Raw genomic sequence first — 55,650 nt, 5'->3', positions numbered from 1 at the left:
CAGCCGTCAACAGGAGGGCAACAAAACTGTGGTGAGACCGCTTTCCTACTTTCATCTTCATCTGATTTCTGATGCGACGGGAGAGACTCTCCTGGCGGCAGGCCGGGCGGCGGCGGCGCAATATGCCAATGCGCGCGCTATCGAACACATCTATCCGCTGATCCGCACTGAAAAGCAGCTGCGCAAGGTTCTCGAAGGCATCGATGCTGAACCCGGCATTGTTCTCTATACGATTGTCGATCAGAAACTGGCAGCGATCATCGATGAATCCTGCACGGAAATGGGCGTGCCGAGCGTTTCCGTGCTGGAGCCGGTGCTGAACACGTTTCAATCCTATCTCGGTGCGCCGGCTCATCGCCGCGCGAGTGCGCAGCATGTTCTCAATGCCGATTATTTCCGGCGGATCGACGCGCTCAATTTTACGATGGAGCATGATGACGGGCAATTGCCCTACGACATCGAGGAAGCCGACGTCATTCTTGTCGGCATTTCGCGCACGTCCAAGACCCCGACGAGCATCTATCTTGCCAATCGCGGCATCAAGGCCACCAATGTTCCGATTGTACTGGGAATTCCCCTGCCGGAAGTCCTTTTCACGGCGAAGCGGCCGCTGATCGTGGGACTGGTCGCCACCGCCGAACGGATTTCGCAAATCCGCCAGAACCGACCGCTCGGCAATGTGCCGTCGCTGGATACCGGGCTTTATACGGATCGCGTTTCCATCTCGGAAGAACTGGCTTATGCGCGTAATATATGTAATCGGCACGGCTGGCCGATCATCGATGTGTCGCGCCGGTCGATCGAGGAAACCGCAGCTGCCATTCTGGCGCTGCTTCGCGCGCATAGCGAAAAGGGATAAACAAGGATTCCAGCCATGACGGACAAACTCGTTCTCGCCTCCAAAAGCCCCTTCCGTTCGGCTTTGCTGAAAAATGCCGGCATAGAGTTTTCGACAGCAAGCGCGGATATCGACGAGCGCGCGGTGGAAGCCCCGCTTTATGAAACGGGGGCTACGCCGGAAGAAGTCGCACAGGTTCTGGCCGAGGCGAAGGCGCTCGACGTGAGCGAGAAGAACCCCGGCGCGGTGGTGATCGGCTGCGATCAGACATTGTCGCTCGGCGACGAGATTTTCCACAAGCCTGCGGATATGGAGGCAGCGCGCCGCCAGCTTCTGAAATTTTCCGGCAAGACCCACCAGTTGAACAGTGCTGTCGTGCTGGTGAAGGACGGCAAAACCCTGTGGCGTCACGTTTCGATTGCCCGCATGACCATGCGCGATCTCGATCCCGGCTTTGTCGGGCGTTATCTCGGTCGTGTGGGCGATATCGCGCTTTCGAGCGTCGGCGCCTATCAGGTCGAAGGACCGGGCATCCAGCTCTTCGAGAAGATCGAAGGCGATTATTTCACGATTGTCGGTCTGCCGCTCTTGCCGCTGCTGGCTGAACTGCGGAAGGAAAAACTGATCGATGGCTAAGAAGGCGTTTGTCACCGGCTTTCCGATAAAACATTCTCGGTCGCCGCTGATCCATGGTTTCTGGCTCAGGGAACTTGGGCTCGACGGTTCTTATGAGGCGATAGAAGTGAAGCCGGAGGATTTCGGCTCCTTTGCTTCGTCGCTTGCTGAAAACGGTTTTGCCGGTGGCAATGTCACCATTCCGCACAAGGAAGCAGCCTATGCTGCCGTGGAAAGTCTGGATGAGGCCGCCAAGGCCATCGGAGCGGTCAATACGCTCTGGCTTGAAAATGGTAGGCTTCATGGCGGCAATACCGATGCTTACGGTTTTGCGGCCAATCTCGATGCATCGGCTCCCGGCTGGGACGATGCAGAAAATGCGCTCGTTCTGGGGGCTGGCGGCGCAAGCCGGGCCATTGTTCATGCACTTTTGTCGCGCAGCTTTACGAAAGTCGCCATCGTCAATCGCACGGTGAGCCGGGCGCAAGATCTCGCGGCCCATTTCGGATCGCGTGTCTCGGCGCATGGCTGGGATGAGGCGCAAGATCTGGTTTCCGACGCCGGACTGATCGTCAACACGACATCGCTTGGCATGAGTGGCCACGACGAGCATGAACCATTCCCGCTCGATCTTGGCAGGGCATTGCGAAAGGCAGTCGCGACCGACATTGTCTACGTGCCGCTCAAGACGCCATTCCTGAAAAAGGCCGAAGAAGCGGGGCTGACGACTGTGGATGGGCTGGGCATGCTGCTGCATCAGGCCGTTCCAGGTTTCGAGCGCTGGTTCGGCCAAAGACCGCAGGTGACGAAAGCGCTGCGTGAGCATATTCTGGCAGACATGGCAAAGGCTGGCGCCCTGGTATCTGAATCAAAAAGCGTCAGGCCGTCGTGAAAATGGCGATTTTGGAACAGATAGCATGATCGTGCTTGGACTAACCGGCTCCATCGGAATGGGAAAAACAACGGCGGCGAACATGTTCGCCGAAGCCGGTGTGCCGATCTATAGCGCCGACGATACGGTGCATCGGCTCTATTCCGGGCGTGCAGCGCCGCTGATCGAGGCTGCGTTTCCGGGCACTGTGGAAAACGGTGCGGTTGATCGGGAAAAGCTTTCAGCTGCCGTTATCGGAAAACCCGAAGCCCTGAAAAAACTGGAAGCCATTGTTCATCCGCTTGTGCGTGAGGAAGAGGAAGCCTTTCGCCGCAGCGCGGAAGAAGCCGGCGCCGCTCTGGCGCTGATCGATATTCCGCTGCTTTTCGAAACCGGCGGCGACAAGCGCGTGGACAAGATCGTGGTTGTCTCCGCCCCTGCCGAGATACAGCGCATTCGCGTGCTTGCGCGACCGGGCATGACGGAAGAAAAGCTCGACGCCATTCTCGCACGTCAGACGCCGGATGCCGAAAAGCGCGCAAGAGCCGATTTCATCATCGATACAAGCGGGAGTTTCGACAATCTGCGCCGCCAGATTCGCGAAATCGTCGCGGAATTGAGTGGAAAGCCTGCGGTCGCGACCGAATAATCGTCGGCGGCGTGCTATAGGTACCAAAGTTATTTCCCGAGAGGTTCTTCAATGCGTGAAATCGTTTTCGATACGGAAACCACCGGCCTGGAAAGGCTCGAGGACCGTGTGATCGAAATCGGCGGCGTGGAACTGATCAACAAGTTTCCCACAGGCCGCACTTTCCATAAATACATCAACCCGCAGGGGCGTCAGGTTCATCCTGAAGCGCTTGCGGTGCACGGTATCAGCAATGAACAATTGTTGGACAAGCCTACATTCGCGGAAATTCTGGACGAGTTCCTGGAATTTTTCGATGGCGCCAAGCTGGTGGCGCATAATGCCATGTTCGACCTCGGCTTCATCAATGCTGAATTGGCGAGGCTTAAACAGGCTGAAATCCAGTCAGAGCGTATCATCGATACATTGGCGCTTGCCCGCCGCAAGCATCCGATGGGGCCGAATTCGCTCGACGCGCTGTGCAAGCGCTATGGCATCGAGAACGGACACCGTACCCTGCATGGCGCATTGCTCGATTCCGAGATTCTGGCTGAAGTCTATATCGAACTGATCGGCGGCAAGCAGACAGCGCTTGGGCTCAGCATGGGCGGTGCCGCCAGCGGCAGCAATGCCGGAGAGAGCGGCGCTGCAATCGTTATTGCCGCGCGCCCGAGGCCGCTTGCTCCACGCATTTCCGATGCGGAGCGCGCTGCTCACGCTGCGCTTGTGGACAAGCTGGGCGACAAGGCTATCTGGAAGAAGTACTAAAAAGCTGAATCTTGATACGAAAAAGCCCGGTCAAAACCGGGCTTTTTTGCAACTGGAACTGCTCTATCGTTCGAAACGATCAGCTCTTTACAGCGGACTTGGCCTGTTCTTCGGCCATACGGGTCTGGAACATCTGCGCGAAATCGATCGGGTCGATCATCAGCGGCGGATAGCCACCGTTGCGCGTTGCGTCGGCAATGATCTGGCGCGCGAACGGGAACAGAAGACGCGGGCATTCGATGAACAGAAGCGGAAGCATGTGCTCCTGCGGGATGCCCTGAATGCGGAACACGCCGCCATAAACGAGCTCGGTGTTGAAAAGGACGTCCTTGCCGTCAACAGCCTTGGCTTCCAGCGTCAGCACAACGTCGAAATCCGTTTCGGAAAGCGGATTGGCGTTTACGTTCACGTTGATGTTGATGGACGGTGCCTTCTCGCGCGGACGCAGCGACAGCGGCGCGCCCGGGCTTTCGAAGGACAGATCCTTCACATATTGCGCCAGAATGTTGAGGGACGGCTCGGCCGTCGCGCCATTGCCGTTCTTTACTTCGCCCGCGGCCTTATCGCTCATTATCGGTATGCCTTCTATCGGTGATTAAGATTTTTGCCCCCTCAGGCGCGAGCTGCATGCAGCTTGCCCCGAAAGGTCGGAATGTTTGGCTAGCATGTGCGCGGGCATGAGGCAAGAAAGGCTTTTTAGGTTGGTATTTCCGTATTCATTGATCTTTGCGGTCGTCTTTCCACGGAGAATTTTCATTCGTCTTCGTGGTGTAATCCTCCGGATCGAGATCGATGACATGATCCTGACGCGGATTTGGACCGGGGCGCTGCTGCCCATAGCCGTCTGAATAGCGCGCAGATGTAGTGACGACCATGCGGCCGCGCATGAATTTTTCCCACATGAAATCGCGAATGAACGGAACGAACAGCAGAATACCGATGGTGCTGGTCACAAAACCGGGCACGATCAGCAGGATCGCCGCCAGAACCATCATGGCGCCATGCACCATTTCGCGATCCGGCACGCGTCCGGCAGCTGTTTCGGTGCGAATGCGCTGTAAAAGCCCGATGCCCTGCACGCGCAGCAGAAAGAAACCCAGCATTGCGCTCAGAATAACAAGGCCCAAGGTCGCGAAAACGCCGATCTTGCTGCCAATGATGACGAAACCGGCAATTTCGATGAAAGGCATCGCCAGCATGACGAGAGGGGCGAGAGAGGAGGACACGTAAGTTACGACCTTTGTTGTTTGGTTTCAGCTTGCCAATTTATCCTGAATTGTAACTTTTTCAGGTTCGGAACGAAATTGAAACTGTCTGTCATGCAATATCAAATAGGTACGCATGATCGGGATTTGAATGATGACGTAAGCCGATCTATATGTATGAGATACAAATGAGAGCGCATCCCGAAAAGTGCGAAGCGGTTTTGGAAAAAGATGCGCGTACAAACAAATGGATAGAGCATTTCCAATGGTTCAATCAAAACGGGAAATGCTCTAGGGATAGGGAAAGGCGAAATGCCTGATCCTTCAATCAGCGGCAGGCGGCATGGAATTTTTTGATTTTGGCACGATATTCTTCTTCATCGCAGCGGTGATCATCTTTCTCCAGCTCAGGAATGTTCTTGGCCGTCGTACCGGAAGTGAAAAACCGCCCTTCGATCCTTATACATCAGCCCGCAGTGCCGATGCGGCACCGGCGAGCGGTGAGACGGATAATGTCGTTTCCCTGCCGCGCCGTCCGGGCGAAAAAGATTTCACCGCCATCGACAAGGCAGCGCCGGTCGGCACGCCGATCAATGACGGTCTGCGCGCGATTTACGCAGCCGATCCTTCGTTCGATCCGGCCAGTTTCGTGGATGGCGTGAAGATCGCCTACGAAATGATCGTGATCTCCTTTGCCGATGGCGATCGCAAGGTTCTGCAAAACCTGCTTTCCAAAGATGTTTTCGAAGGATTCGTTTCGGCAATCGATGAACGCGAAACCCGTGGCGAAAGCGTGCGTTCGTCCTTTGTCGGTATCGACAAGGCGGAAATTGCTGGTGCCGAGATGAAGGGCTCGGAAGCGCATGTGACGGTCAATATCGTCAGCCAGATGATTTCTTCCACCTATGACAAGGACGGCAAGCTGATCGACGGCGATCCGGAAAACGTGCTTGAGATCAAGGATCTGTGGACCTTTGCCCGCGATACACGATCACGCGATCCAAATTGGAAGCTTGTCGCGACCGAGGCGGAAGATTAAGAGAAAGCTATGAATCGGGCCGCTATAGCGCATCCCGAAAAGTGTGAAACGGTTTTCGGAAAAGATGCGCGTTCCAAAAAGTCCAGCGGCCTTTTTGTTTATATATAGCTAAACGGATGCGGCGATGAACGACTTGGCGAGGATTTTGCGCCCGGTGGCTTTTTCCGATTGTCCGGGCTGGAACCGGGACGATCAGTCCGCTGCATTCGCTGCATTTCGCCGTTCTGCCGATTACGCAGCGCGCCAAACCTACAAAAGCGGCAGTCTCGGCATCCATTTCGAAGCGCTGGAGCCGATTTTTGCCGCTGCGCGCAGCATCGACAATCCGGGTGTGGACGAAGCGCGCTCTTTCTTTGAACGGCATTTCATCCCCTGCCGGATCGTTCCCGATCACGGAAACGGTTTTGTGACGGCATTCTATGAACCGGAGATAGAGGCCTCCCTTCAGGCTGACGATCAGTTCAAGGTGCCCTTTCTGCGCCAGCCGGACGACCTCGTGAAAGTCACGGATGAGAACCGCCCGATGGGACTCGATCCAGCCTTTGCCTTTGCGCGCCGGGCGGAAAAAGGCCTTGCAGAATATGACGACCGCCGGATGATCGAACAGGGAAGCCTTTCCGGATACGGGCTCGAAATCGCTTTCGTCGCCGACCGGGTTGATGCCTTTTTTGCGCATGTGCAAGGTGCGGCTCGCCTGAAACTGCGCGATGGCGGGTTGTTGCGCGTCACATATGCAGCCAAAACCGGCCACCCGTTTACAGGCATCGGCCGTATTTTGGTGGACAAAGGTGAAATTCCGGCTTCGGAAATTTCCATGCAGTCGATCCGCCGCTGGCTAGCCGGGCATCCGGACAAGGCCGACGATCTCATCTGGCAGAACCGATCCTATATTTTCTTTAGGGAAGCTCCGGTGGATGACCCGGATGCCGGTCCGATTGCTGCCGCAAAAGTTCCGCTGACAGCCGGGCGTTCGCTTGCTGTCGATAAATTGCTCCACACATTCGGAACACCGATCCATGTCAGCGCCCCGACAGTGACGGTGTTTGACGGAAAGCCTTTTGCACGCCTCATGATCGCGCAGGATACGGGAACAGCTATCATCGGCCCTGCCCGCGGCGATCTTTTCGCCGGTTCGGGCGATATGGCGGGTGAAATCGCCGGTGGCGTGAAGGAAGACGCCGATTTCTATGCGCTGGTGCCGCGCACCCTGCTGGGGGCTTGAGCGGGATGGCGCGCGCGACCGACAAGCCGGAAAAGGATTATCTGCGGCCCGAAGACCGCATCCTGTGGGAAATGGTCGCGAAAACCGCAAAGCCGCTGATAAAGCCAAAGGCGAAACAGGATGAGCTTCCCGATTTCAAATCGTTGATGGCGGAAGAGGAAAAGCGCCCTGCCAAGGCGAAGATTCCGCCTGCGGTGGAGGCGAGCAAGCCGAAGAAGGGCTTGTCGGCGCTCCGCGAAATGCAGATTCAATCGCTCGATAAGCCGACCCATCGAAAGATAGCCAAGGGTCGCGTGGATATTGAAGCCCGGATCGACCTGCATGGTCTCACACAGGGAGAAGCACACGGCCTGCTCTATGGATTTCTGGTCAGCGCACATGCACGCGGCCTGCGTCATGTCATGGTCATTACCGGCAAAGGCCGCTCATTCGGCAGCGAAGGGATTTTGCGGCAGGCGGTGCCGCACTGGTTTTCCACGCCGCTGTTCCGGCTTCTGGTGAGTGCCTATGAGGATGCAGCCCGTCATCATGGCGGGCATGGCGCGCTTTATGTGCGGCTTCGCCGCCAGACCCAAAACATGGCACAGACCGTATTGCCGGGGGGGAACAGACAGCGATGACGCCATTTGGAATACGCCTGCGCGAATTGCGGGAGGAACGGGGGGTGACGCAAAAGGATATGGCGGCAGCGCTCCGCGTTTCGCCCGCCTATCTGTCGGCGCTGGAACACGGTCGGCGCGGCCAGCCGACCTGGGACCTGCTTCAGCGCATCATCACCTATTTCAATATCATCTGGGACGAGGCGGAAGAATTGCAGAACCTCGCCGCCGTCTCGCATCCGCGTGTTGTAATCGATACGTCGGGCCTGTCACCGCAGGCAACCGAACTCGCCAATCTCCTGGCACGCAATATCCGCATCATCGACCGCGAGACGATCAGGCATCTGAGCGACGAAATCGAGGCGGCGCGCAAACGCCGCCGGGGAATCAGACCGGCGGGCTAAAAAATCGGATCATTGCGGGTTCGACGGCCCGTATAATGTATAGGATTTGGGAACGCCCATAAACCATTCGGTCGAGAGTTTTGCGTTCGGCGCGTAACCCTGGAATTCCTTCAGGGTCAGAATCTGGATTTCATTGAAATAGTCCTTGATGTGTTCCTCTGTCGGCTTCGACATGAAACGCCAGGGAGAAATGCGCACCGCGTGTCTGGCTACGGACCGTGGAAGCCAATGCAATGCCGGGCAGAAGAAATGCGGCTCGATCGGAAAGATGAAGGCGGGTGTCTGGATGAAGAAATAGTTCGAGACGCGTTGTACCTCTTTCACGAGATTGGCGCGCAGATGAAGCGGCACATGCTCGATGACCGAATTGCAAACGGCGACATCAAACGACTTGTCCTCGAACGGCAGATGTTCGCCATCATAAAGAACAACCTTCATGTGCCCGAAACCACCGCCGAACGACCTGGCTTGACCGTCATCCCGGATATTGACCAGCGTGATGTCTCCGGGCACGTTGACGGCATCCTGCTTTTCCCAGAAATGACGCGAGCCGCCCACGTCGCAAATTTTCAGCGAGGTGAAATCAGGCAAGGCTTCACGGAAAAGCGCACCGCGCTTGCGACGAAAATATTCCGATGATGAATGAACGAGCCGATCCCAGGCAGTTGATTTAACATTGCGTTCGACACGATTCATTTGCAGCCCTTTTCCCAGCACCAATAGATTGCGAAGTTCAACCTAGTTGGTTTCAGCTTACGGGTCATCAGAAAACAAGACTCGTTGTTAAAAGAGTGTATAGCGGCTTCTTTATTATTAGATTTACCTAAAATAGACTGCGCAGCTCGTCCATCTTGGTGTTGACCAGCCAGCCGTAATAGTTTTCCTGCGGCAGCACCGGTTCCAGACCGGCTGCTTTGCGCCGTGCGTTCTCATTGGCAAGCGTGCGTGCGCGCATTTCGGCCCCGCCCGTATTGTAAAGCGTGGCCGTGATGCCGGGATTCTTCGAGATGTCGAAGTCGGCGATCTGGCGGTAGGAGTTGATCGACTGTTTCAGCGTTGCTGCGATATAGGGCAGCGTCAGATCGGGATCCATGATCGTCTTGTAGACCACGTTGCCGTCTTCTGCATTGAGCTTGGGCAGACCGGAAACGCGGTTCACCATGTCGGACATCTGCAATGCCGTCAGCGGATTGATCTGGCCGAGACCGAATGTCTGCCCGGCATAGAAAGGCTGGAAGAAGACCGCACTGAAACGGTTGTTGGGATAGGCATTGCCACCAACCGATTTGCCGCGGAAATTCTTGTTCCAGACATTTTCGCGGCAGGACCACAGCGAATAGCTGTCCTTGTGTTTCAGGCAGTCGGCAAATTCCGGCCGCTTGATGAACTGGCCGATGCTTTCGCCATTGTAGCCGAAGCTCACGCCCTGGTTCACATAGGACATGGCCTTGACGTAATAGGTCTGCAGCCGGTCGTAGACGTCGACATTATAGGTGTGCTCGCCCACAATCGCGCCGACAATGTGAATTGGGTCGATACCATAGACGGCCGCCGTGGAACGGATCTTCGAGCGCAGCGAGGCGTCCTTTTTCAGAAGATTGTAAATCTTCTGATACTTCTTCTCATAAGTGGTGCTTAGTTCCCGCGTGCGTTTGGCGGAGGCGCCGGGAATCGGCGGCTGTTCCGCATTGCGATTGCCGGGTGGCACGACCGTCGCCGCATAGGCGCTCTGGCTGGCTACAATGAAGGCGAGGCAAAGGCCAGCAAAGCGGTTCAGTGATCTGGTCATTGTGCGGAAACGGCCCCAATATGGTGAAGATCTGGTAAATTTGCCGGAAAATAGAAAACCCCCCGATGCAAGTCGAGGGGTTTTTGCGTAATCGCTGAAAGTGACCGGAAGCCGTGGCTTTACTGCCACTTAAATGCGGGCGCTTTTACAGGATGAAGCGCGACAGATCGGCGTTCTTGGCAAGGCTGCCGATCTTGTCTTTTACATAGGCGGCATCGATGACGAAGGTTGCCCCGGTCTTGTCGGGCGCAGTGTATGAAATTTCATCGAGAACGCGTTCCATCACCGTCTGCAACCGCCGCGCACCGATGTTTTCAACCGTCGCATTCAGATCGACAGCAATATCGGCCAGAGCGTCGATGGCGTCATCGGTGATTTCGAGCTTCACCTCTTCCGTCGCCATCAGGGCGATATACTGCTTGATCAGGCTTGCTTCGGTCTCCGTCAGGATGCGGCGGAAGTCCTCGCGCGTCAGCGCATTAAGTTCTACACGGATCGGCAGACGGCCCTGCAGTTCCGGCAGAAGATCGGACGGCTTGGATACGTGGAACGCGCCGGACGCGATGAACAGCACGTGGTCGGTCTTGACCGGCCCGTATTTGGTCGCAACCGTCGTGCCTTCGACCAGCGGCAGCAGATCGCGCTGCACGCCTTCACGCGACACACCGGCACCCATGCCGCCTTCCCGCGATGCGATCTTGTCGATCTCATCGATGAACACGATGCCTTCGTCTTCGGTGACGCGAAGCGCTTCCTGTACGATCTGGTCCTGATCCAGCAGCTTGTCGGATTCATCGTTGATAAGGATCGGATAGGAATCCTTCACCGTGGTCTTGCGCGTCTTGGTGCGCCCGCCCATCGCCTTGCCCAACATGTCGGACAGGTTCATGACGCCGATATTGGCGCCCGGCATGCCCGGAATTTCGAAGCTTGGGCCGGAACCGGTATCGGCGACCTCGATTTCGATTTCCTTATCGTCCATTTCGCCATTGCGCAGCTTCTTGCGGAAGCTGTCGCGGGTGGCGGGGCTTGCCGTCTTGCCGACCAGCGCATCCAGCACGCGTTCTTCTGCATTGAGATGCGCCTTGGCCTTCACGTCCTCGCGGCGCTTTTCGCGAATGAGACCTATGGCGACCTCAACGAGATCGCGGACGATCTGCTCAACATCACGGCCGACATAACCGACTTCGGTGAACTTGGTCGCCTCCACCTTGACGAAAGGCGCACCGGCCAGCTTTGCGAGACGGCGGGAAATTTCCGTCTTGCCGACGCCGGTCGGTCCGATCATCAGGATGTTTTTCGGCATGACCTCTTCGCGCATCTGGCCTTCGAGCTGCTGGCGGCGCCAGCGATTGCGCAGCGCAATAGCCACCGCGCGCTTGGCGTCGTTCTGGCCGATGATGAAGCGGTCGAGTTCGGAGACGATTTCACGGGGAGAGAAATTACTCATAATTATAACCCACTTTGCCACTGCTTGATGAACTCGAACGGATGCAGCAGCATGATCACGTTGAGCGTAAGATTGTCGCGAATGACGATCAGCGCCAGAACTTCCATGAACAGCGCGATGGCGACGGTTATTTTCACTGGCAGCCTGGCTGCGATCAGAAAACCGATCATGGCGGCAACCGTGTCGGCAACCGAGTTCACGATGCTGTCGCCGAAATAGTCCACCGAGGACGTATTGGCGCGATAGCGTTCGATGATGAAGTTCGAATTCTCGACCAGTTCCCATACGGCTTCGATGCCGACCGCAGCTGCAAGCCTCAGACCGAGTGGGGCTTTGGGTGCGATGATCGTGAAAAGCCAGTAGAACAGAAAGCCATGGATGATGTGCGACAGCGTATACCAGTCGGATATATGCTGCGAGTTTTCGGTCATCAGCGAACCCGACCATAATTTTATGGTTCCGCATTCGCACATGGCAATCCGCCCGTCGAGGTAAAGCCAGGAGGCTTGGACCGCGAGTATGGCGAGAACGATCAGGGCGCCCAGGCCCCAGCGTTGCGCGCCCGGTTTTGAGGCCTGCGCGAGCGAGCTCATTCTGCGTCCAGGCTTTCCACGATGATATTGTGGTTGGTGTAGATGCAGATATCGGCCGCGATATCCATCGCCTTGCGGGCAATTTCCTCGGCTGACTTGTCGGTGTCGACCAGCGCGCGGGCGGCGGCCAGCGCATAATTGCCGCCCGAACCGATGGCCATCACGCCATGTTCGGGTTCAAGCACGTCGCCGGTGCCGGTTAGCGCCAGCGTAACCTTGCTGTCGGCAACCAGCATCATGGCTTCCAGCTTGCGCAGGTAGCGATCGGTACGCCAGTCCTTGGCAAGTTCGACCGAAGCCCGCATGAGCTGGTCGGGATATTGTTCGAGCTTCGCTTCGAGGCGTTCCAGCAGGGTGAAGGCGTCGGCGGTGGCTCCTGCAAATCCGGCAATCACATTGCCCTTGCCGATGCGGCGAACTTTTCGCGCATTGCCCTTCATGACGGTTTGGCCCAGCGAAACCTGTCCGTCACCGGCAATGACGACCTTGCCGTCCTTGCGCACGGTAACGATGGTCGTGCCGTAAATTGTCGTGGGATGATGTTCGATCATGGATGCTCCTTTGGCGGCACATGCAATCCCGGAAGGCAATTGCAGGTGCCCCTTCATCTGTTAGAGAAACAGCTTCGGCCGGCCAGCGGCGGATGAATCGTGCTTCGCTGAGAATATTTAAGAACGTACGGACGAATTGCAAATGCCGATTTGCAGCTTGCCAAACCGGCAAAAGGAATTGGCAAAATGGGCAAGCTGTTCTAGAACGCCTCCAAGCTATTGAATGAGGAAAGCTTATGACTGCTGAAAGCACCCGCAAGGCAAGCATCGAACGCTCGACCAAGGAAACGAGCATTGCCGTTTCCGTCGATCTGGACGGCGTCGGCAAGTTCGACATCACGACCGGTGTCGGCTTCTTCGATCACATGCTGGAGCAGCTTTCCCGACATTCGCTCATCGATATGCGGGTCATGGCCAAGGGCGACCTGCATATCGATGATCACCACACGGTCGAGGATACCGGCATCGCTCTCGGTCAGGCCATTGCCAAGGCGCTTGGCGAGCGCCGGGGCATCGTGCGCTATGCCTCGATGGACCTGGCCATGGACGATACGCTGACCGGCGCTGCCGTCGATGTATCGGGGCGCGCCTTTCTGGTCTGGAACGTCAATTTCACCACAGCCAAGATCGGCACATTCGATACCGAGCTGGTGCGCGAGTTCTTCCAGGCTTTCGCCATGAATGCGGGCATCACGCTCCATATCAACAATCATTATGGTGCCAACAACCACCATATTGCAGAGTCGATTTTCAAGGCGGTGGCACGGGTTCTGCGCATGGCGCTTGAAACCGATCCGCGCCAGAAGGATGCAATTCCCTCCACAAAGGGTTCACTGAAAGGGTAAGCCATGGCGCAATTCGTCGTTCTTGAACCGGAAGATACTCAAAACCTTGAGCAAGCCGTGTTCGTGCGCGACGGATTCCATGTGCTGGCGCTGGTCCTGCCCTTCGTCTGGCTTCTGACCCAGCGTCTGTGGTTTGAAGCTTTTGCTGTTCTGGGCATTACGATCCTGCTCGGACTTGCCGGAACTTACTTCGGCATCGCCGATGCGGTTCCGCTGTTGACCTTGCTGGTGTCGCTGTTTGTCGCGCTGGAAGGCGTCAACTGGAAGATAGCCAAGCTCAGGCGCCAGGGTTTTGTCGAAAAAGCGGTCATCGATGCATCCGATCTGGAAGAAGCGGAAATTCGCTATTTCTACGGTCTCGAAGATGCGGCCCGGCCAACAACCTCTCTCGCGGAAAAGCCCGCGCCGGAATGGGCGCAGCAGCCCCCTCGTCCCACCTATTCCTCATTTGGCTCGACAATCGGCTTTGTCGGCCATCGCGGAGAAAACTGAAAATGCGTGTTGCAATCATCGATTACGGCTCCGGCAATCTGCGCTCGGCCACCAAGGCTTTTGAGCGTGCTGCGCATGAGAGCGGTATCGCGGCAGAAATAGAACTGACGGCGGATGCCGACCGCGTGGCGACGGCTGACCGCATCGTGCTTCCGGGTGTTGGCGCCTATGCCGATTGCCGTCGCGGACTTCATGCCGTTCCGGGCATGGTGGAAGCACTGGAAGATGTGGTTCTGAAAAAGGCGTACCCCTTCCTTGGCATTTGCGTCGGCATGCAGCTCATGTCGGAGCGCGGCCTTGAAAAGGAAGTGACCGAGGGCCTTGGATGGATTGCGGGCGATGTGCGTGAAATGACGCCATCCGATCCTTCGCTCAAAATTCCGCAGATCGGCTGGAACAGGATTCACGTGAAACATTCTCACCCGATCTTCGAAGGTATCGAGACCGGTGAGAACGGCTTGCACGCCTATTTCGTCCATTCCTATATGTTTGACGCGAAGAACAAGGCTGATGTGCTGGCCGTGACCGATTACGGCGGCGATGTCACCGCAACGGTCGGTCGCGACAATATGGTGGGCACCCAGTTCCATCCTGAAAAGAGCCAGCTTTTGGGGCTGGCTCTAATCGCTAACTTTCTAAGATGGAAGCCTTAGAATGGCAGACGAAGTTGATGGTCTGTTTTCAAGGTTCTTTGGAAGCGAGGGACATGTTTGTCGAACAATCCATCAATTGGTTTTCCTGGGAAGAGGCGAAGAAACAGATGCATCGCTTTATAGCGACACCCTTTAAACTCCTTTTCTTCCCACACGTCATATAGACGACGCGGGTCAACGTCGAAGCGCTTTTGAATGTCTCTTACTTTCCATCCACAGGCACGCAAGACCCACGATTTGGTGGCCTCAATGTTTGTTAAGTATCCGTCTGCCATTGGGGAGGTTCTCCGGCTATGTAAAGTGTCCGCACTTTTTGCCCAGATTATTCCAATTTGGCATTTGACCAGATTCTGCGGATATGCGGAAATGGCATCTGCCTATCACACTTCGAGGGCACCGCTGGCATGCACGTTGAGCGGTAGGAAAGTCGGGATTCGGCCCCCGACTTTCCTAATTTACAGTCAAGATGAGTCGCACACCGAGAGTCAACTGAACATCTCGGCTTCTCCCCTTACAACCTCGGAATCGAACTGCTAACCTGTAGATTGTGGGGATAAGCTGTGGCTATCCCTGTGGATTAACGTGGATAACCTGTTGAAATGATCCTTTTTCCCGCCATCGATTTGAAAGACGGTCAATGCGTGCGCCTGAAGCTTGGCGACATGGATCAGGCCACCGTTTACAACGAAGACCCGGCAGCACAGGCCAAAGCCTTCGAGGATCAGGGCTTTGAATGGCTGCATGTGGTTGATCTCAACGGAGCCTTTGCCGGCGAAAGCGTCAACGGCAAGGCTGTGGAAGCGATCCTGAAAGCCACGAAAAATCCGGTGCAGCTCGGCGGCGGCATCCGCACGCTCCAGCATATCGAGAACTGGCTTTCCAAGGGATTGCGTCGCGTTATCCTTGGTACGGTCGCCGTGCGCGATCCCGCACTGGTTATCGAAGCCTGCAAGGCATTTCCGGGTCAGGTTGCCGTCGGGATCGACGCCAAGGGCGGCTATGTCGCCGTTGAAGGCTGGGCGGAAGCATCCGAGCTTGGCGTGGTGGAACTGGCGAAAAAATTTGAAGGTGCTGGTGTTGCCGCCATCATCTATACCGACATTGACCGCGACGGCGTACTGGCTGGCATCAACTGGGATTCGACGCTCAGCCTCGCAGATAGCGTTTCCATCCCGGTGATTGCATCCGGCGGCCTGGCTTCCATGGACGACATCAGGCGTCTTGCCGCTCCTGATGCCCGTAAGCTGGAAGGCGCGATTTCCGGTCGCGCGCTTTACGATGGCCGCATCAATCCGGCGGAAGCCTTGTCTGTACTGAGGGCCACAGCATGACCTTGAAAGCACGTGTCATTCCCTGCCTCGATGTGAAAGACGGCAGGGTTGTTAAAGGTGTAAACTTTGTCGATCTGATCGATGCTGGTGATCCGGTGGAAGCTGCCCGCGCCTATGATGCGGCGGGTGCCGACGAACTGTGCTTCCTCGACATCACTGCGTCTTCGGACAATCGCGAGACAATTTTCGATGTGGTGGCCCGGACGGCAGAACAGTGCTTCATGCCGCTGACGGTTGGCGGCGGCGTGCGACAGGTTGCCGATATACGAAAACTGCTTCTGGCCGGTGCCGACAAGGTATCGATCAACACGGCTGCGGTGAAGAACCCGGAATTTGTCGCCGAAGCTGCCGACAAATTCGGCGACCAGTGCATCGTGGTTGCCATCGACGCCAAGAAGGTTTCGGGCGAAGGCGAAGCCGACCGGTGGGAAATCTTCACCCATGGCGGACGCCAGACGACGGGCATCGATGCGGTGGAATTTGCGCAGAAGGTGGTGAGCCTTGGTGCGGGTGAAATCCTGCTGACCTCGATGGATCGCGACGGAACCAAGTCCGGTTATGATGTGGCACTGACGCGGGCTGTTGCTGACAGCGTGCGCGTTCCGGTGATTGCATCGGGCGGCGTCGGCAATCTGGACCACATGGTTGCAGGCATTCGCAACGGTCATGCGACGGCGGTTCTCGCTGCTTCGATTTTCCACTTCGGCACCTATACGATTGGCGAGGCCAAGCGCTATATGGCCGAGGCTGGCATCCCGATGCGGCTCGATCCGGTCCGTTGAGAATACAGCATGTCGCGGAAAAGTGGGAATCGTCTTCGCGGGGAAATCAGTCCACTGGACTGTTTTCTGATCCCGCTACGATCCGATAACGACATGCACAGAAATCTGAAGGAAATCCGATGACTGAGTTCACACTTTCCGACCTTGAACGCATCGTCGCGGAGCGTGCCAGCGTGACGGACGGTTCGTCCTATACGGCAAGTCTGGTGGCAAAGGGCCAGGCACGGGCCGCCAAAAAGCTTGGTGAAGAAGCTGTGGAAACGGTTATTGCCGCAGTGGAAGGCAACCGTTCGGAAGTGGTCACCGAAAGCGCTGATTTGCTTTATCATCTGCTGGTGGTTCTCAAGGTTGCGGACGTGCCACTCAATGAGGTTCTTGCAGAGTTGCAACGCCGCACGGCGCAGACCGGCCTTGAAGAAAAAGCCGGTCGTCCGAAAGCCTAAATGCAAATAGGATCGGAAGCTGTTAGTGCAGAATTGGCGTTGAGGGAGAGCAGCGACAATATGTGGGAAAAAGTGGACCAGCTAACGCCGTCGCGTTACTCGCCTTACCGTTTCTTTTCGGCTGAGGAATGGGCGGGCTTTCGCGCCGACACGCCGCTCACTTTGACGTATGATGAGGTCAAGCGGCTGCGCTCGCTGGGCGATCCTATCGATCTTGACGAGGTACGGCGCATCTATCTGTCGCTGTCGCGATTGCTGTCGGCGCATGTGGAGGCAAGCCAGCTTCTGTTTGAGCAGCGCAAGCAGTTCCTCAATATGGAAGAGTCGTTCAAGACGCCTTTCATCATCGGCATTGCCGGTTCGGTTGCGGTCGGGAAATCCACGACTGCGCGTATCCTGAAAGAGCTTCTGGCACGCTGGCCGTCGAGCCCGAAGGTCGATCTGGTGACGACCGACGGTTTTCTCTACCCCAATGCTGTCCTGCGCGAGCAGAACATGATGGAGCGCAAGGGCTTTCCCGAAAGCTACGATGTCGGTGCGGTCTTGCGCTTTCTGTCAGCGATCAAGGCAGGCATGAGCCAGGTGCGAGCGCCGCTCTATTCGCACTTAAGCTACGACGTATTGCCGGGTGAATATCAGATCGTCGATAAGCCGGATATCCTGATCTTCGAAGGCATCAATGTGCTGCAGGTGCGCGATCTGCCGGAAGACGGCAAGATGGTGCCCTTCGTCTCCGATTTCTTCGACTTCTCGATCTATATCGATGCGGAATCGCAACTGATCCACAAATGGTATATCGACCGCTTCATGCGGTTGCGGGAAACGGCTTTCGTCAATCCGGAATCCTTCTTCCATCGCTATTCGCAGCTTTCGGAAGATGCGGCGCGTTCGATTGGCGAAGGGCTGTGGAACAATATCAACCTGAAGAATCTCAAGGATAACATCCTGCCGACGCGCCCGCGCGCCGATCTGATCCTGCGCAAGGGCAGCGATCATCTGATCGAGGAAGTTGCACTCAGAAAAATATGAAAAGGGCCCGTTTCGGCCCTTTTCATTTGGGGGCAAGGCAGCCGATCAGGCCGCACAGTCGCGTATGAAACGCTGCAGATATGCATCGAAGACGGCTGGTGTCTCGCGGAAGGGCGCATGCCCGGCTCCGTCGATGACATGGGTCCTACCTTCCCACAGATTGCCGAAACGGACCTTCGAGACGAAATCGAGTTCGACAAACGGCTCGTCGCGCCCGTTGACCACGGCTATGGGAAGCGTTGCCGCGGCAACGATATCGCGCTGGTTGCCGCCGGTTCCGGCTGCAAATTTTTCGAACATGATGCGTCGCGCGCGTCCGTCCGTACGGGCGACGATATCGAGCAGCGAGGCTTCAAAAGGTTCGCCGCAGGTACTGCGCGCGTAGGATTCGACATCACGGGTTGAAAAGATTTCCTGTCCGGCGAGCGCCATATCGGGACCGCTCTTGAATCCCTGCCCCACTTCCTCGCGCGCCACCGGCGGCGTGCCGGTAATCATCAGGCCGCGCATGCCGGGAAAGCGCGAGATCATCTCGATGCCAATATGGCCGCCGAGCGACCAGCCGAAAACGACCGCCTCCGAAATGCCGAGTTTTGTGAGAACTTCCGTCATCGCGTCGGCATAGCCTTCCATGGAATAGCTGCGATCCGGATCGAGCGCGTCGCCAGACTGGCCATGGCCCGGCAGATCCGGTGCGATCACTCGCCAGTTCCTGCCAATCTCGCCTTCGAGCTGAGGCGCGAAGATGGCGCCCGCGCTGGAATTGCCGTGAATCATCAGAAGCGGCATCCCCTCGCCCGTGCTTTCACGGATGGCAATGCGACCGTGGCTGGTCTCGACTTGGTGGAGTTTCATGGTTCTGCGTTTCCCTGGATGGAGGTTTTTCGTTCAGCCGAAGGAAACCTTGCCGCGGCTCTTCTTGATGTCGGATCGTCCGGACTTGGCCTTGAGGCGACGTTCGATGGAGCCCTTTGTCGGCTTGGTCTTCTTGCGCGGCGGCGGCGGTGGCTCGGCAGCCTTGGCAATGAGCGCGATCAGCCGCTCGCGCGCGTCCTCGCGGTTGCGCTCCTGGGTGCGGAAGCGGTTGGCTTCAATGAGAATGTCACCGTCCTTGGTGCCTTTCTGACCGGCGAGCTTAAAGAGCCGTGACAGAATATCGTCTGGCAGACCCGCTCTCACGGCATGAAAACGCAGCTGCACGGCGGTGGAAACCTTGTTGACATTCTGACCGCCCGGCCCGGAGGCACGGATGAAGCTTTCCTCCAGATCGTCTTCACGGATCGTCAGGCGATTGGTGATGCGGATAATGTTTCGGTTCTCTTCCATGCCGGAAGGCATACACTGATTTGGCAGAAGACGAAATTCTCGCGACAAAGCCAAAGAAAACCCGGCACTATGGCCGGGCTCCCTCCTCCTCCTCAGGATAGCTCGATTATTCTGCGGCGATCCGGATCGCTGGCGCCGCGTCCTTTACCTCGTGATCGACATGGCTTTCGAACTTCTCGAAATTCGTGACGAACATGTCGACCAGCTTCCTGGCCTGCGCGTCATAGGCACCCTTGTCGGCCCAGGTCGAACGTGGATCGAGAATGGACTGGTCCACGCCCGGCACATCGACCGGAACGGCAAAGCCGAAATTCGGATCGATGCGGAATTCGGCATTGTTCAGCGAACCGTCGAGCGCGGCTGCGAGCAGAGCGCGGGTTGCCTTGATCGGCATGCGCTTGCCAACGCCGTAAGCGCCGCCGGTCCAGCCGGTATTGACCAGCCAGCAATCGACCTTGTGCTCGGCGATCAGCTTGCGCAGCAGATTGCCGTATTCCGATGGATGACGCGGCATGAACGGTGCGCCGAAGCAGGTCGAGAAGGTTGCTTCCGGTTCGGTCACGCCCTTTTCCGTACCGGCAACCTTGGCCGTGTAGCCGGACAGGAAGTGGTACATGGCCTGTGCTGGCGTCAGCTTGGCAATCGGAGGCATCACGCCGAAAGCATCGGCGGTGAGCATGATGATGTTCTTCGGCTGGCCGCCCTTGCCCGTCTTCGATGCATTGGGGATGAAATCGAGCGGATAGGCGCAACGGGTGTTTTCCGTCAGCGAGCCGTCGTTGAAATCCGGCTGGCGGTGTTCGTCGAGAACGACATTCTCCAGAACCGTACCGAAACGCTGCGTGGTTGCGTAGATTTCCGGTTCCGCTTCGGCGGACAGGCGGATGGTCTTGGCGTAGCAGCCGCCTTCGAAGTTGAAGATGCCGTGTTCGCCCCAGCCGTGCTCGTCATCGCCGATTAGCGTGCGCGTCGGGTCGGCGGAAAGCGTGGTCTTGCCGGTGCCGGACAGGCCGAAGAAGACGGCGGTGTCGCCGTTCGGGCCTTCATTGGCCGAGCAGTGCATCGGCATCACGCCCTTGGCAGGCAGAATGTAGTTGAGCGCCGTGAAGACCGACTTCTTCATTTCACCGGCATAGGAGGTGCCGCCGATCAGCACGATCTTGCGGGTGAGATCAACGGCAATCACCGTTTCTGTGCGCACGCCGTAGCGTTCCGGATCTGCCTTGAAGGATGGCAGGTCGATAATTGTCATTTCCGGTACGTAAGCAGCGAGTGCTTCCTGTTCCGGGCGGATCAGAAGATTGCGGATGAACAGCGAATGCCAGGCATATTCGGTGATGACGCGGGCATTGATCTTGTTGTCGGCATCGGCGCCGCCGATCAGATCCTGCACGAAAAGCTCCTTGCCCTTCGCGTGGTCGATGAAATCGGCATAGAGCAGCTCGAAGGCCTCGCGGCTCATCGGCTTGTTGTTGTCCCACCAGACGTGATCTTCCGTGTCGGCATCGCGCACGACGAATTTGTCTTTCGGCGAACGGCCCGTGTGCTGGCCGGTGCGTGCGACAAGCGCACCCTGCGCCGACAGTTCGGCTTCGCCCCGACGGACAGTTTCTTCATAGAGCCGGGCGGCTCCGAGATTGTAAAAGACTGCGGAGAGTTCCTTCAGTCCTGAAGTGGCAATGGAAGCGGCCGTGTTGTGAATGCCGGTCTCTCTCATGATGTCTCCGCCATATGGTTTGACAATTGATCGGTCTCTTTTCGCGCCTACCAGATTGATCGCGAAACAGAGGATGGCAGTCAGAAACAGATTAATCGTGGCAATTCAAATATTTAATCGATTTAAAATTTTTGAAATTTTTTTAAATCGTTTAATCTGTGCGTTATGGGCTATGAGTTTCGGGGATTGGCGGTCGCGCTGCCATGCCCTCGCTATTAACCAAAGCGCGATTCGGTCTGTGATGTTTCATGGCTTCTTCTGGTACCGCCACATTTTGTACCTAATTTGTACTGCACAAGCAGGCACATTATAATAGTATCGATGTGTAATCAGGCGCTCGATCTATAACCCGCCAGTTTCCTGGCGGCTGAAAGACGTCACCAGCCGGACCTTCCGGTTGGTTTAGTTGAAGGAGAAAGGTTCGCATGAAGGAAGCCTCGGCAACGCAGACAATTGCGCTGGTCGACGACGACCGCAACATCCTGACCTCCGTGTCCATCGCGTTGGAATCGGAAGGCTATCGGGTCGAAACCTACACCGATGGCGCGTCCGCGCTTGATGGTCTGATGGCGCGTCCGCCCAATCTTGCGATCTTCGATATCAAGATGCCGCGCATGGACGGTATGGAGCTTCTGCGCCGTCTGCGCCAGAAATCCGACCTCCCCGTCATCTTCCTTACGTCCAAGGACGACGAGATCGACGAGCTTTTCGGCCTCAAGATGGGTGCGGACGATTTCATCACCAAACCATTCTCGCAGCGTCTTCTGGTTGAACGCGTCAAGGCGGTGCTTCGCCGGGTTGCCGCGCGCGACGGCACGGCCAAGCCGTCCGGGCAGCAGGCAAAATCGCTCGAACGCGGCCAGTTGGTCATGGATCAGGAGCGCCACACCTGCACCTGGAAGGGCGAACCGGTCACGCTGACGGTCACCGAATTCCTGATCCTTCATTCGCTGGCGCAGCGTCCGGGCGTTGTGAAAAGCCGTGACGCTCTCATGGATGCAGCCTATGATGAGCAGGTCTATGTGGATGATCGTACCATCGACAGCCATATCAAGCGCCTGCGCAAGAAGTTCAAGGCGGTTGACGACGATTTCGAAATGATCGAAACGCTCTACGGCGTTGGCTATCGCTTCCGCGAGGCTTGATAGATAATTGCATATCGCCAGTCCGCGAGGTCTGGCGATAGCTTAATGAGAGCAGACAGAGCGACATGGTCGCAGAAACCCGGAACGACGGCCTCATCGGCCAGAAATCGGATTTGCGCGAACGCAGGGCCCGGCGGCAGCGCTCGGTGTTCTGGCGTCGCTTTTTTGCGCCCCTGCGCAAGTTTCTCGGCCAATATCTGTTCTCGAGTCTGACCCGCCGTATCCTGTTTCTCAATCTGGCGGCGCTGGCGGTTCTGGTTTCCGGCATTCTTTACATGAATCAGTTCCGTGAGGGGCTGATCGACGCGAAGATCGAAAGCCTGCTAACCCAGGGCAAGATCATCGCGGGCGCAATTTCGGCATCGGCGACCGTCGATACCAATTCGCTGATGATCGACCCGGAAAAGCTTCTGGAGCTTCAAGCCGGACAAAGCCTGACGCCCTCACCGGATTCACCCGACAACTGGGAGTTTCCGATCAATCCGGAAAAGGTTTCTCCCCTGTTGCGCCGGTTGATTTCACCGACGAGCACGCGCGCGCGCATCTATGATCGCTATGCCAATATGCTGCTCGATTCGCGCGCACTCTATTCGCCGAGCTTTCCTTCGGCGGGGCCTGTGCTGCGCTATGACCTGCCGCCCATCGAGGAAGAGACACCAACTATCTGGGAAAGGGCCGGAACGTGGATTTCGCACCTGTTCTATGGTGGAGGTCTGCCGGTCTATCAGGAACAGCCGGGCGGCAATGGCCTTGCTTTTCCCGAAATCGTAAAGGCGCTGGCCGGTTCGCCGCAAACGGCGCAGCGGCGCAATGAAAAGGGCGAACTGGTCGTCTCGGTTGCCGTCCCGATCCAGCGTTCGCGCGCAATATTGGGCGTACTCCTGCTCTCCACCGAAGGCGACGATATTGACAAGATTGTGCAGGCCGAACGCATGGCGGTTTTCCGCGTGTTCGGCGTCGTGTCGCTGGTCATGGTCATCCTGTCGCTTTTCCTCGCATCGACGATTGCAAGCCCGTTGCGCAAGCTTTCCGCTGCTGCAGACCGGGTTCGTCATGGTGTGAAAAGCCGTGTGGAGATTCCCGATTTCTCCGAACGTCAGGATGAGGTCGGCCATCTTTCCACGTCTATCCGCGAGATGACCGATTCGCTCTATACCCGTATCGAAGCTATCGAAAGCTTCGCCGCCGATGTCAGCCATGAGCTGAAGAACCCCCTCACCTCGCTGCGCAGCGCCGTCGAAACGCTGCCGCTCGCCAAGACTGAGGAATCGCGCAAACGGCTTCTCGATATCATCCAGCACGACGTTCGCCGCCTCGACCGCCTGATTACCGACATTTCTGACGCTTCGCGTCTTGATGCTGAACTTGCGCGCGAACATATCGACCGCGTCGACATGAAGACGCTTCTGACCAACCTCGTGACGGCAGCGCGCGAAGTGCGCCGCAACAAGGTCGGAACGGAAATCGTCTTCAATACCGGCAAGCTGCCCGCCGGAAAGAAGGGTTTCAATGTTGCCGGTCACGATCTGCGTCTCGGTCAGGTGGTGAGCAACCTGATTGAAAATGCCCGTTCTTTCGTGCCCGACGATACCGGGCGTATCGTGGTGTCGCTGAGCGGTGAAGGCAGCCGCTTGCGCGTGCTTGTCGAGGATAACGGTCCGGGCATTCCGATTGAGAATATCGAACGCATCTTCGAACGTTTCTACACGGATCGTCCGGCATCGGAGGCTTTCGGCCAGAATTCCGGTCTCGGTCTTTCGATCAGCCGCCAGATCATCGAGGCCCATGGCGGCACGCTGACGGCGGAAAATATTGTCGATCCGGCAAACCCCGATCAGTTCAAGGGCGCCCGGTTCATCGTCGACCTGCCTGCAAGCGCATGACACCTGAAGAGGAAAAAAGCGGGCTTCACGCCACCACGCTTCAGGTTCGCGGTCGCGGTGTCATGATCATGGGGCGGTCCGGCGCCGGCAAGACCGAGCTTGCACTGACACTTGTGGAAAGAGCACTTCTTCGTGGAGAGGCCGCATCGCTGGTCGCTGACGACCGTACATTGCTTCATGCGGAAAACGGCAGGCTGATCGCCAGTGTTCCGGCCGCTCTTGCCGGGGGGGTGGAGATTCGGGGCGCGGGGCTTTTCAAAGTCGCTTTTGTGGAGGCCGCACCGCTCTATCTCGTTGTTCGGCTTGTGGATCGTGACGAAGCCGAACGCTATCCGAGTGGTGAAATGTGGGAATTCGAGAGCATTTCACTGCCCCAACTTCTTTTGCCGGCTTTGTCGTCGAATGGCGATTCCAACGCGCTTTCGCGGGCTATCGAGGCTACTTTGTTCTACGAAAAATGGCCGTCGGACCAAGGCTGAATCCAGCTTTGTTACGAATCTGCTAATTTTTCACGGCGCTGCGGCATTTTGCTTTTTTCATGGCAGCGTGGGAATTTTTCACTTGCTATCAGGATTTGCGCTGCCAAGATGCACAACTCGCCGGTGCTTTTCCGGCGTGGTTTCAGTGCCATCTGACACTCTGGCGGGGTGATGCGGCGGGCACGCGACGGGAGCTTTTATAGTATGATCGGACTCGTGCTTGTCACGCACGGAAGGTTGGCCGAAGAGTTTTTGCATGCTGTCGAGCATGTAGTCGGGCCGCAAGACAATTTCGAGACCGTTTGCATCGGTGCCGAAGACGATATGGAACAGCGTCGGCGGGATATCGTTGATGCGGTGGAACGCGCCGATAATGGCAGCGGGGTCATCATCCTGACCGATATGTTCGGTGGTACACCGTCCAATCTCGCCATTTCCGTCATGAAGGAAGGCAAGGTCGAAGTCATCGCAGGTGTCAATCTGCCGATGCTGATCAAGCTGTCGAGCGTCCGCATCGGGGGCGACATCAAGACAGCCCTGCGTGAGGCGCAGGATGCGGGGCGCAAATATATCAATGTTGCGAGCCAGGTCCTGACAGGAAAGTAATTCATGCACTCCAGCGTGCCCGTTACCGGTGAATACGAACCCGAAACTGCAGTTTCCCGATCCTTCGAGATCGTCAACAAGCGCGGGCTTCATGCCCGCGCTTCGGCCAAGTTCGTGCAGCTGGTCGATGGTTACAATGCGCATGTCCGCGTGAGCAAGGACGGCATGACCGTTGGCGGCACCTCGATCATGGGGCTGATGATGCTCGCCGCGTCACCCGGCTGCTGCATCGACGTCAGTGCCTCCGGTGAACAGGCCGATGCCGTGTTGGAAGCCTTGCAGACACTCATCGCCGACAAGTTCGGCGAAGAATGCTGAAGAATAAGACTGTGGCCGCCGTGGGTGATCTCAACGATCCGGTGGCCGTTTTTGATGCAGGGATCGGCAGTTATGCTCTGGTTGAACTGATCAGGCGCAGCCAGCCGCAGCGCGACATCATCTATTTTGCCGATCGGGCCAGTTTCCCCTATGGCGCCAAAAGCCGCGATCAGCTGCTTTCCATCATGCGCAGCACGATCCAATACCTCACAAGCCTTGGCGCTCAAACAATTGTCCTTGCTTCCAATGCGCCCTCGGTCATGGTCCTCGACACATTGAAAAGCGAGTTTGCCGTACCGGTCTATGGCGTGGCGCCGCCGGTTCGCGCCGCTCTTGCGGCAAGTCGCAGCGGCAAGGTTGCCGTTATGGGTGTGCGTTCGATGATCGAGAGCGAAGAGCTTGCAGGTTTTGTCCGGACACAGACCGATAACCCGGACGATGTTGCTTTGATTAATGCGTCTGCGATGGTGGAACTGGTGGAAAACGGCGCTTTTCTTCGGCAGCCGGATGAGACCGCGCAAAAGGTGGCCGCATTCTGCGATGATATTGCTGCCAGCTACCCGCTCATTGACACGCTGACACTTTCCAGCACCCATCTGCCATGGCTCAGATCGTTTTTCGAAACGGCCCGTCCCGACTGGCAGTTTCTTGACCCGGCAGACGACGTGATCGCTGCGCTCCCGCAGCCCAAAGGCGGCTCCGGTCGCACGATTGCCCTTGTCACGGAAAGCGAAGCCTATCCCGTTGCCGGGTTTCGCCGCATGCTTGAAATATTGCAGATCGATCTTCCTTTGACGGTCATTGATCCGGTATCTGACAAACCTGCCTGATATGCACGTATAAAGATTTCTTTATATTGCGTTGTGCTTCGGGCTGCGATCTGCTAGTCAAGGCGGCAGCCGGAGCGCTTTCCCGCACGGAAAGCCGCCCCATATTGGAATGCAATTCCGGCCGCTGATTACATTTTATCGAGCTGGAACTGTCTTTTATTGGAGCACGCGATGACCGCAAGCCAAGATTTTGTCGTCAAGGATCTTAGCCTGGCCGATTGGGGCCGCAAGGAACTGGATATTGCCGAAACCGAAATGCCGGGCCTGATGGCTGCCCGCGAGGAATTCGGCAAGTCGCAGCCGCTGAAGGGCGCACGCATTTCCGGATCGCTGCATATGACGATCCAGACCGCCGTTCTGATCGAAACGCTGCAGGCGCTGGGCGCACAGGTCCGCTGGGCCTCCTGCAACATTTTCTCGACGCAGGATCATGCAGCCGCCGCGATCGCCGCAACCGGCACGCCGGTTTTCGCCATCAAGGGCGAAACGCTTGAAGAATACTGGACCTATACCGACAAGATATTCCAGTGGCCTGACGGCGAACCGTCCAACATGATCCTCGACGATGGCGGCGACGCCACCATGTATATCCTCATCGGCGCACGTGCCGAAGCGGGCGAGGACGTTCTGTCGAACCCCGGTTCGGAAGAAGAGGAAGTGCTTTTCGCGCAGATCAGGAAGCGCATGGCTGCAACGCCGGGCTTCTTCACGCGTCAGCGCGACGCCATCAAGGGTGTGACGGAAGAAACCACCACCGGCGTCAACCGTCTCTACCAGCTGCAGAAGAAGGGCCTCCTGCCCTTCCCGGCGATCAACGTCAATGACAGCGTCACCAAGTCGAAATTCGACAACAAGTACGGCTGCAAGGAATCGCTCGTCGACGGCATTCGTCGCGGCACCGACGTCATGATGGCAGGCAAGGTTGCTGTCGTGTGCGGTTACGGCGATGTCGGCAAAGGCTCCGCCCAGTCGCTGGCCGGTGCGGGCGCCCGCGTGAAAGTGACGGAAGTCGATCCGATCTGCGCGCTTCAGGCTGCAATGGACGGGTTCGAAGTCGTAACCCTCGATGATGCTGCTTCCACCGCCGATATCATCGTGACCACGACCGGCAACAAGGACGTGATCACCATCGACCATATGCGCAAGTTCAAGGATATGGCGATTGTCGGCAATATCGGCCACTTCGATAATGAAATTCAGGTGGCGTCACTTCGCAACCTCAAATGGACCAATGTGAAGCCGCAGGTCGACCTGATCGAATTCCCGGACGGCAAGCGCATCATCCTGCTTTCTGAAGGCCGCCTGCTCAATCTGGGCAACGCAACCGGCCATCCGAGCTTCGTCATGTCGGCTTCGTTCACCAATCAGGTTCTGGGCCAGATCGAGCTGTTTACCCGTACCGACGCCTACAAGAATGAAGTCTACGTGCTGCCGAAACATCTCGACGAGAAGGTCGCGCGTCTGCATCTCGACAAGCTCGGCGCCAAGCTGACTGTGCTTTCCGAGGAACAGGCTGCCTATATCGGCGTCACTCCACAGGGCCCGTTCAAGTCGGAACACTACAGGTATTAACCATACGTTAAGTATTGCACTACATGTTGAGGCCGGGCGGTTGACAAACTGCCCGGTCTTTCTTTTTGCGTGCAAGATGCTTCACGTGGATTCGCCGGAAGGGTATTGTGTAGGCGAATCAAGGTGTTTGAGCGGGTGTTTGCGTTGCGCGTTTTTTGCCGGTTGTGGCGGGAAGCGGGAGGACGATTCATCCCCTGAATACCTGAAAATGCGATGACCATCGTGCACTGTGGCGGCGTGCGTATGGTCAGGCTTTGATGTGTATTGAAGTGTTTTAATACGGCCAGTCTGCCTTCGTGGCGGTTTTCATGGCCGGGTGGCGGAGAAAAGGACGATATGCCAGAGTTCGGCGCAACGGGGAATTTGCGGAATGTTTCCGCAATCGATATTGGCAGGCAATGGCGTCCTGCCGCCCATGTTGCAAAGCCGTTCGCACGGTTTTCTCCGAAAAAAGCCCTGATGAAGGCTTCCGTTTCTCTTGCAACGCTTTTCGCGGCCATGCCTGCCTTTGCGCAAGGCACGGAATCGGCGCGTATCGCCCTGCCCTTCGGCGGCGGCAGCATCGGCGCTTTCGAGGTTATCCAGTTTTCCATGTTCCTCGGCGTTATGGGCGCAGCTCTGCTTTCTGCCGGCTGGCTGATCCGCGAACGGTCGCGCGTTGCCGCGGAAAACAAGGAACTGCGTTCGAAATTCGCCGATCTCAATCTTGTCGCCCAGCGCAATGAAGCCCTGCTCAATCTCAAGGATCAGCGTATTGTTGTCTGGGACGGTCACAGCACGCGCGCCGAAGTTGTCGGGCTGCTGCCGGATGACAGTGCTGCCCCGCAGGATCGCTCGACTTTTCTGGCTTTTGGCCGCTGGCTGCGCCCTCAATCGGTCGTGGCGCTTGAGCGTGCCATTGGATTGCTGCGCGAACAGGCGCGGTCTTTCGACCTCACAGTTGAAACCGTCAACGGCACCCTGCTCGACGTGCGGGGACGCACATCGGGTGGCTTTGCGGTGGCGCGTTTCCTGAGCCTGCAAGGCGTACAGGCGGAACGGGCAGCACTGCAGGCACAAAATCGCGAATTTTCCGAGCGTATCGAATTATTCCGGCGTCTTCTCGACCGGATCGACCAGCCGGTCTGGACCCGCGACGCCAGCGGCCGCGTCGAATGGGTCAATGCCGCCTATGCGCAGGCTGTCGATATGGCCGATGCAAGCCAGGTGATTTCCGAAGGGCGCGAGCTTTTCGGCGCACAGGCGCGCCAGCGTCTGGAGCGCGACCGCTTTGCCGAGCCTGTCCTGCAGGACCAGCTGACGGCTGTGGTGCACGGTGACCGCCGCCTTTTCAACGTGACGGATGTCAGCGCGGAAACAGGTTCCATCGGCCTCGGCTTCGACCAGACCGAAGTGCAGGCGGTGCGCGAAGAACTGAACCGCACGATGAAGAGCCATGCCGAAACGCTCGATCAGCTTTCGACCGCTGTGGCGATTTTCGATCCCGAAATGAAGTTGCAATTTTTCAATCAGGCTTTTGCCAAGCTGTGGTCGCTCGATACGGCATGGTTGGAATCGCAGCCGAGCAACACGCTGATCCTCGATCGCCTGCGTTCGGAAGGAAAGCTGCCCGAACAGCCGGAATGGCGCAAGTGGAAGGATTCGGTGCTTTCCGCCTATCGCGCTGTCGAGCCGCAGGAACATATGTGGCACCTGCCGGATACGCGAACCATGCGCGTCGTTGCCAATCCGCATCCACAAGGCGGCGTGACCTGGTTCTTCGAGAATATGACCGAAAAGTTCGAACTTGAAGGCCGTTACAACACGCTCATCAAGGTACAGGGCGAAACACTCGACCATCTGGCTGAAGCCGTGGCGGTGTTCGGTTCCGATGGCCGCATCCGGCTTTCCAACCCGTCCTTCGCCGATCTCTGGGCATTGCCGATGCCGCTCATCGTCGAAGGCACGCATATTTCATCGATTGCCAAGATCTGCAGCGAGCGTGGCGGCAACGGTCTGTGGGACGATTTTGTCTCCACGGTTACCGGCTTCCTCGACAAGCGCGACGGCCGCATGGGGCAGGTGGAACTGGACGACGGCGCTATTCTCTCCTTCGCTGTGGTGCCGCTGCCGAAGGGCCAGACCATGCTGACCTTCATCGACGTCACCGACACGGTGCGCGTCGAACGGGCGCTCAAGGAAAAGAACGAGGCGCTGGAACTGGCCGACCAGATCAAGAACGATTTCGTCCAGCACGTGTCCTACGAATTGCGTTCGCCGCTGACCAACATCATCGGTTTCACCGAACTGTTGCAGACACCGGCTTTCGGATCGCTCAACGAGCGCCAGATCGAATATCTCGACCATATCAGCACGTCGTCATCGGTATTGCTGACCATCGTCAATGATATTCTCGATCTTGCGACCGTCGATGCAGGCATCATGGAACTGGAGGTCGGCGAAGTTTCCGTCGTGGAAGCGATTTCTGCTGCCGCTTCCCGCGTCGGTGAGCGCATGCGCGATCACGATATCGGGCTCGACATCGACATTGCCGACGACGTTGACGTATTCAAGGCCGATGCGAACCGCGTCCGTCAGGTACTTTTCAACCTGTTGTCCAACGCTACCAACTATGCGCCGGAAGGCTCCAGCATCCAGCTGCAAGTGGCGCGAGAGGGGACGGAAGTGGTCTTTGCCGTCCATGATGACGGTCCCGGCATGCCCGGAGAAGTGCTCGACACGGTTTTCAAGCGCTTCCAGTCCTATCCGAATGGTGGTCGCCGCCGTGGTGCCGGACTCGGACTTGCCATCGTCAAGAGCTTTGTCGAGCTGCATGGCGGGTCGGTCGATATTGATACGGGTTCCGGTCGTGGAACAACGGTCATTTGCCGTTTTCCGTCGGAAACACGCAGCTTCCGCGTCGCCGCCGAATAAGGTAAAGGGTGCCCATGAGCGCCTCACAATCCAGCATCAGCTATTTCTTGCCCGACGAAGCTGCAACGCAGCGTTTCGGCGAGGATTTCGCCCTCGCCCTGCAGAAGGGCGATCTTGTCACGCTTTCCGGTGATCTGGGAGCGGGAAAATCCTCGCTTGCCCGCGCGATCATACGCGCAATTGCCGATGATGAAGGGCTGGATGTTCCAAGTCCGACTTTTACGCTAGTGCAAAGCTACGAGACTTTGCGCATTCCTGTTGCCCATGCCGATCTCTACCGTATTTCACACGGTGAAGAACTGGATGAGCTGGGGCTGCCGGAGTTTCTGGAAGATGGCGTGGTTCTGGCCGAATGGCCGGAGCAGGGCGAGGGATTCCTGCCTGAACCGTCATTTGCTGTCACGCTGAACCACGAAGGGGGAGGACGGCGTATTGCCGTGTCCGGACCTGTGGCCGCGATCCAGCGGCTGGAACGCAGCCAGGCAATCCGCGCTTTTCTGGACCTCCACGGCCGCGCCGATGCAACGCGCCGCTATTTGCAGGGGGATGCATCTCCGCGCAAATACGAGACGGTCCAAACGGCTGCTCACGGTATCGAGATTTTGATGAATGCGCCGCAGATGCCGTATGATCCGCCGCTGCGTGACGGAAAATCCTATCGGCAGATTGCGCATCTTGCGGAAAACATCCTTGCCTTTGTCGCTGTCGATGCGCTTCTCGACAGCCATGGTTTTCACGTGCCGCAAATGCGTGCCGCCGATCTCGATGCCGGTTTTCTCATCCTTGAGAATCTCGGAACCGAGGGCGTGCGGGCAGCTTCGGGTGAACCTGTTGCGGAACGCTATGAGGCCGCCGGACGTTTTCTGGCGCATCTGCATGGCGTTGCCTGGCCAGACCATGCACCGGTGGCGGGGCATCCCGACCACATCATTGCTGGCTTTGACCGCGATGCGATGATGATCGAGGTCAGCCTGATCGGCCAGTGGTACGCGCCGCGCATGATGGGCAGGCAACTTACAGACGCAGAAAAGCAAGCTTACGAAGCCGCATGGGGTCATGTGATCGCCGACATTGCCGATGTTGAGAAGAGCCTGCTCTTGCGCGACTATCATTCGCCCAACCTGTTCTGGTTCCCGGAGGCGGGAGGCAAGGACAAGATCGGTGTCATCGATTTTCAGGATGCGATGATTGGACCGGCGGCCTATGACGTGGCTTCACTGGCGCTTGATGCGCGAGTGACGATTTCGCCAGAGCTGGAACAGGCTGTGGTCGCTGCCTATTGCGATGAGCGTCGCACGCTCGGACATGCGTTCGACGAGGCTTTGTTCCGCAAGGCCTATGCAGCCATGGGCGCGCAGCGTAATGCCAAGCTGCTCGGTCTTTTTGTCCGGCTCGACGAGCGCGATGGTAAGCCGGCTTATTTGAAGCACCTGCCACGCATTCGCGATTATCTCGGACGTGTGCTTAAAGATCCCGTCATGGCACCTGTGGCGGCATGGTTTGAGGAATTGGGGCTGATGCAGCAGGAAGAGGCCGCGCAATGAAAATGCCTGAAATGGCCCCCAAAACGGCAATGATTCTTGCCGCCGGACTTGGCAAGCGCATGCGTCCCATCACCGAAACCATTCCAAAGCCGCTGGTCAAGGTTGCGGGTAAGCCCTTGATTGATTGGGGGCTGGATGCGGCTGTGCAGGCGGGCATTGGCACGGCAGTCGTCAATGTCCATTATTTAGCCGACCAACTGGAAGAGCATCTTCGTCGTCGCAACGATCTGGAGATCGTTATTTCGGACGAACGCAAGGAGTTGCTCGATTCTGCTGGCGGCGTCGTGAAGGCGTTGCCGATACTCGGAGCAGAGCCGTTTTTTATATTGAATGCCGACACATTTTGGGTAGGCGACGAGAAGGCGCCCAATTTGTCGGCGCTCGCTGAGATATGGGATGCGGACCGGATGGACATTCTCCTGATGACAGCGCGCCTCGATCAGGAAACGGGCTATGAAGGCAAGGGTGATTTCGTTACCGACGAAAACGGGCATCTGCGCCGCGCACGGGACGTCTCCGGCGAGCCGGTGATCTATGCGGGAGCAGGGATTATCCATCCCCGCATCTTCGATCACGTGGAGCCGGGTGTGTCCTCGCTCAATCGCTATTTCGACGAAGCGATTGCAGCGGGCCGCCTTTATGGTATGCCAATGACCGGGCACTGGCTGACCGTTGGAACGCCGGACGCCATCGGCGAGGCGGAGGCAGCGCTTACCGCATTTGCATGAGGAGGCAGTAAGCATGAGCGCACGCAGGCCCAGAGATGGGAAACAGCGCCTCTTTTCAATTCCTCCCGGCACGCCGTTTCTGCCCGCTTTTGCCAAGGCGCTTCTGGAAGGGCGGCTGGTTGAGGGCTTTCCTGCCAACCCTTCCGATCCGCTGGCATTGGCCAATGCAACCATCTATGTGCCAACGCGCCGTGCGGCGCGTGCGCTAAGATCGATACTGGTCGATAGGAATCCAGCTAAAAGCGCTATTTTGCCGACGATAAAGCCGCTTGGCGATGTGGACGAAGATGCCGCTTTCTTCAATGCCGGCTCGTCAGGCGTCTTTGACATCAATCCACCGATTGGTACAGCAGAGCGTCTTCTGCTTCTGGCACGATTGATCCGCCCGTGGCGGGAATCGCTGCCTTCGCATGTACGTGCCCTTTTCGGTGTTGACGACGTTTCCGTTCCGGCAACGACCGCCGATGCGATCTGGCTTGCCCGCGATCTGGCGGGGCTGATGGATCAGGTTGAAACCGATGGGGCGAAGTGGAGTGAGCTTAAGGGTATTGCTCCGGAAGACCTTGCCGATTGGTGGCAGGTCACGCTCGGCTTTCTCAACATCGTCACCAATCTGTGGCCGGATATTCTGGCGGAACGCAGGCTTTCAAATCCGGCTGCGCATCGCAACGATCTCATCTGGAGTGAAGTAAAGCGCCTGCGCACCCATCCGCCAACGGGGCCGGTGATCGTTGCGGGTTCTACCGGTTCCATACCTGCGACTGCCGAACTTATTTCCGCTATTGCGGATTTGCCCAATGGCGCGGTGGTGCTGCCGGGGCTGGACCGCGATCTGGATGATGCCGCGTGGCAAATGCTGGCATCGGCAACCGACAATCCCTCGACCTTCGGTCATCCGCAATTCGGCTTGCGCAAGCTTCTTGATGCAATGCAGACATTACGCGCAGATGTGGAACATCTGGACGATATGCCTGCTTCCAAACGCCTGCGCGAGCGGGTGGTGAGCGAAGCGCTCCGCCCGGCGGAAACGACCGATGCATGGGGCCAGCTTGCGTGCGATCCCGATATGCAACGCGAAGCCTTGCAGCAGGCAGCGCAGACCATCGATCTGATCGAAGCCGCCAATGAGCGGGAAGAGGCGCTTGCGGTCGCTCTTGCGTTACGCGATGCAATCAATGATGAAGGCAAGACGGCTGCGCTTGTCACGGCAGACCGCAATCTGGCGCGACGGGTGGTGGGCGAGCTTGCCCGTTTCGGGATCGATGCCGACGATTCCGGCGGGCGGCATCTGCGTGATGTCGAGACCACGACATTGCTGCGGCTGCTGGTCGAAACCGTGTTCAATCCGGGCGATCCGGTCGCCCTGCTGGCGCTGGTCAAGCATCCGCTGCTGCGGCTGGAAGCGCCCCGTATCGAGCGACGCCTTGCCGCCGAAACCTTGGAACTCATTGCCTTTCGCGGCGGTACGGGCCGTGCCTCGGTGCTCAATCTTCCCGCATTTTTCGATCGGCGGCTGGAAGAAAGCGCCAGTCAGTCATGGCAACCGGCATGGCACGATACAGTCACGCCGGATATGATCGCCGCCGCCCGCAATCTTTGCGAAAGCCTGTCTAAGGCGGTGGCGCCATTGGCGCCTTTCGTCATCGCCGGACGCCGGACCGAGATCGGCGAAATCGCGCGTGCAACGGTCGAAGCATTGGAAAATCTTGCGCGTAATGAAAAGGCCAGCATCGCGCCTTTCTATTCCGGCGAACGCGGAGAACAGCTCGCTGCCTTTTTGCGTGGTCTGGTTTCAAGCGAAGCCGGGCTCGACTTTGAAGCGTCGGAATGGCCGGCTGTGCTCGATGCGCTGATGGCGGGCGAGACGGTCAAGCCGCACCCCGGCGGCCATCCGCGCCTCTTCATCTGGGGTGCGCTGGAAGCACGCCTGCAAACCATGGATACGGTGGTGGTCGGCGGTCTCAACGAGGGGAGCTGGCCTGCCCGTACCCGTAACGATCCATTCATGTCGCGTCCGATGAAGTCTATGATCGCGCTCGATCCGCCCGAGCGCCGCACCGGCCTTGCTGCCCACGATTTCCAGATGGCGCTGGGTCAGGATCATGTTGTGCTGACGCGCTCGCAGCGTTCCGACAATGCGCCGACGGTTGCCTCGCGCTGGCTGCAGCGGCTTGAAACTGTGCTGGGCGCAGATGTGACGACCGAAATGCGCAAGCGTGGGGCGCGTTTTATTCAGTGGTCACGCGAAATCGACCGGGACGAAGACGTGCCTTTCGTCAAACGCCCGGAACCGGCCCCGCCTGTAACTGCCCGTCCGAAGCATTTTTCGGTGACGGAAATCGAAACGCTGCGCCGCGATCCTTATGCGATCTTCGCCAAGAAGATCCTGAAACTGCGTCCGCTGGAGCCCCTGATCCGTGACCCGGCTGCTGCCGAGCGCGGCACCTTGTTCCACGATATTCTGGGTCATTTTACGCAAGAGGCAATCGATCCGCTAGCGCCCGATGCCGCCGAACGCCTGATGGAGCTTGGCCGCATTCTTTTTGCCGACATGGACCTGCCGACCGAAATAGAGGCTGTGTGGTGGCCGCGCTTCACGGCGCTCATTCCGCAGTTTCTGGCTTGGGAGCGCGAGCGCGCCTATAATGTCCAGACCCGCTTTGCGGAAATTTCATCCGATAAACGCGAGGTCGAAGGGCTTGGCGTCACGCTTTCCGGCCGCGCTGACCGCATCGATCTGATGCGCGACGGGACAGCGGAAATCATCGATTACAAGACCGGATCGACGCCATCGCCCAAACAGGCGCATGTGCTGCTGTCGCCGCAGCTGGCGCTGGAAGCCGCGCTTCTGGTGCGCGGCGCATTCCGCGAACTGGGCTCGGTCCGCGCTTCGGACCTCACCTATGTCCGTCTCAAGGCGGGCGGCGAGGTCAAGCCGGAATCCATCCTCAAGATCGGACGACCGCCATCGGAGAAAACCGCCCCGGCGCTTGGCGAGGAATCCTGGCAGCGGCTGGCGCAATTGCTGGCCGAATATCAGAAGCCGGAAAAAGGGTATCTGTCGCGCGCATTGCCGTTCCGTGAAACCGATCTGACGGGCGATTACGATCATCTGGCGCGGGTGCTGGAATGGTCTGCCGGAGGCGATGCAGGCGGCGAGGGCGGCGAATGAAGAAAGCACCTGTTATTCCAGAAGAAACGCTGCGGGCGCAAAGCAATGCAGCAAATCCGGCAGCTTCCGTCTGGGTTTCCGCCAATGCGGGTTCCGGCAAGACGCATGTTCTGACCGAACGTGTTATTCGCCTGCTGCTCGAAGGCACGGACCCATCGAAGATTCTCTGCCTCACCTATACCAAGGCGGCGGCTGCGGTGATGCAGAACCGCGTGTTCATGCGGCTTTCAGAATGGGCTGTCCTGCCGGATGAGGAACTGGCCGAACGCCTGAAATCATTGGAAGGGCGCAGACCGGGCGATGCCCGTCTTGCCGCCGCGCGACGGCTGTTCGCGCGTGCGCTCGAAACACCGGGCGGACTTAAAATCCAGACCATCCATGCTTTCTGCGAAGCGATCCTGCACCAGTTCCCGCTTGAGGCAAACATTGCCGGTCATTTCGAGATGATGGATGATTTGATGCAGGTCGCCCTCGTGGGCGAAGCACGGCGCCAACTGCTCGAAACCGCGCATGGAGGCGGCGATATTGAGCTCGCAGCGGCCTTTGCGGACGTTCTGCAAGCATCGGGCGAGATGGGGCTTCAATCGCTTCTGGATGAGGCGGTAAGCAGGCGCAACGGCCTGCAGACCTATATCACCGAACTGGGTGTGGCGGCGCATCGCAGCGAAGCCCTGCACCGGGCTTTCCGCTTCGACCCGCAAACCAGCGAAGATGATATCATCGCCGATCTCTGGCCGATACCGGAGTTTTCCGACGACGCACTCGACCTCATCATGTCGATCCAGAAGGGGGCGTCTCGCGCGCAGGATTTTGCGCTGCAGCTTCGGCGTTTCGAAAAGGTGACAAGCCAGCGTGACCGCGAGGCCGTGTTGCGTGCAGCCTTCCTGAAAAGCACGGGCGAACCGAAATCCGGTTCTTATGTCGGCTCGGCGGCGGTCAAGAAGCTTCTGCCGGATTTCGAAGAGGATTTCGACGCGGCGGCGGCGCGTGTGGAACAGGGTCTCGACCGGCTGAAGGAATTGCGCCTTGTGCGGCTCAATCTGGCCGCGCTGACGCTGATCGACAATCTGCTGCAACGCTATCACGACCTGAAGCGTCAGCGCGGCCTGCTCGATTTCGAGGACCTCATCACCCGGACCGTGGCGCTGCTTGCCCGAAACGGGGCAGGGCAGTGGGTGCAGTACAAGCTCGATCGCGGCATCGATCATATTCTGGTCGATGAGGCGCAGGATACCAGCCCCGACCAGTGGCAGGTGATCCGCATGCTGTCGGAAGAGTTTTTCTCCGGTCTCGGCCAGCGCAATATCAGCCGCACGCTCTTTGCCGTCGGTGACGAGAAACAGTCGATCTATTCGTTTCAGGGCGCGGTGCCGGAGGATTTTGCGGCGCAGGGGCGGTCCGTCAGTCTTCGCGCGAAAGATGCGGAGCTGAAATTCGAGCGTGTCAGCCTCAATTTTTCGTTCCGATCCGCGCCCGATGTCCTGCAGGCGGTGGACGAGGTTTTTGCGCGACCCGAGGCCAATCGCGGCCTTGCGGGCGCAACGGTCCATGAAGCCATTCGTTCAGATGCGCCGGGCGAGGTGGAAATATGGGATATGCTGACGCCGGAAGTGGTGGAAGAGCCTGACGATTGGCGCGAGCCGGTCGATCATCTGGCAGCACCTGCCGTGCGGCTGGCGGATCAGATCGCGGCCACCATTCGCCACTGGCTGGATAGCGGCGAACCCATTCCGGGCCAGAACAGGCGGATCATGCCGCGCGACATCATGGTTCTGGTGCGAAAGCGCGACCAGTTCATGCCTGCCCTGTCGCGGGCGCTGAAAAACCTGTCCGTGCCGGTGGCCGGTGCGGACCGCCTGCGGCTCACCAGCCATATTGCCATTCAGGATCTGATGGCGCTCGGTCGTTTCGTGCTTCAGCCCTCGGACGATCTTTCGCTGGCATCTGTCCTGAAAAGCCCGCTGTTCGGCTGGGATGACGACCAGCTGTTCGAGCTTGCCCATCCGCGAGGTTCAAGCCTCACTTTGTTCGAGCGGCTTTATCAGGTCTCGCGTGGCGATGCCGCGCTGGCCGAAGTGCACAAGACCTTGAGCCGCTGGCGCAATATGGCCGACACCATGCCGGTGTTCGAATTCTATGCACGCATATTGAGCGCGGACGGCGCGCGGCGAAAACTCCTGGCGCGGTTGGGGCCGGAGGCGGGCGATATCATTGACGAATTCCAGAATTATGCGCTTTCCGCCGAGCGCGCCGGTCTGCCCGGCCTGCAGGCTTTTCTTGAAACGCTGGAAGCGGCATCGCCGGAAATCAAGCGCGAACTGGATCAGGGGCGCAATGAAGTGCGCATCATGACCGTCCATGCCGCCAAGGGGCTGGAAGGGGCGGTGGTGTTTCTTGTCGATCCGGGAAGCGCGGTCTGGACTGGCAGCCGCGCGCCAAAGCTCATTCCTTTTGATTTTTCGAACGATAATCCGCCGGTGAAAGGCTATCTCTGGCAACCGAATGCCGGATACCAGACCGGCTTCACGGCAGCACAGATCGAGGAGCTGAAAATGCGGGCGGAGGAAGAATATCGCCGCCTGCTCTATGTCGGCATGACGCGGGCCGAAGACCGGCTTATCATCTGCGGCTATCGCGGTACGCGCGAAAGCGGCGAAACATGGCATCGCCTTGTTGAGGATGCGCTGGCCACCAAGGCCGAGACATTCGTGCATCCGGTTCTGAAAGTTGCTGCAAGGCGCTATCGCAAGACACCGCGCGGAATGGTCGAGATTGCCGAGCAGGATAGAACCGAGGATCACGCACTGCCGTCACTACCGCGCGATTATCTGCGGCCGATAAAGCCTGAAACCGGATTGCCGCGGCCGCTGGCCCCGTCCGGCGCGTCCGCGCTGATCGAAGCGGATGAGGAACCGCCGCTCGATACGTTTTCGCCGGTTCTGGGGCCAGGCAACGGGACTCCCGCCTTTGCGCTGCGGCGCGGCACGGCGATCCATATGCTGCTGCAATATCTGCCGGACATTCCACGGGATGGGTGTGAAACGCTGGCACGCGGCTACCTTGATCGCATCGCTGCCGACTGGCCGGAAACGGAGCGCCAGATAGCTTGGCAAAGTGTGCGGACCATTCTGGACGACCCCACCTATGCACCGGTCTTTGCGGAAGGTTCGCGCGGGGAAGTGGCCATCATGGGCACAATCGAGCTTGGCGGGCGCGATCATGCGGTGTCTGGCCAGATCGACCGCATCAGTGTCGGTGAGGACCGGGTGTTGATCGTGGACTACAAAACCAATCGACCGCCACCGAAAACCATCGAGGCGGTTCCTTTCGCCTATCGGGCGCAGCTTGCACTTTATAAGGCGCTGCTGGAGCCGCTCTATCCGGGACGGACGGTGGAAACAGCGTTGCTCTTTACCGAAGGGCCGTTTCTGATGCCATTGTCCGACACTGTTCTCAATGAAGCCATGCAGACGCTGAAAGACTCTCAAGGAAAGGTGAGTAACTAGAACTTGACGGATGGCGGCAGACGCGCCACATGATATAGCGAAGATAGAGCGGATTGCGTGTGAGTCTGTGAAGATGCCTGCCGTTCTTAACCATATAGAGGATAGCCCTATGGCAACCGTTAAGGTCGATAACAGCAATTTTCAGTCGGACGTTCTTCAGTCGAGCGAGCCTGTTGTGGTGGATTTCTGGGCGGAATGGTGCGGTCCCTGCAAGATGATCGCCCCGGCTCTGGACGAAATCGCAACGGAAATGGCTGGTCAGGTCAAGATCGCCAAGGTGAACATTGATGAGAACCCGGAACTGGCTGCTCAGTTCGGCGTGCGTTCGATCCCGACGCTTCTGATGTTCAAGGATGGTGAACTCGCCGCCAATATGGTCGGCGCTGCTCCGAAGAGCCGTCTCGCCGACTGGATCAAGGCGTCGGCTGCATAAGACAGCATCATAAAACGCAAAACCCGGCCTTCGAGCCGGGTTTTTTTGTTTAGAATTTGCCGTTAAGTGGGTGGCGTGCTGTTGTCCCTCAAGACTTCACCTGCAAGGTAAAGCGATCCGCTAATCAGGATACGCGGCGGCGCTTCATCCGGGGGCCATGTATCACGCAGAAGTTTCAATGCGTTGGCAACCGAATGCACGGGCTCCGCCGACAGATTGGCTTTTTGGGCCGCGACGGCCAGCTCATCATTGGGAATGCCCGCATCGCTGGACGGAATAGGCACGGTGAAAACGTGCCGCGCCATACCGGCAAAGGCTTCGAAATAGCCGACCGGGTCCTTGGTATTGATCATACCGGTGATGAGGAACAGCGGGCGCTCATTGCGCTCTTCAAGATCGCCAAGCGACTCGGCAATGACTGTTCCCGCACCCGGATTATGCCCGCCATCGAGCCAGATTTCGGACGCTGCCGGGGCCAAATCCACGAGCGAACCATGGGTCAACCGCTGCATGCGTGCTGGCCAGTCCACCACCATTAACGCCTTTTCGACGGCTTTGTCGGTCAGGCTGAAACCAGCCATCTGCACAGCCTCGATTGCTGCTGCGGCATTGGAAATCTGATGGCGTCCGGGAAGGCGCGGCAATGGCAGGTCGATCAGACCATCCTCGTTCTGGAACACCATGCGGCCATGTTCCTCGAAAGCGAGGAAATCCTGCCCGTAAACCGAAACGGGACAGCCCAGCCTGTCGGCAGTCGAGACAAGAACTTCCCGTGCCGCATCGAAGGGCTGGAAACCGATGACGACCGGACAATCCTTCTTGATGATACCGGCCTTTTCGGCCGCAATAAGCTCCACATGATCGCCAAGATAGGCCTGATGGTCGATGGAAACCGGCATGATGAGCGACACGGCAGGATCGGTAATGACATTGGTGGCGTCGAAACGCCCGCCGAGACCGACTTCCATGACGACGACATCCGCCGGATGTTCGGAAAAGAGCACGAAGGCCACAGCCGTCAGGATTTCAAAAACGGTGATGTGCTGGCCGTCATTGGCTGCTGCAACGCGCTCTATCGCGTCGGCCAGAACATCGTCACTGACCAGTTTTCCGCCACCGGGCGCTGCCAGACGATAGCGCTCGTGCCAGTTGACGAGGTGCGGCGAGGTATGGACGTGAACATCGAAGCCGCCCGCTTCCAGAAGTGCGCGGCAGAAAGCTGTCGCTGACCCCTTGCCGTTGGTTCCGGCAATGTGAATGACCGGTGGCAGTTTCAGATGCGGATTACCAAGCTTTCCCAGAAGACCGCGAATGCGGTCCAATGAAAGATCGAAGCCCTTTGGATGCAACTGCATAAGCCGCTCGATTGCGGCGGCGGCTTTTCCCGTCACGATCAGGCTGCCTTGTCGGTTGCTTCCGTCTTTTCGTGTTCCGGCGCGTCGCTATTGCCGGGCTGCCTGGTCATGATCTTGAGAAGGCGCGCAATCGTGCCCTTCAATTCCAGACGCGAGACGACCATGTCGACCATGCCATGTTCCATGAGATAGTCGGCGCTCTGGAAGCCTTCCGGCAGCTTTTCACGGATCGTCTGCTCGATGACGCGCGGGCCGGCAAAGCCGATCAGGGCGCCTGGTTCGGCGATGTGGATATCGCCCAGCATGGCGTAGGAAGCCGTTACCCCGCCCGTAGTCGGATTGGTCAGCACGACGATATAGGGCAGACCTGCCTCTTTCAGCATTTCAACTGCAACCGTGGTGCGCGGGAGCTGCATGAGCGACAGGATGCCTTCCTGCATGCGCGCACCGCCCGAGGCGGCAAACAGGACCAGCGGGCGTTTCAGCTCGATGGCCTTTTCAAAACCCTGAATGATGGCTTCGCCGGCACCCATGCCGAGCGAACCGCCCATGAACCCGAAATCCTGAACGGTGGCGACAATCGGCAAGCCTTCGATTGTGCCGAGGCCGTTGACGATGGCGTCATCCATGCCGGTGCGGGTGCGATAATCCTTGAGACGGTCGATATATTTCTTCTCGTCGCGGAATTTCAGCGGATCGACAGGCACTTTTGGCGCTTCAAGCGTCGTATATTCGCCATTGTCGAAGAAGAAGCGCAGACGGTCCTTCGCCTTGATGCGCATGTGATGACCTGAGGAGGGGATCACAAACTGGTTGCTCTCAAGGTCCTTGTGAAACACCATTTCACCGGTCGACGGATCCTTGATCCAGAGGTTTTCCGGCATTTCACGACGGCCGAGCATCGAATTGATCTTCGGACGAACGTAGTTGGTGATCCAGTTCATGACGTTTGGTTCCGTTTCTTGTTCTTCGGCAACGACTTCTCAGCCGCTTAAATGGACGATTTATTGGGCGGCTTCAAGGCGTGTGGCGCGCACGCTTTCAGCAAGAGCGTGGACAAGCCGGCTTGCGGCGGCGACCGGATCGCCTTTCACCTTGCCCTTTTCATCGAGTTCACCGGCAATCGCGTTGACGATGGCCGTGCCGACGACGACGCCATCGGCATGGGCGGCGATGGCTGTGGCCTGTTCCGGCGTCTTGACGCCGAAACCGACACAGATCGGCAAATCGGTGCTTTTCTTGATGTGGCGCACGGCTTCACCAACTTTCGCGGTATCGGCGATTGCCGAGCCGGTGATGCCGTTCATCGAGACGTAATAGACGAAGCCCGACGAATTATGCAGCACTTTCGGCAGGCGCTTGTCATCCGTGGTCGGCGTGGTGAGGCGAATGAAATTGATGCCCGCCTTCATGGCCGGAATGCAAAGTTCCGCATCCATTTCGGAGGGAAGATCGACGACGATCAGCCCGTCGACGCCAGACGCTTTGGCATCGGCCAGAAAGCGTTCCACACCATAGATATAGATCGGGTTGTAGTAGCCCATCATGACGATGGGGGTGGTGTCGTCTTCCTTGCGGAATTCTGCTGCCATGTGCAGCGTCTTGGCAAGCGTCTGCCCGGCGTTGAGGGCGCGCAGACCTGCGGCCTGAATGGCGGGTCCATCTGCCATCGGATCGGAGAAGGGCATGCCAAGCTCGATCACGTCGGCACCGGCCTTTGGCAATGCCTTCATGACCTTGAGCGAGGTTTCCAGATCGGGATCGCCACCCATGAAATAGGTAACGAGCGCCGGACGGCCCTCGGCCTTCAGTTCAGCGAATTTGGTGTCGATGCGAGTAGTCATACCGTGCCCCGTGGCAAAGTGCGCGTCAGATAGTCGGCAACGGGCTTGCCCGCCATCGCCGTTTCCATCCATGCACGCCGTTCAAAGTCTATGATTCCGAGTTCCCACACGCAGGCCATCAGCAGCGGTTGTGCGGTCATGAATTCCACCTCGTCGCCGAGTTCCGACTGCCAGAGGACTTCCGTGGCGATACCGCCTTCCAGCCACCAGTGCAGAAGCAGCCACAGGCCCTCCTCACCCTGATGCAGAATGGCAAAACCTACGCCCATATGCGGCAAGGCGACGAGCTTTTCAGCGGCGGCTTCGATCTGCCTGCGGGCGAGGCCGACAGCGGCCTCCGCGACAGGATTGGCCGGATCGGCTTCTATGATGTTGAGCTTGATCGTCGCCGGACCGCACGTCGTCAGGCCGTCGAACCATGCGGCGCGCGGCTTGTAGACGGAGATTTCGGCGACGTCGTTACCCATGTCAGATGTCCATGCCGAGAAGCTTGCCGACCGTATGGACATCCTTGTCGCCACGACCGGACAGATTGACGATCATAACTTGGTCCTTGCCCATGGCTGGGGCCATCTTGACGGCCTGCGCAATGGCATGGGCGGATTCGAGCGCGGGGATAATGCCTTCGGTGCGGGTGCAAAGCTGGAATGCATCCAGCGCCTCAGCGTCGAGGATCGGTACGTAGTCGACGCGCCCGCTATCTTTCAGCCATGAATGTTCCGGGCCCACGCCCGGATAGTCGAGACCGGCGGAAACGGAATGTCCTTCAAGAATCTGGCCGTCGTCATCCTGGAGGAGATAGGTGCGGTTACCATGCAGTACGCCGGGACGACCCGCGCTCATCGATGCACAATGCTCGTCACCGTCCAGACCGTGACCGCCTGCCTCGACACCGACGATCTTGACTGATGCGTCATCGAGGAAGGGGTGGAACAGGCCGATGGCGTTGGAGCCGCCGCCGACAGCCGCGATGATGACATCCGGCAGACGGCCTTCCTGTTCGAGAATCTGCTGGCGTGCTTCATTGCCGATAACCGACTGGAAATCGCGCACCAGTTCCGGATAGGGATGCGGACCGGCAGCCGTGCCGATCAGGTAATAGGTGTCTTCGACATTCGTCACCCAGTCACGCAGGGCTTCGTTCATCGCATCCTTGAGTGTGCCGTTGCCTGCCGAAACCGGAATCACTTCGGCACCAAGCAGCTTCATGCGGAACACGTTCGGCTTCTGGCGTTCGACGTCGGTTGCGCCCATATAGACCATGCAGGGCAGGCCGAAACGCGCGGCAACAGTAGCCGAAGCCACGCCATGCTGTCCGGCGCCGGTTTCGGCAATGATGCGGGTCTTGCCCATGCGCTTGGCGAGGAGAATCTGGCCGAGGCAGTTGTTGATCTTGTGGCTGCCGGTGTGGTTGAGGTCTTCACGCTTGAAGTAGATTTTTGCGCCGCCCAGATGTTTCGTCAGGCCTTCCGCGTAATAGAGCTTGGAAGGACGACCTGCATAGTAGGTGGAAAGCGCGTTCAGCTCCGCCTTGAATTCAGGATCGTTCTTCGCCGTTTCATAGGCTTCCTGCAATTCGAGGATCAGCGGCATCAGCGTCTCGGCAACGAAGCGTCCGCCGAAAATACCGAACATGCCCTCTTCATCGGGGCCTGTCTTATAGGAATTGGGTGCAACCGGCTTGTTCAACGCTTCCGCTCCGTCAGTTCAGGCTGTCTACAGGGCATCGGCGCGCATCGGCGACAGCCCGGAAAAAATTCTCGATGAGACGCACATCCTTTTCGCCGGGCGCGCGTTCGACGCCGGACGATATATCGATGCCGGGCGCTTGGGTTTTGTGGAGCGCCTCTGCGATATTGTCCGCATTCAATCCACCGGAAAGCATGTAATCGATATCCGCGTCAAGCGCCGCCAGAAGTTCCCAGTCGAATGATACGCCGTTGCCGCCCGGAAGGTCCGATCCCTTCGGCGGCTTGGCATCGAACAGGAAACGGTCTGCTATGCCCTTATAGGCCGCAATCGCGGCAAGATCGCTGGCGTCGCGCACCGAAAAAGCCTTCATGACCGGCAAGCCATAACGCGCTTTGATGAAGGCCACGCGATCCGGCGTCTCGTGGCCATGAAGCTGCAGAATATCGGGTTTCACCGTTTTCACGATATCATCCAGCGTTTCATCGTCCGCATCGACTGTAACGGCAACGACAAGCGCCCGCCCGTTGACCGCATCGCGCAAGCCTGCTGCCATCTGCGGGGTTATATGGCGCGGGCTTTTGGGAAAGAAGATGAAACCGATATGCGTCGCACCGCCGTCGAGGGCGGCGGCAACGGCGTCGGGGGTTTTAAGCCCGCATATCTTGATATCGAGAACCATGGTTGTCCGTCGCATAAATCCGGGGGCTACTCAAGCTATTCCGTCTGTTCCGGAACTATTCGGAGACGGGATGGCCATCAAAACCCTGTGCGATCAGGAAATCATACGCCTCCATGACCTCAAGGGGAACAGCCTGCGCGATCTGATAACCCTTGGCAGGATATTCAAGAATGCGCTGGAGATCGCCGGTCATCTCATTGATAAGCATTTCGACCGGATGGTCTGCCGTTGGCTGGCCTTGGAAGGAAACGAGCGGCGCGGTGATGCTTGCGCGTGCTTCCGGCCATTGGCGGGCTACGGTCGCCAGAACGCGACGCTGCGTCTGCGGCTTGGTCACAAGGATGGCGCTGATTGCGCCGGGCGCAAGCCGTTCACGACTGAACCTTATGTTTTCGCCGATATTGGTAGCCTCGGGTTCGACCGTGATCGCTTCTTCGGGCACGCCGCGCCTGATTGCGATTTCGGCAAAAGCTTCTGCTTCGCTTGCCTTATAGAGTTTGTCCGTCCAGTGGCCGCTTTTGCCGGTGAACACCAGCCACGTCGCCATGCCTGCGAGAAAGAGATCGGCTGCCCTTTCGGCAACGCGCGGATCGTAGCTGCCAAGCCCGATAATGACATCGGCGGTTTCCAGCGGATCATAGATGCAGTGATAATCCCACAGCACGTTGGCGGCGGTCAGTATGGATGCGGTCATGTGAAGTCGATAGCCTGTAATGCGCTGCCATTGCGCTTCAGCCAAGCCTTGCAGCGTTCCGTGTCGGGACAAAGCTCATGGCAGAGTTTCCAGAATTTCGGCCCATGGTTCATCTCGATGAGATGGGCCACCTCATGGGCAACAAGATAGTTGATCACCGGGGCAGGGGCCATACCTATGCGCCAGGAGAAGGAGAGGACGCCGTCCGAGGTGCAGGAACCCCAGCGGCTCTTCGTGTCCTTGAAGCGCACGGATTTGGCCTTGCGACCGACCGTGGCGGTATGTCGGACCACGAGTGCCTCGATCTCGCGCTTCACTTCGCGTTTGATATGATCGGCGACGCGGCGCGGCAGATGTGCCGGGTCGCCATGAACGAGCAGAATATTGCCTTCAAGAAGCTGGGTGGTGCCGCGGCCTGATTGATGCACGATCTTGTGTGGCACACCGCGCAGGGGAATCTTGATGCCGGCGCGCACGCCCGGCTGGTCAGGCAGCTTTGCGATGCGGCTTTCGATCCAGCCTTCGTGACGGTTGAGGAAACTCAGCACTTCACGCTCGGGAAGTCCGGGCGGAACCGTAATGCGCAGTCCCTTGCCACCTGCTTCGATACGCAGGGTCAGTCGTTTGGCACGCGGATTTTCGAAAACACGCAAGGGAAGTTCCCGTCCTGCGACCGCATGGATGCGTTCGCTGCGAACGGTTGCCGTCCCAGCAGACGCTCCTTTGCCACTGATTTGCCGAAGGAAGGATAAGCCCATCGCTTAAGAATAAGTGATTCGCGTAAAAAGCCAGAAAAAATTGCTATTTTGACTGAAACGGCGCAGCCAAACTGCGCCGTTTCAAAAGATTTCAGGGTGTTATACCCTATCAAAGATCGGTGATGTCGTCCTTGCCGCCTTTGGTGCGCGGGGCAGGCGTCTTCTTCGAGGCCGCACGGCGCTCAGCCATGAAGCGGTCGAATTCTTCCTTGTCACGGGCACGGCGAAGTTCTGCGGCATAGGCCTCGAATTCGGCGCGCGCTTCTTCGAGCTTGCGGCGTTCTTCGGCCAGCCGCTCCAGCTCGGCGCGGCGCCAGTCGTCAAAAGCCTCATTGCCAGTGGTGCCACCGAAGTTGAAGTTTTCGCCCTTACGGCAGTTGCGGAACGAGCCGAACATGGAATCGGTCTTCTCGTTCACGCCGCGCTTGAACCCTTCGAGGCGATCACCCCAGAGGATATAGGCGAGCATGGCAAGGCCAAGCGGCCAGAACAGGAAAAAGCCGAGCACCATCAGCGCAATCGTGGCTGGCGTCCATGCCGGGCGGATCAATGCAGTATTGGTCATGGTCTGCTCCGTTGAAAAGCGCATGCCATTCAACCGTTCGACATCGTCCGGCAACATGCGCGAAACCAAGGCCTGCCAGCCCGCCTCATGCGGACATTTTCTTCTGGCGGCTTGACTTCGACGTGGTGAAAAGATTGCGGCTTTTCAAGAATACAACCGGAGGATTCGCAGCCCTCTTCACTTAACCAATGCAATTAATTCGAGATTTTTTTACGAAAATGTTCGAGAAAAGTGACGGCGAGCCCGGCGATCAGCGCCCAGAAGGCGGAGCCGACCCCGAAAAATGCCATGCCGGAGGCCGTCACGGCAAAGGTTATGGTCGCTGCAAGGCGCTCATGCTCGTCCTTCAGCGCCAATGACATGGCGTTGATGAACGGACCGGTCAGGGCAAGCCCGGCAACAAGGGCGATGAGCGTTACCGGCAAGACGGCAAAGATCGCGACCAATGATGCCCCGAAGAGGGCGAACACCACATAGATCACGGCGTAGACCGGGCCGGTAAGCCAGCGTTTGGTGTGGTCTGGATGTGCGTCGGGATTGGTGCAGAGTGCTGCCGAGATAGCGGCCAGATTGGTGGTGGAAGCGCCAAAAGGAGCCGTCAGCAGTGAAAAGAGGCCGGTCACGCGCAAGCAGGCGCTGGTTGGCGGCTCATAGCCTGAAGCACGCAGCACGGCAAAGCCCGGCAGGTTCTGCGAGGCCATGGTTACCAGATAGAGCGGGATCGCGATGCCGATCATCGCGCCCATGTGAAACTCTGGCCAGATGAGGGTGAGCGTGGAGATTTCAGGCGCGGGCAGGGCAGGTGAGCGCCCTGTGAGCAGCGCGAAGATCATTCCGATCACCAGAACGGCAATGACGGCGAGCGACGGGTTGAACAGGCGGATGATGAAGAATAGCGCCACCAGCGGCAGGACGAAAACCGGGTCGCCGGGCACTGTCTTGGCAGCGGCAATGACGAAACTCAGCAGCACACCTGCCAGCATGCCAGACGCGACGGAGGCTGGAATACGGGAAACGAGTACCGACAATTGACGGATCAGCCCGGTGGCGACCAGTGCGAGTGCTGTTACGATGAATGCGCCCACCGCTTCCGGCATGGTGAAACCGGCACTGGCGCCGATCAGCGCCAGCCCTGGTGTGGACCAGGCCGCGATGATCGGCATCTTGTAGCGGATGCTGAGCCAGGCGGAAGAGGCGGCAATCGCTAGACAGATCGCCGTGACCCAGCTTGCCGTTTCGGCCTGAGTGGCGCCTAGCACCTGCGCTGCCGCAATGATGAGTGCCAGCGTACCGCCGAAGCCGACAATGGCCGCAACCGCTGAGGAAGCGAAAACCGAAAACCGCATAATTATGCCCCGTTATGCTGTTGCTGTGATGCGCTCTGCCAGACCGGAAACCGTACGGATGAGAAGATCGAGATCCTGCGGTCGCGACAGGCGATGATCGCCGTCGCGCACCAATGTAAGGGTCACGTCATCGACGGGCAGGTGTTCCACAAGCGTCAGCGCATGCTTGTAGGGGACATCGGGGTCCTGCATGCCCTGCAGGATATGAACCGGGCAGCCGGTCTCGATGATGCCCTTGAGCACCAGATTCTTCCGCCCGTCTTCGATCAGCGCGCGGGTATAGATATAGGGGTTGGGCGAATATTCGGAGGGTTCCTCGAAATAGCCCTTTTCCCGAAGATCATTTTTCTGCGCTTCGGAAAGTGTTGGTTCCACAAGCATGGCCGTAAAATCGGGTGCCGGCGCTATCAGCACGATCCCGGCAGGCGGGTTGCCTTCCGCCTTAAGTTCCTGCGCCATGCGCAGCGCGATCCAGCCTCCCATGGAGGAGCCGACCAGAATCTGCGGACCTTGGGCAAATTGCCGGTAGACGGCCAGACTTTCGCTCAGCCAGCGCGAGATGGTGCCCTGATTGAAATCGCCACCGGATTCGCCATGGCCGGAATAATCGTGACGCAAAGCGCTGTGTCCGGTCTCTGCTGCCCATTCGTCGAGAACGACCGCCTTGGTGCCCAGCATGTCGGAACGATAGCCGCCGAGCCAGACCACACCCGGAGATTTGCTTCCGGCTCTGTAGCGCAGGGCGATTTTCGCTCCGTCCACGTCGATGAATTCCGGCCCCGCAACGCTCATGTCAAATCTCCTCAATTTCCTACAGCATCGGCCCGAAAATCGATTCCGATTTTTGGAAAGCACGATGCGTAGATTAAATAGATTAGAGCGTCCTTTGTGCGTCCGAAGGGACACACGGCGCTCTGGATTGTTTTGGCATGTTCGCAAAAGAGAGAAAACCCGCCATATGGGTCGAGGCCCTTGAAATGGCGGTAAATGTGACCGATATGCCGCTTGTCCGCCGCGAAATGAGGACAAAAAGAACGTTTATCACGCGGGGGTGATTTTTCCTGTCAAAGATGCTATTGACTTCGCCGCCTGCTTGACGACATTTCCGCGATCAACTGCGGTTTGATCGGGGACATGCCGTCTGGCAGCGAGTATCCGACCGCATGAGACGTAACAATTCAGGAGATAACGACCATTCGCCGACCCTTCAGAGCGACGCCGGTTCAGAAAGACGGACCGCGCTCCAACCGTGATATCCGGGTTCCCCGGGTTCAGCTTATCGATGCCGAAGGCCAGAACCACGGTGATGTTTCCATCCAGGAAGCGATCGCCATGGCTGAAGAAGCAGGTCTCGATCTCGTCGAGATCGTGCCGAACGCGGAGCCTCCGGTTTGTAAGATCGTCGACCTCGGCAAGCTGAAGTATCAGAATCAGAAAAAGGCCGCCGAAGCGCGCAAGAAGCAGAAAACGGTTGAAATCAAGGAAATCAAGATGCGACCGAACATCGACACCCATGATTATGAGGTGAAGATGAAGGCTGCTCTGCGTTTCTTTGAGGAAGGCGACAAGGTCAAGGTTACCTTGCGTTTCCGTGGACGCGAAATGGCGCACCAGGAACTTGGCATGAAGCTTTTGCAGCGCGTCAAGGAAGACACTGTCGAAATCGCCAAGGTCGAGTCCGAGCCGAAGCTTGAAGGCCGTCAGATGATGATGGTTCTCGCCCCGCGTTGAACATTTCGAAATGCCTTGGAAAAGCCGCCTTCGGGCGGCTTTTCATTTGTCCGGATAAATATGGGATCGTGGAACTGCAATGAAGACTTTGGGCGAACTGGGAAAATATCAGCAGCGTCGACGCCTTGCGATCGGCGCCGTTGTGGTGCTTCTGGTCGTGGCGTTGCTTTTTGTCAGCTCGCAATCGACTGGCCATTTCCATGAATATATCGAGGCGTTCGGTCTGAGCCTGATCGTTGCGGCGATCATCGGCCGTATGTGGTGCACGCTCTATATCGGCGGGCGCAAGAGCGCGGAGATCGTGCAGAGCGGACCGTATTCGGTTACGCGCAACCCACTTTACGTCTTCAGCAGCATCGGTGCGATGGGCATCGGCGCGCAAACCGGGAGCCTCATCATTGCGGTCGCCTTCGGTGTGCTTTGTTATCTTGCTTTCTCGATCGTCATCCGAACGGAAGAGAAATTTCTCAAGCAGAATTTCGGCAAGCCTTATGAAGCCTATTGTGCGAACGTTCCGCGCTTCTTCCCTAAGTTTTCGCTGTTTCGCGACGACAAGGAGCTGATCGTTCGTCCTGACCGGCTTTATCGTACCTTCACGGATGGCCTGGTGTTTTTCGTCGCCTATCCGTTCTTCGAGTTTGTGGAATATCTGCAAGATAGTCATATCCTGCCGGTGCTTCTGCGAATTTATTGACGTTTCGACCGCGATTCAGCCCAATTCGGGCATTGCGTTTTGCAGTCTTTCAACCTATAAGGCCGCGTTGAAGCATTTCCAGCAAAAGTGCGAGAAGCGGTTTTGCGTTCGGAAATGCGACAAAGAGACAGAACCGCCCGGCAGGGCATGCCGTGGCGGTTTCGTATGCTTTTCGGGCTTGGTCAGTCCGGAAGTGAAAACAAGGTTCCGGTCGGTTGCAGATACCGACGCCGCTTAAAGCAAGAGGCGTGGAGTGCCGCAGGCACGACGGGGACTAAACAAAGGAGTAGCAAAATGCCCAAGATGAAGACCAAATCGGCCGCCAAGAAGCGGTTCAAGATCACCGGCACCGGCAAAGTCAAGGCCGCAGCTGCCGGTAAGCGTCATGGCATGATCAAGCGTTCGAACAAGTTCATTCGCGATGCACGCGGCACCATGGTTCTCGCCGATGCCGATGCAAAGATCGTGAAGCAGTTCCTGCCGAACGGCCTCTAAGATTAGTCTGAGAAGGAGATCATAACATGGCACGCGTAAAACGCGGCGTTACCGCCCACGCAAAGCACAAGAAGGTTCTGGATCAGGCTGCTGGTTTCCGTGGCCGTCGCAAGAACACCATCCGCACCGCCAAGGCTGCAGTTGACCGTTCGAAGCAGTATGCTTACCGTGACCGCAAGAACCGCAAGCGCTCGTTCCGCGCTCTCTGGATCCAGCGCATCAATGCTGCTGTCCGCGAGCAGGGCTTGACCTATGGCCGTTTCATCGACGGTCTGGCGAAGGCTGGCATCGAGATCGACCGCAAGGTTCTGTCCGACATCGCAATCCACGAACCCGATGCATTCGGTGCACTGGTTGCATCGGCAAAGAAGGCTCTCGAGTACCTCAAGAACACCGAGACGCCGAACGCTTTTGAAGGCGCTGTCCGCTAAGCCAGCCGCCTTTCCCAAGCAGTATTGATAATTTGGGGACCCGCGCTGGCTCGGCTGGCGCGGGTTTTCTCGTTTTAAGGATTCAAAGCGGGCATGAAGGATGAACCGGGCAAGTTGAGGCTGGATCTGGATGCGGATGATCTCCGCAGCCTGCTGGTTCTGCTTGCCCAGAGCCAGGGCAAGCGCATTTCCAGCACCGTCATTGGCGGTCATCGCGTCTGGATCAAGCGCTATGATGCCGAGAGACGTCCACTCCCCAAGCGCCTGCACAGCCTGATCTCACCGCTTCTTCCCTATCCGTTCCTGCGCAGCCCGAAGGAAATTGGCGAAGCGGGCATGGCTGACCGCGAAGAGCGCAAGATGAGCGCCTTTCTGCAGGCAGGCTTTCAGGTGCCCAGGATCGTCTACCATCAAGGGGCGGTGATGGTTCTGAGCGACGTTGCGCCCATCATCCAGGATCGACTCGACCAGTTGCGTCGCGATGATCCGCAGGGCCATGACGCTCTTCTCGTCCATTGTGCCCGTGCTTTGGGTGAGGCTCATGCGGCAGGGCTCTGCCATGGGCGCCCGCATCCGCGTGATTTTTTCGAGAAGAACGGTGTTGCCGGATTCCTCGATTTCGAGGAGGAGCCGGAATCGGTCATGCCGCTTGCCGCCGCACAGGCGCGCGATGTCTGGCTTCTGTTTTTCCAGATCACGGCGCAGGCACGTCTTGCCGGGACACCGCAACAGGCATTCGCAGCCTATCGTGCGGTTGCACCCGCTGATGTGGTTCCAGAATTGAGGAAAATCGTCGGGTTTTTCCGATTTACCATCGCGCCGCTGAAGCTGCTTCGTCGCATTTTTCTCGGCGGCGATGGAAGACGGCTTTTGCAGGCGATGGAATTTTTCGACGCTAATCTTGATGCGTCTCACCAATCAGGCCAAAGAGAGTAACGACAACGCTTCTTTGGCTGCAAAGCGAAATATATGGAGCGCTGCAAGCGCAACAGAGAACTCGAAACAAGAGGCGTGGAGCGCTGTAAGCGCGACAGGGAACTCAAAACAAGAGGCGTGGAGCGCTGCAAGCGCGACAGGGAACTCGAAACAAGAGGCGTGGAGTGCCGCGGGCACGACAGGGATTTAAACAATGAGTGATCTAGAACAACTCGAACGGCAGATTCTCGGAGATATCGCGGCGGCGGCTGACGAGCCTGCCATTGAAGCCGTGCGTGTCGCCGCTCTTGGCAAGAAGGGCTCGGTTTCGGAAAAGCTGAAGACGCTGGGCAGCATGACGCCGGAAGAGCGTCAGGCACAGGGCCCGGCCATCAACGGCTTGAAGAACCGCGTCACTGATGCACTGACCGAACGCAAGACAGAGCTGCGCAAGCAAGCCATTGCCGCGCGCCTTGAGCGTGAGAAGGTCGATGTGACACTGCCGGTGCGCGAAAGCGCTGCATCGCGCGGTCGCATCCATCCGATTTCACAGGTCGTCGATGAGATCACGGCAATCTTCGCCGATATGGGTTTCTCGATTGCCGAAGGTCCAGATATCGAAACCGACTATTACAATTTTACGGCGCTCAATTTCCCGGAAGGGCACCCGGCGCGCGAAATGCATGACACCTTCTTCTTCAACCCGGATGAAAAGGGCGAGCGCAAGCTTTTGCGCACGCATACCTCCCCGGTGCAGGTGCACACGATGGAGAAGTTCGCTGCGATCCGCGATAAGGAAGGCCGCGACGAGCCGATCCGCATCGTGATCCCGGGCAAGACCTATCGCATGGATTCCGACGCCACCCATTCGCCGATGTTCCATCAGGTTGAAGGTCTGGTCGTGGACAAGTCGGCCAATGTCGCCAACATGAAGTGGGTGCTGGAAGAGTTCTGCAAGGCGTTCTTCGAAGTGCCTTCGGTTAAGATGCGCATGCGCCCGAGCTTCTTCCCGTTCACGGAACCGTCTGTCGAAGTGGATATCCAGTGCGACCGCTCCGGCCCGCATGTGAAGTTCGGCGAAGGCAATGACTGGCTTGAAATTCTGGGCTGCGGCATGGTGCATCCCAATGTCTTGCGCGCTTCCGGCTACGATCCGGACGTTTATCAGGGCTTCGCCTGGGGCATGGGCATCGATCGCATTGCCATGCTGAAATATGGCATGCCTGATCTGCGCGCCTTCTTCGACGCCGATGTGCGCTGGATCGAACATTACGGTTTCCGTCCGCTCGACATTCCGACGCTTTTCGGCGGACTGAGCGCGTAAGGACAGGAAGGGACAACACAAATGAAATTCACGCTTTCCTGGCTCAAGGATCACCTTGAAACCGATGCGACGCTGGAACAGATCGTCGAAAAACTGACCGATATCGGTCTTGAAGTGGAATCGGTCGACGACCGGGCTGCTTTCAAGGCTTTCAAGATCGCCAAGGTCCTGACAGCCGTTCAACATCCGGATGCCGACAAGTTGCGCGTGCTCTCCGTCGATACGGGCGACGGCAAGCCGGTTCAGGTCGTTTGCGGTGCACCGAATGCACGCGTCGGTCTGGTCGGCGTGCTGGGCCGTCCGGGCGACTATGTTCCGGGCCTTGACGTCACGCTTTCCGTTGGCAAGATTCGCGGCGTCGAAAGCTTCGGGATGATGTGTTCCGAGCGCGAGCTGGAGCTTTCAGACGAACACAATGGCATCATCGACCTGCCGGAAGACGCTCCGGTCGGCACCAGCTTCGCGACCTATGCCGGACTGGATGATGCGGTGATCGAAATTGGGTTGACGCCGAACCGTGCCGATTGCACCGGCATTCACGGTATTGCACGCGATCTTGCCGCTGCCGGTCTCGGCACGCTCAAGAATACACTGCCGGACGCCGTCAAGGGCGAAGGTGCAACCCCGGTCAAGGTCATCCTGGATCAGGATGCCGAGAACCCGTTCTGCACCGGCTTTGCACTGCGCATGGTCAAGGGTGTCAAGAACGGCCCGAGCCCGAAATGGATGCAGCAGCGTCTGAAGGCAATCGGCCTGCGCCCCATTAATGCGCTGGTGGACATCACCAATTACGTGACCTTCGATCAGG

59 protein-coding genes (1 of these 59 cut by a window edge) are annotated in these 55,650 nt (G+C 57.9%); 36 read left to right on the top strand and 23 right to left on the bottom strand.

Annotated elements, in window-relative coordinates:
- Positions 1 to 28 precede the first annotated feature (28 nt).
- From JNC70_RS05430 to dnaQ, 5 genes are read left to right on the top strand one after another with little or no spacing between them, the layout of a single operon-like run.
- The gene (locus tag JNC70_RS05430; protein ID WP_104755113.1) at positions 29 to 859 is read left to right on the top strand and encodes a pyruvate, water dikinase regulatory protein; all 831 of its coding nucleotides are present in this window, start codon (positions 29 to 31) and stop codon (positions 857 to 859) included.
- 15 nt (positions 860 to 874) lie between these two features.
- The gene (locus tag JNC70_RS05425; RefSeq protein ID WP_104755114.1) at positions 875 to 1,474 is read left to right on the top strand and encodes a Maf-like protein; all 600 of its coding nucleotides are present in this window, start codon (positions 875 to 877) and stop codon (positions 1,472 to 1,474) included.
- A complete protein-coding gene (locus tag JNC70_RS05420) occupies positions 1,467 to 2,345 on the top strand; it encodes a shikimate dehydrogenase (protein ID WP_104755115.1) in 879 nt (292 codons plus the stop codon). Before JNC70_RS05425 ends, JNC70_RS05420 begins: the two co-directional genes overlap by 8 nt.
- 25 nt (positions 2,346 to 2,370) lie before the next feature.
- The gene (coaE, locus tag JNC70_RS05415) at positions 2,371 to 2,973 is read left to right on the top strand and encodes a dephospho-CoA kinase (RefSeq protein ID WP_104755116.1); all 603 of its coding nucleotides are present in this window, start codon (positions 2,371 to 2,373) and stop codon (positions 2,971 to 2,973) included.
- A 51-nt stretch (positions 2,974 to 3,024) separates the two neighbouring features.
- The gene (gene dnaQ / locus JNC70_RS05410; RefSeq protein WP_104755117.1) at positions 3,025 to 3,720 is read left to right on the top strand and encodes a DNA polymerase III subunit epsilon; all 696 of its coding nucleotides are present in this window, start codon (positions 3,025 to 3,027) and stop codon (positions 3,718 to 3,720) included.
- 79 nt (positions 3,721 to 3,799) lie between these two features.
- Here dnaQ and secB read toward each other — a convergent pair whose 3' ends face one another.
- Positions 3,800 to 4,291, bottom strand: a complete 492-nt coding sequence (secB, locus tag JNC70_RS05405) for a protein-export chaperone SecB (RefSeq protein ID WP_104755118.1) — start codon at positions 4,289 to 4,291, stop codon at positions 3,800 to 3,802.
- Positions 4,292 to 4,436: 145 nt separating this feature from the next.
- A complete protein-coding gene (locus JNC70_RS05400) occupies positions 4,437 to 4,946 on the bottom strand; it encodes an FxsA family protein (protein ID WP_104755119.1) in 510 nt (169 codons plus the stop codon).
- 322 nt (positions 4,947 to 5,268) lie between these two features.
- On the opposite strand from JNC70_RS05400, the gene JNC70_RS05395 reads away from it, so the two are divergent.
- From JNC70_RS05395 to JNC70_RS05380, 4 genes are all read left to right on the top strand, one after another.
- On the top strand, positions 5,269 to 5,964 hold the full coding sequence (locus JNC70_RS05395; RefSeq protein WP_104755121.1) for a Tim44/TimA family putative adaptor protein: 696 nt from the start codon (positions 5,269 to 5,271) through the stop codon (positions 5,962 to 5,964).
- Between the two features lie 124 nt (positions 5,965 to 6,088).
- The gene (gene mltA / locus JNC70_RS05390) at positions 6,089 to 7,186 is read left to right on the top strand and encodes a murein transglycosylase A (RefSeq protein WP_104755122.1); all 1,098 of its coding nucleotides are present in this window, start codon (positions 6,089 to 6,091) and stop codon (positions 7,184 to 7,186) included.
- Positions 7,187 to 7,191: 5 nt separating this feature from the next.
- On the top strand, positions 7,192 to 7,806 hold the full coding sequence (locus JNC70_RS05385; protein WP_104755123.1) for a Smr/MutS family protein: 615 nt from the start codon (positions 7,192 to 7,194) through the stop codon (positions 7,804 to 7,806).
- Positions 7,803 to 8,189 (top strand): helix-turn-helix transcriptional regulator, encoded by a 387-nt coding sequence (locus JNC70_RS05380; protein WP_104755124.1) that lies wholly within the window; start codon positions 7,803 to 7,805, stop codon positions 8,187 to 8,189. Before JNC70_RS05385 ends, JNC70_RS05380 begins: the two co-directional genes overlap by 4 nt.
- 9 nt (positions 8,190 to 8,198) lie before the next feature.
- Here JNC70_RS05380 and JNC70_RS05375 read toward each other — a convergent pair whose 3' ends face one another.
- The 5 genes from JNC70_RS05375 to hslV all read right to left on the bottom strand — a co-directional run bounded on the left by JNC70_RS05375 (position 8,199) and on the right by hslV (position 12,572).
- On the bottom strand, positions 8,199 to 8,885 hold the full coding sequence (locus tag JNC70_RS05375) for a class I SAM-dependent methyltransferase (RefSeq protein ID WP_104755125.1): 687 nt from the start codon (positions 8,883 to 8,885) through the stop codon (positions 8,199 to 8,201).
- 127 nt (positions 8,886 to 9,012) lie between these two features.
- On the bottom strand, positions 9,013 to 9,978 hold the full coding sequence (locus JNC70_RS05370; protein ID WP_104755126.1) for a DUF1402 family protein: 966 nt from the start codon (positions 9,976 to 9,978) through the stop codon (positions 9,013 to 9,015).
- A gap of 145 nt (positions 9,979 to 10,123) precedes the next feature.
- Positions 10,124 to 11,428 (bottom strand): ATP-dependent protease ATPase subunit HslU, encoded by a 1,305-nt coding sequence (gene hslU / locus JNC70_RS05365; protein ID WP_104755127.1) that lies wholly within the window; start codon positions 11,426 to 11,428, stop codon positions 10,124 to 10,126.
- Positions 11,429 to 11,430: 2 nt separating this feature from the next.
- Positions 11,431 to 12,021, bottom strand: coding sequence for a DUF2585 domain-containing protein (locus JNC70_RS05360; RefSeq protein WP_104755128.1), 591 nt, complete (start codon positions 12,019 to 12,021; stop codon positions 11,431 to 11,433).
- The gene (gene hslV / locus JNC70_RS05355; RefSeq protein WP_104755129.1) at positions 12,018 to 12,572 is read right to left on the bottom strand and encodes an ATP-dependent protease subunit HslV; all 555 of its coding nucleotides are present in this window, start codon (positions 12,570 to 12,572) and stop codon (positions 12,018 to 12,020) included. The genes JNC70_RS05360 and hslV overlap by 4 nt, the downstream gene beginning before the upstream one ends.
- Before the next feature lie 236 nt (positions 12,573 to 12,808).
- Here hslV and hisB point away from each other — a divergent pair, with 236 nt between their 5' ends.
- Genes hisB through hisH form a run of 3 tightly spaced genes read left to right on the top strand, consistent with a single transcriptional unit; the run spans position 12,809 to position 14,562 of the window.
- A complete protein-coding gene (gene hisB, locus JNC70_RS05350) occupies positions 12,809 to 13,417 on the top strand; it encodes an imidazoleglycerol-phosphate dehydratase HisB (RefSeq protein ID WP_104755130.1) in 609 nt (202 codons plus the stop codon).
- Between the two features lie 3 nt (positions 13,418 to 13,420).
- Positions 13,421 to 13,909 carry a DUF2628 domain-containing protein gene (locus tag JNC70_RS05345; protein WP_104755131.1) on the top strand — a complete coding sequence of 163 codons (489 nt, stop codon included), beginning with the start codon at positions 13,421 to 13,423 and terminating at the stop codon, positions 13,907 to 13,909.
- A 2-nt stretch (positions 13,910 to 13,911) separates the two neighbouring features.
- Positions 13,912 to 14,562: an imidazole glycerol phosphate synthase subunit HisH gene (hisH, locus tag JNC70_RS05340; protein ID WP_104755132.1), complete on the top strand. Its 651-nt coding sequence runs from the start codon at positions 13,912 to 13,914 to the stop codon at positions 14,560 to 14,562.
- On the opposite strand, the gene JNC70_RS05335 is transcribed toward hisH, so the two are convergent.
- The gene (locus JNC70_RS05335; RefSeq protein WP_104755133.1) at positions 14,559 to 14,837 is read right to left on the bottom strand and encodes a hypothetical protein; all 279 of its coding nucleotides are present in this window, start codon (positions 14,835 to 14,837) and stop codon (positions 14,559 to 14,561) included. The genes hisH and JNC70_RS05335 overlap by 4 nt on opposite strands.
- Positions 14,838 to 15,161: 324 nt before the next feature.
- Between JNC70_RS05335 and hisA the strand changes: the two genes are divergently transcribed.
- From hisA to coaA, 4 genes are all read left to right on the top strand, one after another.
- Positions 15,162 to 15,893, top strand: coding sequence for a 1-(5-phosphoribosyl)-5-[(5-phosphoribosylamino)methylideneamino]imidazole-4-carboxamide isomerase (gene hisA / locus JNC70_RS05330; RefSeq protein ID WP_104755134.1), 732 nt, complete (start codon positions 15,162 to 15,164; stop codon positions 15,891 to 15,893).
- On the top strand, positions 15,890 to 16,675 hold the full coding sequence (hisF, locus tag JNC70_RS05325) for an imidazole glycerol phosphate synthase subunit HisF (RefSeq protein WP_104755135.1): 786 nt from the start codon (positions 15,890 to 15,892) through the stop codon (positions 16,673 to 16,675). The genes hisA and hisF overlap by 4 nt, the downstream gene beginning before the upstream one ends.
- Positions 16,676 to 16,794: 119 nt before the next feature.
- Positions 16,795 to 17,118, top strand: coding sequence for a phosphoribosyl-ATP diphosphatase (locus tag JNC70_RS05320; RefSeq protein WP_104755136.1), 324 nt, complete (start codon positions 16,795 to 16,797; stop codon positions 17,116 to 17,118).
- Positions 17,119 to 17,178: 60 nt separating this feature from the next.
- A complete protein-coding gene (gene coaA, locus JNC70_RS05315) occupies positions 17,179 to 18,147 on the top strand; it encodes a type I pantothenate kinase (RefSeq protein ID WP_010657674.1) in 969 nt (322 codons plus the stop codon).
- A 45-nt stretch (positions 18,148 to 18,192) separates the two neighbouring features.
- Here coaA and JNC70_RS05310 read toward each other — a convergent pair whose 3' ends face one another.
- The 3 genes from JNC70_RS05310 to JNC70_RS05300 form a co-directional block, all read right to left on the bottom strand.
- Positions 18,193 to 19,002 (bottom strand): alpha/beta fold hydrolase, encoded by an 810-nt coding sequence (locus JNC70_RS05310; RefSeq protein WP_104755137.1) that lies wholly within the window; start codon positions 19,000 to 19,002, stop codon positions 18,193 to 18,195.
- 33 nt (positions 19,003 to 19,035) lie between these two features.
- Positions 19,036 to 19,485: an alternative ribosome rescue aminoacyl-tRNA hydrolase ArfB gene (arfB, locus tag JNC70_RS05305; RefSeq protein ID WP_208623439.1), complete on the bottom strand. Its 450-nt coding sequence runs from the start codon at positions 19,483 to 19,485 to the stop codon at positions 19,036 to 19,038.
- 94 nt (positions 19,486 to 19,579) lie between these two features.
- Positions 19,580 to 21,190, bottom strand: a complete 1,611-nt coding sequence (locus JNC70_RS05300) for a phosphoenolpyruvate carboxykinase (RefSeq protein WP_104755138.1) — start codon at positions 21,188 to 21,190, stop codon at positions 19,580 to 19,582.
- A gap of 425 nt (positions 21,191 to 21,615) precedes the next feature.
- On the opposite strand from JNC70_RS05300, the gene JNC70_RS05295 reads away from it, so the two are divergent.
- From JNC70_RS05295 to JNC70_RS05285, 3 genes are all read left to right on the top strand, one after another.
- Complete coding sequence (locus tag JNC70_RS05295; protein ID WP_104755139.1) at positions 21,616 to 22,335, top strand: response regulator transcription factor; 720 nt, start codon at positions 21,616 to 21,618, stop codon at positions 22,333 to 22,335.
- Positions 22,336 to 22,400: 65 nt separating this feature from the next.
- Positions 22,401 to 24,218, top strand: coding sequence for a sensor histidine kinase (locus JNC70_RS05290; RefSeq protein ID WP_104755140.1), 1,818 nt, complete (start codon positions 22,401 to 22,403; stop codon positions 24,216 to 24,218).
- Entirely contained in the window at positions 24,215 to 24,697 is a 483-nt protein-coding gene (locus JNC70_RS05285; protein WP_104755141.1) for an HPr kinase/phosphorylase, read from the top strand. Before JNC70_RS05290 ends, JNC70_RS05285 begins: the two co-directional genes overlap by 4 nt.
- A gap of 11 nt (positions 24,698 to 24,708) precedes the next feature.
- On the opposite strand, the gene JNC70_RS05280 is transcribed toward JNC70_RS05285, so the two are convergent.
- A complete protein-coding gene (locus tag JNC70_RS05280; RefSeq protein WP_167394038.1) occupies positions 24,709 to 24,849 on the bottom strand; it encodes a hypothetical protein in 141 nt (46 codons plus the stop codon).
- Positions 24,850 to 24,901: 52 nt separating this feature from the next.
- On the opposite strand from JNC70_RS05280, the gene JNC70_RS05275 reads away from it, so the two are divergent.
- From JNC70_RS05275 to trxA, 10 genes are all read left to right on the top strand, one after another.
- Positions 24,902 to 25,303, top strand: coding sequence for a PTS sugar transporter subunit IIA (locus tag JNC70_RS05275; protein WP_006472522.1), 402 nt, complete (start codon positions 24,902 to 24,904; stop codon positions 25,301 to 25,303).
- 3 nt (positions 25,304 to 25,306) lie between these two features.
- A complete protein-coding gene (locus JNC70_RS05270) occupies positions 25,307 to 25,621 on the top strand; it encodes an HPr family phosphocarrier protein (protein WP_010657680.1) in 315 nt (104 codons plus the stop codon).
- Positions 25,615 to 26,451, top strand: coding sequence for a glutamate racemase (locus JNC70_RS05265; protein ID WP_104755142.1), 837 nt, complete (start codon positions 25,615 to 25,617; stop codon positions 26,449 to 26,451). The genes JNC70_RS05270 and JNC70_RS05265 overlap by 7 nt, the downstream gene beginning before the upstream one ends.
- 171 nt (positions 26,452 to 26,622) lie before the next feature.
- Entirely contained in the window at positions 26,623 to 28,023 is a 1,401-nt protein-coding gene (gene ahcY / locus JNC70_RS05260; protein WP_104755143.1) for an adenosylhomocysteinase, read from the top strand.
- A gap of 459 nt (positions 28,024 to 28,482) precedes the next feature.
- Positions 28,483 to 30,936, top strand: a complete 2,454-nt coding sequence (locus JNC70_RS05255) for a sensor histidine kinase (protein ID WP_245414734.1) — start codon at positions 28,483 to 28,485, stop codon at positions 30,934 to 30,936.
- A 14-nt stretch (positions 30,937 to 30,950) separates the two neighbouring features.
- Positions 30,951 to 32,480, top strand: a complete 1,530-nt coding sequence (tsaE, locus tag JNC70_RS05250) for a tRNA (adenosine(37)-N6)-threonylcarbamoyltransferase complex ATPase subunit type 1 TsaE (protein ID WP_104755145.1) — start codon at positions 30,951 to 30,953, stop codon at positions 32,478 to 32,480.
- Positions 32,477 to 33,208 carry a nucleotidyltransferase family protein gene (locus JNC70_RS05245; RefSeq protein WP_104755146.1) on the top strand — a complete coding sequence of 244 codons (732 nt, stop codon included), beginning with the start codon at positions 32,477 to 32,479 and terminating at the stop codon, positions 33,206 to 33,208. Before tsaE ends, JNC70_RS05245 begins: the two co-directional genes overlap by 4 nt.
- A gap of 13 nt (positions 33,209 to 33,221) precedes the next feature.
- On the top strand, positions 33,222 to 36,380 hold the full coding sequence (gene addB / locus JNC70_RS05240) for a double-strand break repair protein AddB (RefSeq protein ID WP_104755147.1): 3,159 nt from the start codon (positions 33,222 to 33,224) through the stop codon (positions 36,378 to 36,380).
- On the top strand, positions 36,377 to 39,886 hold the full coding sequence (gene addA / locus JNC70_RS05235) for a double-strand break repair helicase AddA (protein ID WP_104755148.1): 3,510 nt from the start codon (positions 36,377 to 36,379) through the stop codon (positions 39,884 to 39,886). The genes addB and addA overlap by 4 nt, the downstream gene beginning before the upstream one ends.
- A 109-nt stretch (positions 39,887 to 39,995) precedes the next feature.
- Positions 39,996 to 40,319: a thioredoxin gene (gene trxA / locus JNC70_RS05230; RefSeq protein ID WP_006473274.1), complete on the top strand. Its 324-nt coding sequence runs from the start codon at positions 39,996 to 39,998 to the stop codon at positions 40,317 to 40,319.
- 62 nt (positions 40,320 to 40,381) lie between these two features.
- Here trxA and JNC70_RS05225 read toward each other — a convergent pair whose 3' ends face one another.
- From JNC70_RS05225 to JNC70_RS05175, 11 genes are all read right to left on the bottom strand, one after another.
- The gene (locus tag JNC70_RS05225; RefSeq protein ID WP_167394040.1) at positions 40,382 to 41,674 is read right to left on the bottom strand and encodes a bifunctional folylpolyglutamate synthase/dihydrofolate synthase; all 1,293 of its coding nucleotides are present in this window, start codon (positions 41,672 to 41,674) and stop codon (positions 40,382 to 40,384) included.
- 38 nt (positions 41,675 to 41,712) lie between these two features.
- Complete coding sequence (gene accD, locus JNC70_RS05220; protein WP_104755150.1) at positions 41,713 to 42,618, bottom strand: acetyl-CoA carboxylase, carboxyltransferase subunit beta; 906 nt, start codon at positions 42,616 to 42,618, stop codon at positions 41,713 to 41,715.
- 60 nt (positions 42,619 to 42,678) lie between these two features.
- Complete coding sequence (trpA, locus tag JNC70_RS05215; protein WP_104755151.1) at positions 42,679 to 43,518, bottom strand: tryptophan synthase subunit alpha; 840 nt, start codon at positions 43,516 to 43,518, stop codon at positions 42,679 to 42,681.
- Positions 43,515 to 43,985 (bottom strand): hypothetical protein, encoded by a 471-nt coding sequence (locus JNC70_RS05210; protein ID WP_104755152.1) that lies wholly within the window; start codon positions 43,983 to 43,985, stop codon positions 43,515 to 43,517. The genes trpA and JNC70_RS05210 overlap by 4 nt, the downstream gene beginning before the upstream one ends.
- A 1-nt stretch (position 43,986) precedes the next feature.
- Positions 43,987 to 45,207, bottom strand: a complete 1,221-nt coding sequence (gene trpB / locus JNC70_RS05205; protein WP_104755153.1) for a tryptophan synthase subunit beta — start codon at positions 45,205 to 45,207, stop codon at positions 43,987 to 43,989.
- A gap of 13 nt (positions 45,208 to 45,220) precedes the next feature.
- The gene (locus JNC70_RS05200) at positions 45,221 to 45,889 is read right to left on the bottom strand and encodes a phosphoribosylanthranilate isomerase (protein WP_104755154.1); all 669 of its coding nucleotides are present in this window, start codon (positions 45,887 to 45,889) and stop codon (positions 45,221 to 45,223) included.
- A gap of 55 nt (positions 45,890 to 45,944) precedes the next feature.
- Positions 45,945 to 46,583 carry a YdcF family protein gene (locus JNC70_RS05195; protein ID WP_104755155.1) on the bottom strand — a complete coding sequence of 213 codons (639 nt, stop codon included), beginning with the start codon at positions 46,581 to 46,583 and terminating at the stop codon, positions 45,945 to 45,947.
- Entirely contained in the window at positions 46,580 to 47,341 is a 762-nt protein-coding gene (locus JNC70_RS05190; protein WP_104755156.1) for a M48 family metallopeptidase, read from the bottom strand. Before JNC70_RS05190 ends, JNC70_RS05195 begins: the two co-directional genes overlap by 4 nt.
- A gap of 109 nt (positions 47,342 to 47,450) precedes the next feature.
- On the bottom strand, positions 47,451 to 47,906 hold the full coding sequence (locus JNC70_RS05185) for a DUF2852 domain-containing protein (protein WP_104755157.1): 456 nt from the start codon (positions 47,904 to 47,906) through the stop codon (positions 47,451 to 47,453).
- Between the two features lie 194 nt (positions 47,907 to 48,100).
- The gene (locus JNC70_RS05180; protein WP_104755158.1) at positions 48,101 to 49,252 is read right to left on the bottom strand and encodes a benzoate/H(+) symporter BenE family transporter; all 1,152 of its coding nucleotides are present in this window, start codon (positions 49,250 to 49,252) and stop codon (positions 48,101 to 48,103) included.
- A gap of 12 nt (positions 49,253 to 49,264) precedes the next feature.
- Entirely contained in the window at positions 49,265 to 50,044 is a 780-nt protein-coding gene (locus JNC70_RS05175; RefSeq protein ID WP_104755159.1) for an alpha/beta hydrolase, read from the bottom strand.
- A gap of 402 nt (positions 50,045 to 50,446) precedes the next feature.
- Here JNC70_RS05175 and infC point away from each other — a divergent pair, with 402 nt between their 5' ends.
- The 7 genes from infC to pheT form a co-directional block, all read left to right on the top strand.
- A complete protein-coding gene (infC, locus tag JNC70_RS05170) occupies positions 50,447 to 50,983 on the top strand; it encodes a translation initiation factor IF-3 (protein WP_012091035.1) in 537 nt (178 codons plus the stop codon).
- Positions 50,984 to 51,062: 79 nt separating this feature from the next.
- Positions 51,063 to 51,677 carry a methyltransferase family protein gene (locus JNC70_RS05165; protein WP_104755161.1) on the top strand — a complete coding sequence of 205 codons (615 nt, stop codon included), beginning with the start codon at positions 51,063 to 51,065 and terminating at the stop codon, positions 51,675 to 51,677.
- A 294-nt stretch (positions 51,678 to 51,971) separates the two neighbouring features.
- Entirely contained in the window at positions 51,972 to 52,172 is a 201-nt protein-coding gene (rpmI, locus tag JNC70_RS05160) for a 50S ribosomal protein L35 (RefSeq protein ID WP_002965184.1), read from the top strand.
- A gap of 26 nt (positions 52,173 to 52,198) precedes the next feature.
- The gene (gene rplT / locus JNC70_RS05155; protein ID WP_006468099.1) at positions 52,199 to 52,603 is read left to right on the top strand and encodes a 50S ribosomal protein L20; all 405 of its coding nucleotides are present in this window, start codon (positions 52,199 to 52,201) and stop codon (positions 52,601 to 52,603) included.
- Positions 52,604 to 52,696: 93 nt separating this feature from the next.
- Positions 52,697 to 53,539, top strand: coding sequence for a BUD32 family EKC/KEOPS complex subunit (locus JNC70_RS05150; RefSeq protein WP_104755162.1), 843 nt, complete (start codon positions 52,697 to 52,699; stop codon positions 53,537 to 53,539).
- Positions 53,540 to 53,732: 193 nt separating this feature from the next.
- On the top strand, positions 53,733 to 54,842 hold the full coding sequence (gene pheS, locus JNC70_RS05145; protein ID WP_104755163.1) for a phenylalanine--tRNA ligase subunit alpha: 1,110 nt from the start codon (positions 53,733 to 53,735) through the stop codon (positions 54,840 to 54,842).
- A 21-nt stretch (positions 54,843 to 54,863) separates the two neighbouring features.
- Positions 54,864 to 55,650: the beginning of a phenylalanine--tRNA ligase subunit beta gene (gene pheT / locus JNC70_RS05140; RefSeq protein WP_104755164.1), read on the top strand. Its footprint extends 1,628 nt past the window's final position; 787 of the gene's 2,415 nt are visible here — the first part of the coding sequence; it begins with the start codon at positions 54,864 to 54,866; the stop codon falls past the right edge of the window.

It is taken from the genome of Brucella oryzae (assembly GCF_041929965.1).
In the GTDB taxonomy this organism is placed as follows: Bacteria; Pseudomonadota; Alphaproteobacteria; order Rhizobiales; family Rhizobiaceae; genus Brucella; species Brucella oryzae.
This window is presented reverse-complemented; position numbering and strand designations above follow the sequence as displayed.

Coding starts and splice junctions, on each gene's coding strand:
- coaA (WP_010657674.1), top strand. CDS start 17,179: ATGTGGGAAAAAGTGGACCAGCTAACGCCGTCGCGTTACTCGCCTTAC.
- mltA (WP_104755122.1), top strand. CDS start 6,089: ATGAACGACTTGGCGAGGATTTTGCGCCCGGTGGCTTTTTCCGATTGT.
- JNC70_RS05255 (WP_245414734.1), top strand. CDS start 28,483: ATGAAGGCTTCCGTTTCTCTTGCAACGCTTTTCGCGGCCATGCCTGCC.
- JNC70_RS05375 (WP_104755125.1), bottom strand. CDS start 8,885: ATGAATCGTGTCGAACGCAATGTTAAATCAACTGCCTGGGATCGGCTC.
- dnaQ (WP_104755117.1), top strand. CDS start 3,025: ATGCGTGAAATCGTTTTCGATACGGAAACCACCGGCCTGGAAAGGCTC.
- JNC70_RS05360 (WP_104755128.1), bottom strand. CDS start 12,021: ATGAGCTCGCTCGCGCAGGCCTCAAAACCGGGCGCGCAACGCTGGGGC.
- JNC70_RS05280 (WP_167394038.1), bottom strand. CDS start 24,849: ATGGCACTGAAACCACGCCGGAAAAGCACCGGCGAGTTGTGCATCTTG.
- secB (WP_104755118.1), bottom strand. CDS start 4,291: ATGAGCGATAAGGCCGCGGGCGAAGTAAAGAACGGCAATGGCGCGACG.
- JNC70_RS05210 (WP_104755152.1), bottom strand. CDS start 43,985: ATGGGTAACGACGTCGCCGAAATCTCCGTCTACAAGCCGCGCGCCGCA.
- JNC70_RS05335 (WP_104755133.1), bottom strand. CDS start 14,837: ATGGCAGACGGATACTTAACAAACATTGAGGCCACCAAATCGTGGGTC.
- hisH (WP_104755132.1), top strand. CDS start 13,912: ATGCGTGTTGCAATCATCGATTACGGCTCCGGCAATCTGCGCTCGGCC.
- accD (WP_104755150.1), bottom strand. CDS start 42,618: ATGAACTGGATCACCAACTACGTTCGTCCGAAGATCAATTCGATGCTC.
- JNC70_RS05310 (WP_104755137.1), bottom strand. CDS start 19,002: ATGAAACTCCACCAAGTCGAGACCAGCCACGGTCGCATTGCCATCCGT.
- JNC70_RS05185 (WP_104755157.1), bottom strand. CDS start 47,906: ATGACCAATACTGCATTGATCCGCCCGGCATGGACGCCAGCCACGATT.
- rplT (WP_006468099.1), top strand. CDS start 52,199: ATGGCACGCGTAAAACGCGGCGTTACCGCCCACGCAAAGCACAAGAAG.
- hslV (WP_104755129.1), bottom strand. CDS start 12,572: ATGATCGAACATCATCCCACGACAATTTACGGCACGACCATCGTTACC.
- JNC70_RS05190 (WP_104755156.1), bottom strand. CDS start 47,341: ATGGGCTTATCCTTCCTTCGGCAAATCAGTGGCAAAGGAGCGTCTGCT.
- JNC70_RS05380 (WP_104755124.1), top strand. CDS start 7,803: ATGACGCCATTTGGAATACGCCTGCGCGAATTGCGGGAGGAACGGGGG.
- addB (WP_104755147.1), top strand. CDS start 33,222: ATGAGCGCACGCAGGCCCAGAGATGGGAAACAGCGCCTCTTTTCAATT.
- tsaE (WP_104755145.1), top strand. CDS start 30,951: ATGAGCGCCTCACAATCCAGCATCAGCTATTTCTTGCCCGACGAAGCT.
- JNC70_RS05385 (WP_104755123.1), top strand. CDS start 7,192: ATGGCGCGCGCGACCGACAAGCCGGAAAAGGATTATCTGCGGCCCGAA.
- JNC70_RS05265 (WP_104755142.1), top strand. CDS start 25,615: ATGCTGAAGAATAAGACTGTGGCCGCCGTGGGTGATCTCAACGATCCG.
- JNC70_RS05225 (WP_167394040.1), bottom strand. CDS start 41,674: ATGCAGTTGCATCCAAAGGGCTTCGATCTTTCATTGGACCGCATTCGC.
- ahcY (WP_104755143.1), top strand. CDS start 26,623: ATGACCGCAAGCCAAGATTTTGTCGTCAAGGATCTTAGCCTGGCCGAT.
- JNC70_RS05425 (WP_104755114.1), top strand. CDS start 875: ATGACGGACAAACTCGTTCTCGCCTCCAAAAGCCCCTTCCGTTCGGCT.
- pheS (WP_104755163.1), top strand. CDS start 53,733: ATGAGTGATCTAGAACAACTCGAACGGCAGATTCTCGGAGATATCGCG.
- hisB (WP_104755130.1), top strand. CDS start 12,809: ATGACTGCTGAAAGCACCCGCAAGGCAAGCATCGAACGCTCGACCAAG.
- JNC70_RS05295 (WP_104755139.1), top strand. CDS start 21,616: ATGAAGGAAGCCTCGGCAACGCAGACAATTGCGCTGGTCGACGACGAC.
- trxA (WP_006473274.1), top strand. CDS start 39,996: ATGGCAACCGTTAAGGTCGATAACAGCAATTTTCAGTCGGACGTTCTT.
- JNC70_RS05200 (WP_104755154.1), bottom strand. CDS start 45,889: ATGGTTCTCGATATCAAGATATGCGGGCTTAAAACCCCCGACGCCGTT.
- JNC70_RS05300 (WP_104755138.1), bottom strand. CDS start 21,190: ATGAGAGAGACCGGCATTCACAACACGGCCGCTTCCATTGCCACTTCA.
- JNC70_RS05150 (WP_104755162.1), top strand. CDS start 52,697: ATGAAGGATGAACCGGGCAAGTTGAGGCTGGATCTGGATGCGGATGAT.
- JNC70_RS05165 (WP_104755161.1), top strand. CDS start 51,063: ATGAAGACTTTGGGCGAACTGGGAAAATATCAGCAGCGTCGACGCCTT.
- JNC70_RS05195 (WP_104755155.1), bottom strand. CDS start 46,583: ATGACCGCATCCATACTGACCGCCGCCAACGTGCTGTGGGATTATCAC.
- JNC70_RS05275 (WP_006472522.1), top strand. CDS start 24,902: ATGATCGGACTCGTGCTTGTCACGCACGGAAGGTTGGCCGAAGAGTTT.
- JNC70_RS05395 (WP_104755121.1), top strand. CDS start 5,269: ATGGAATTTTTTGATTTTGGCACGATATTCTTCTTCATCGCAGCGGTG.
- JNC70_RS05175 (WP_104755159.1), bottom strand. CDS start 50,044: ATGAGCGTTGCGGGGCCGGAATTCATCGACGTGGACGGAGCGAAAATC.
- JNC70_RS05370 (WP_104755126.1), bottom strand. CDS start 9,978: ATGACCAGATCACTGAACCGCTTTGCTGGCCTTTGCCTCGCCTTCATT.
- JNC70_RS05180 (WP_104755158.1), bottom strand. CDS start 49,252: ATGCGGTTTTCGGTTTTCGCTTCCTCAGCGGTTGCGGCCATTGTCGGC.
- arfB (WP_208623439.1), bottom strand. CDS start 19,485: ATGCCTTCCGGCATGGAAGAGAACCGAAACATTATCCGCATCACCAAT.
- hslU (WP_104755127.1), bottom strand. CDS start 11,428: ATGAGTAATTTCTCTCCCCGTGAAATCGTCTCCGAACTCGACCGCTTC.
- hisF (WP_104755135.1), top strand. CDS start 15,890: ATGACCTTGAAAGCACGTGTCATTCCCTGCCTCGATGTGAAAGACGGC.
- JNC70_RS05245 (WP_104755146.1), top strand. CDS start 32,477: ATGAAAATGCCTGAAATGGCCCCCAAAACGGCAATGATTCTTGCCGCC.
- JNC70_RS05270 (WP_010657680.1), top strand. CDS start 25,307: ATGCACTCCAGCGTGCCCGTTACCGGTGAATACGAACCCGAAACTGCA.
- rpmI (WP_002965184.1), top strand. CDS start 51,972: ATGCCCAAGATGAAGACCAAATCGGCCGCCAAGAAGCGGTTCAAGATC.
- coaE (WP_104755116.1), top strand. CDS start 2,371: ATGATCGTGCTTGGACTAACCGGCTCCATCGGAATGGGAAAAACAACG.
- JNC70_RS05285 (WP_104755141.1), top strand. CDS start 24,215: ATGACACCTGAAGAGGAAAAAAGCGGGCTTCACGCCACCACGCTTCAG.
- hisA (WP_104755134.1), top strand. CDS start 15,162: ATGATCCTTTTTCCCGCCATCGATTTGAAAGACGGTCAATGCGTGCGC.
- trpA (WP_104755151.1), bottom strand. CDS start 43,518: ATGACTACTCGCATCGACACCAAATTCGCTGAACTGAAGGCCGAGGGC.
- JNC70_RS05420 (WP_104755115.1), top strand. CDS start 1,467: ATGGCTAAGAAGGCGTTTGTCACCGGCTTTCCGATAAAACATTCTCGG.
- JNC70_RS05320 (WP_104755136.1), top strand. CDS start 16,795: ATGACTGAGTTCACACTTTCCGACCTTGAACGCATCGTCGCGGAGCGT.
- JNC70_RS05345 (WP_104755131.1), top strand. CDS start 13,421: ATGGCGCAATTCGTCGTTCTTGAACCGGAAGATACTCAAAACCTTGAG.
- addA (WP_104755148.1), top strand. CDS start 36,377: ATGAAGAAAGCACCTGTTATTCCAGAAGAAACGCTGCGGGCGCAAAGC.
- JNC70_RS05290 (WP_104755140.1), top strand. CDS start 22,401: ATGGTCGCAGAAACCCGGAACGACGGCCTCATCGGCCAGAAATCGGAT.